The following is a 44,883-nucleotide window of genomic DNA, read 5'->3' as shown; positions in this document are numbered from 1 at the left end:
CGTCGACGCCGCCGTCGAGCGACACCGTCGCTTCGCCGCCTTCCACCCGCTCGGTCTTCCGCCGGGCGGGTTCGTGCGACTGGACGGTCTCGCTGCTCCGCCGCGGTTCCGCGACGAGTCTCACCGGGCCGTCGTACGGTTCCCCGCGCTTCTTGTCGCGAACGTTCACCGTGAGTTCCGTCGGCGGCGCCGTGGGTTCCCCCGCCGGCCGACCCTTCGTGTCGCGGGTGAGCAACCAGACGACAGCGAGGACACCCAGAGCCACCACGAAGACGACGAAGACGACGAAGGCGATGTCCGAGGAAGGGAACGACGAGAGGAGTCCGCCCGACGCCGACCCGTCGCCGCCCGCGTCGCCCCCGCCGTCCGCCTGCGCGGCGGTGAGCGACCCGTACGAACCGCCCTCACCGATAGTGACGGGCAGCGTCGGCCGGCCTCGAACGCGAGAAGTAGCTGGTAGTAGCCCCCCTCCTCGAGCGCGTACCCCGTCCCGGAGAGGTTCACCGTCCCGTCGGTGGCGTCGACGTCCGTCAGTCGCCGGACGCCGTCGTCCGTGCGAATCCAGAGGTAGGAGAAGTCGGCGGCCGCGAACCGCTCGCTGTCGACGGTGAACGCCGTCCCGTTCGCCGTGAGCGTCGCACCGACCGTCTGCGTGGTCGGCGTCCCCGCCGCGACGACGGCGCCGTCGGTCGTTCTGACCGTCGCGTTCAGGCCCCCCACCGCCGCGAGACTCGCCGCTTCGACCGTCAGTCGGCCCGGGGCCGACGCCTCGACGGGGCGTCTGAACACTCCCTCGGAGGCCGACGACCGGACGACGACGGCGTACGTCGTCCCGTTCCTGATGGCGGGGCTGTCGATGTGGATTCCCGCGCCGGTCCGTTCGACCGCCGTCGCGTCCCGCGCCGCGGCGAGGAGGTTTACCGTCCGCTCCCCGCGAAGGGGCGTCTCGCCCTCGGGGGGTCGGACAGTCGCGTCCGTCGACGTCAGCGACGGCCCATACCCCGCCCTCGGCACGTCGAGTACCGTCGTCCCGGAGGCGTTTCGAACCGTCGCGGTGGCCTCCCTCGTTCCGACGACGACAGTCAGTTCGTCGCCGTCGGAGAGACCGACGGAACGGCCGAGTTCGAGTCTGAGTTCGGCCGTCCCGTTGGACGCCGTGAACCCTCGGGACTGGCCGAGTCGCGCGTGCCTGAGGTCGAGCGATTCGCGCGCCAGTCGGGTTCCGCTCGACGTGCGTTCCACCGTAACGGAGACGTTCGAGAGGTCGCCGTCGGGGAACCGTTCGGGCGCGATTCGATACGTCGCTCGGCCGTTCGCCGTGCCGTTCGGCCTCTGCCGTTCGACCGTCGTCCGACCCAGTCGGACGGTTATCGCCGACTCGTTGGTGGCGTTCGTCTTCACGACGAGGTCGCCGTTATCGGTCGAGACGGTCGCCTCCTCGGCCGCGACGACGCCCGCGCACGCCGACGCGACGAGGAGCATCGCCGCGACGACGCTGAGTCCGACCGCGACCCGCCGGCCCGCGTCCGTCGCCGTCTGAGTCCGCTCTCGGGTCATGTTACTCGTTGACCTTCATGTACTGCCGAAGGTTCTCTTCTATCGTGTCGAGTTCCCCCTTCGGGATGCGTTCGTTTCCGAGACGACGCCCTGCGGCGAGGTTCTTCCGGTGGCTCTCGTACTGGTCCCACGCGTGGTCGACGAGCGGGTTCAGGTCGAAACCGCCGAGCAACAGGAGGACGTCGACGCCGTTCCCCGTCGCCCGTTTCGGGGTGAGCGTCTCCATGCCGACGGTGCCGGTGAGCCCGTGCTTTCGCTTCCAGGAGTCGAACGCCTGCTTCACGTCGTTCGTCGTGAGTTCGTCCCCGACGAGGTGCTCCGGTGCGCGGACGATGGCGTAGGCGGCCCGGCACGTCTCGACGTCCATCGGAACGTACGTCGCCTCGGACGCTCTGTCGAACATGTGTTCGAGCGACCGAATCTGGTAGTTCTCGTCGGTGGTGACGGCGGGCGTGAAGTGGTAGCCGCTGATGTTCGAGGGCTGGGCGACGTAGTCCTCCACGTCGATGACGCGTTGGGTCTCCCGACCGGCGCTGATGAGCAGGTCGACCGCCTCCACGATTCGCTCGTTCACCAGTTCGTACTCGCCGCTCCCGCCGACGGTGTCGTCGCCCTCGATGTGGGAGTTCGCCGCCAAGAGCACCATGTCCGCGTTCTGTGAGTTGTCCTCCCGACAGAGGAGCCGAGAGAGCCCGCAGACGGCGTTGAACTGCTGCTGTATCGCCTCGTTGTAGTACGGCCAGATACCGAACGTGATGTGGACGCCGTCGCGCATCCACGCTCGCTGGTCGTCGATGTCGGTCGGGTCGCCGAACTGGTTGACGAGGTACGGAATGGACCCGTTCCCCGTCCCGCCGCCGAGCGTCGTCAGGTAGAGGAAGGCGTCGGCGTTGCCGGCGTCGTTCTCTATCTGGCTGACGATGTCGTCGATGTCCTCCTGAGCGCACTGCCGCCCGTCGACGAACGAGTTGCCGACGCCGCGCTTGGAGCCGAACATGACCGCCTTCTCCGCCAGCGTCTCGGGCACGTTCGACCCCTCGATGGTGTTGCGGATGTCCGCGCGGTTCGTGTTCAGCAGTATCATCCGGTCGTCGATGCCGGGGTTCTCGGTCCGCGCGAAGAAGTCGGCCGTCACGCGGCCGCCGCCCTCGCCGGACGAGACGACGGCCCACCGGGTGAAGGTGTCTGAGCGGGACATTACTGCTTCGTCACCTCCGATTGTCCGACCGTGAACGAGGCGTCCACGTTCGTCTGGACGCCGGTCACGAGTTCCTCGAGGAGTTGGTCGGAGGCCGGTACGGTCAGGTATCGTTCACGCATCGTATCGTAGGACATCGAATCGCCGCTTGAGAGGTTGTGTGTCAGGATGTTCTCCAGCCGGTTCGTCAGTCTGGACTCGTCGAAGACGAGGACGTCACCGCCGTCGAGACACGCCCGCCCGTCGGACTGTTCGCCCCACATGGCGAGCAGGCACGGCACGAAGTCGTCCCTGATCGGGAACGACATCGACGGGTCGACGTAGCCGTTCTCGTCCAGTTTCCGGTCGAGTTCGGGGGCCAACTCCGGCAGTTCGTCGTGCAGTGCGGACTGCTGACCGTCGCAGACTCGCTCTGTCAGCGACGCCTCCGAGACGGTCAGTTCTACGGTCGTATCGTCGTCGAGGTAGACGGTCGTCGACTCGGCGACGTAGCCGTCAGCCGGCGTGTCCGCCGTCACGTCGTACTCGCCGTACGGCACGGATTCGAACGCGACCTGTCCGACGAGGTGCGTCCGCGTGGACGACTCCTCGGCGTAGTTCGACCCGTCGATTTCGACTCGGAGTTCCCGCTCGTCGCCGCCCGTCTCGAACCGGGGCCGCACGTCGAGCGCGTATCGCTCGCCGGCACCGCCCGTCGTCAATCGCTCGTCGGACGGTGCGTAACTCGCGTCGGGGTGCTGTGCGGCGAACAGTTCGAAGAACGGCCCGGCGTCTCGAACCGGGACGTCCGCCGGCGTGACCTCGCCGTTCGCCCGAAGCGCGTCGGCTATCTCGTCTTCCACGCCGGGGTACGCCTCGACGACGGCCGCGTCCCGTTCGGTGGTGTCGAGTCCGGTCGAGAGGTCACCGACCGTCGAGAGCCACGCTCGGCGGAACGCTTCGAGGTTCGTCGTCGAGTCGAGTCGGGTCACGTGGTCGGTCCCGGCGGCGTCGGGAATCGTGGTGAACGACGGCGGCGCGTCCGAGAGCGTCTCGACGTCGTCGGCCAGTTCCGTCTGCATCTCCTCGACCATCGCGGTACAGGTCTCCCGAAGCGTACTCGCGTGCGATTCGAGGACGTCGACGTCGAGGGCGGAATCGACCTGTTCGACCTCTCGTCTGACCGAGTCCACCTCGTCGAGTAACGACGGCGAGACGTACTGGTCTGCCACGGACGACTCGACCGTGTCCAGGAGAGCCTCGACCGACCGACGGTCGGCGTCGAACTCATCGGCGAGTTCCGACTCCACGCGACCGAGTGCGCGGACGGTGGCGTCGACCGCCCGTCCGTAGTCACCGGACTGCGCGGCGCTCTCGGCCTCGGTGAGGTCGTCGGCGACGACCGTGCGGTCGAGTCCGCGTTCCTCGGCGAGGCGTTCGACCTCGGCTCGCGCTTCGTCGAGGGCCGCCCGGGCGGTCCGGTCGTACGTCTGCAGTAACTCGTCGTAGCGTTCGGGAGCGTCGGCGTCGGATACCGATTCGAGTTCGCCGGCGTCGGGCGTCCGAACCGACGACTCCGATACCAAGTCCCGTTCGACGAGAGGGGTGAGCGCGTCGGCGCTGGCGAGTCGGTCGCGCGCGAACGACTCGAACGACTCGTCTCGAACCGTCGCCAGCACCTCGACGTCGTCTTCGAGAGCGTTCAGTTCCCGCACGTCGCCGGTGCCACCGGTCGTGTACTGGCCGGCTTCGCGGTCGAACTCGATTCCGTTCTTCTCCGCGTTCCGCAGCAGTTGCGAGAAGTCGTTCTCCGTCGTTCGGGCCTCCCACTCGGGGTAGCGCTCCCGCAACCGGTCGTACGTCTTCCAGAACGACCGAATCGACTCCGCGACGCCGTTGGCCCGCTGCCGGGCGAAGTCCGCTTGGTCGACCTGCGAGGGCCTGACCTGTCGTTGCACGTAGACGGCGACGGCGGAGATGGCCACCACGGGCGCACCGCCGAAGATGAAGTAGACGCCGAGTTGTGACCCCGTGTAGAGGAAGAGACCCAGCCCCACCACGACCGTTCCGACCACGAGTCCACCGATACCGAGCGCTGTCTTGTACTGTGATTTCATAAGAACACCTCCACGAACGCGTCGAGCCACCCCGACACCGCCAGTCCGACGACGGTCGCGACGACGAGGGACGTACCGACGCCGACCGGGACCGCCAGTTGTCGGACGCTGTACTTCGATGTCGCGGTCAGCTGCTTGTCGTACGCGACCTTCTCCAGTTCGCGATTCGCCAGCCTGTAGCCGACGCCGCCGCCGAAGACCAGCCCCCCCGACGACACCGCCGAGGAGCGACAGCAGAATCCCCGTCCGCGCACCGCTCAGTCGACCGCGCAGTTCCCCGCGGTACGCCTCGAGGGCGCTCCGGGAGGCGTCGAGTCGCTCGGACTGCCCCCGATTCACGGCGACGAGGAGTTCGGCGGCGTCGTCGTCCCCGCCGACCCCAGCTTCGAACACCGCCGCCTCCAAGGCGCGGTGACGCTCCACGAGCGGCGACGACTCGAACGCGTCTAACGCCCCGGCGTGCACCGGCTCGAACGAGTCGGTTCCGAGCGCCTCGGTCGCCCCCCGAACCGCCGTCGTCGCGTTCGACAACCGACCCGCACTCTCGACGTACCGCGCTTCGGCGGTGCGATACCGCTCGGCCGCGGACTCCGAGGGGAACGTGAGCGTCCGCGTGTCGTCGCCGACCCGCGTCCGGACGCCGGTACCGTCGGCGACGGTGTAGCGCGGACCGTCCGCCTCTTTCTCCGGCACCGCCTTCGCGAGCGACACCGTGCCGTTCGCCTCCGTCACGCGCACCCGGGCGGAGTACCGGTCCGTCTCGACCGTCTCGAACCCGGACGTCGACTCGTCCAGCGTCCACGCCGTCTCGCGGAGTTCCGCCGCGCCGTCGCTGCAGACGAAGACGGCGAACTCCGTCCCAACGTACAACTGCTGGGCCGACTGGAGCCTCGTTCCGTCCGAGAAGGCGGCGACGACGCGCGTGTCCTGCACGTCCCGACACGCCGTCTCGGGGGCGACCGACGCGCCCGCGGCGGCGGCCGTCGCGGTCACCGACCCCACGGCGAGGACGAGGACGACTGCGAGAACCGCGGCCGGCCGAACGTCGACCGACATCAGCCTCTCACCCGCCGGACGTACGCCCCGGCCGCGCCGGTGCAGAGACCGAGGCCGAGGCCGACTCCGAGGCCCGTGACGACGGGTCGAAGCGGCTTCGATTCGAGTCCCCGCGCCGCGACGACGGTCTGTTGGAGTCCCCGGACGCTCTCGGCGAGTTCGGCCATCGACGCCGGGTCGCCCGCCGCGGTCGAAGGCCCCGAGAGGGCGACGACGAGGGCGGTCCCGCCGAGCAACGCGCCCAGAACAGCGAGGCGTCTCACGCGGCGACCTCCTCTCGGGGCGTCTCGTCGTGTTCCGCCGCGTGTTCCTCGATAGCGTCCAGTCGATCGAGGTCGGAGCGGTCGTACGTCAGGAGCGTCGTGAATGACGCGAGATTCCGTTCGGTGAACGTCATCCCGTAGTTGACCTCCCCGCAGAACGACTTGAGTTGGCGGTCGACCGCCGAGACGTTGATTCGGTAGTCGTCGCCGGAGACGTACGACGCCGGAGCGCGAACCGAGCCCAACGCCTTCTGCGCGCGAGTGGGGTCCGCGTCCGCGAGCGTCTGTTTGCTGACCGACTGGTGGAGCAGGTTCACGCCGTCGACGGCTCGCTTGCCGACGAACGGGAGCAGATAGCCGGCGAGCGACCGGGTCATCGTCACGGCGCGGCCGATGGTCGCGTACCCCGTCCGCTCGCCGTCGCTTCCGAGGCGGAGCGTCGTCACGATGTCTTTCATGTCGACCACCTGCGCGTCGACGTCGTCGTACGTGCTGGGGTCGATCCGTTCCAGCACCGGCCCGGAGACGAGGTCGACGATGGCGGACGCGACGTACTCGTTGTACTCCGAGAACCGACTCTCGGCGGCGTCCTGATACGCCAGTCGCTCGTTGTCGACGAGGACGATACCCTCGACGTGGTCCTCCAGACGGTCGAGTCCGTACAGCGCGTTCCACGCCTGCCGCGGCGCCGACACCTGTTCGTCCCCCTCAGAGACCGGGCCGGTCGTGTTCGGCAAGACGCCGACGGCGATGACGTCCACGTCGGACTCGGTGGATTCGCGGATGGACTCGAGAGGTGGCGGGGCCGATTCCCGCCACCCCCGTCCCGCCCCCGAGTCCGAGGAAGACGAACACGTACGAGAACGGTTCGTCCTGCGCTTGCAGGACGGTCCGTATCTCGCGCGTCACCTCGTCGCTCCGCTCTTCCATCACCGAGTCGGCGTCTTTCGGGTCGCGCCCGAACCCGCCCGTGACGCGCGATTCGAACCCGTCTGTCTCCCCACGAACGAGTCCGTCGGTCTCTGAGACGCCGAACCACGCCGAACGGTCCACGTTCGAGAGGTTCTGGAGGTCTCGGATCGTCGAATTGAACACTAAGGGCGTCGCCAGTCGAGAGATTCGTCGGTGACCGAACACGTCGTCGACGATTGCACTCCCCGCCTGTCCCGCCCCCACAAAGAGGTATGGCATAAGTCAACTACCGCGAACTACAGGGAATCTTATATAAATAGATGTCGTAGTCTGTAGTATTCGCACCCGCTGACATGCAAGTCAGTTGTCAGCCTCGCAGTCGGCGAAGCATCACGCTGTACTCGTTCTGTTCGTAGAGTTGCTCGACGTAGTCGAGCACCGTCGCACCCGCATCCGCGATTTCGCGCGCCCGAACGCTCTCACCGGTGTTTAGCGCCGTTTCAGCTTCCTGATGGAGCGAGTCCACGAGCGAGAGAAAGTGCAGCGGGATGCTGTGGTTGTAGTCGCTCGTCCCCGATATCCACCGGTCGCTCACCGACTGTCGGCGTTCGACGAGCGATTCGACGCGTTCGGCGGCGTCGCCCGTCCCCGCCGATGCCGACGCCGAAGACAGTGCTGGCAACAGGTGTCGGTCGTAGAACCGCAGTTCGTTCTGTACGGCGTACTGCGTCACCTGATTCGTCTCGGGTGCGCCGTCGAGCAGTCGGCGGAGTTCCGCGACGCGGTCCGTCAGCTTCGAGGCCACTTGACCGTCGTGTGCCGACGCCGCCGTCTCGACGCCGGCAGCGAGTTCATCGACGGCGTCGGGGTCCACCGACCCGACGAGGCCGCGGACCGTCTCGGCCTCGTCGATGGCCTCGACCGCTCGTTCGAGGACCGGTTCGGGGTCGTCGTCGCCGGCGAACGCGTCGAGGAGCGTCCGCGCGAGTTCGCTCTGGGGTCGGCGGCGGCGGCGCACCGCCGTCGCGGCGTCCGCCGCGCCGTCGTCGGTCGGCGTCCCCCCGTCGGCGATGTCCGCGAGCGCCTGTTCGGGATCGACTTCGGGGTCCGTCTCGCCCGTCGCGTCGGCGATGGCACGCTCCAGTTCCCGGCACCGTTCCTCAGCCTCGCGGGCCCGCCGGTCGGCCTCCACTACCCGTTCGCAGAGTCGGTCGACGCCCTCGACGAGCGCCGCTTCGGGGGCGTCGCTCAGTCGCTTGCGCGCCATCTCGACGTCCGCCCCCGCCCCCTCGCCGACGTAGTCGAGTGCCGTTCCGACGGCGTGTGCCGCCTCGGCGTCGCGGAGGACCGTTTCGAGCGACTGTGCGGCGGCGTCGGCGTCGGCGCCCGAGGCGGCGAACGTATCGAGGAGGCGCTGCGCGTCGGGGGAGGCCAGCGACCCCGCGTCGACGCGGGAGACGACGTCCGCGGACGCGGAGCCGGTGCGCCGGCCGTCCGACCGGACCGGGCCGCGTCCTCGAACGACAGCGTTCCGCGGTCCACCGCCTCCGCCAGCGCTTCGACCTTTTGGACCGGCCCATCGTCGGGACGGACGGTGCCGGGCAACCGGTCGAGACTCGCGTCTGCGACGAGTCGGTCCGTCGCCTCCGAGAGGTGGTCGAGTTCCCTGAGCACGGCGTCCTCGCTCGCGGGGGCGTCCAGTCTGTCGGCGACGGCCGCTATCGACGCGTCGTCGTCGCTGCCCCCGCCGAAGATGCCGAACACCAGCGGTAACGGCCCCGCCATGTTACGCCATGTTCTCCCGGCCGAGGCAGTCGAACAGCGATTCGACGTGAGGCCACACCTCGCGGAGCGACTCGCCTTGTCTGCTGCCGCCTTCTTTGATGTCGCGGGCGTGTTCGTACATCGATTCGAGCGCCGGCATCTCGGGGTTCCAGAGCGCGCCCCACAGGTAGACGTCGTCGAGGTACGGGACGGACAGCTGATTGATCTGTACGTCCACCGTCTCGACGCTGTCGGTGTTCGCGCCGTCGAGGAACTCCTCGCGGTTGAGTATCTCCTGCATCGTCCCGTCGGTGACGTGCCGGCGGATGCGCTCCATCTTCGAGTCCGGCCCGTAGACGAGGAACTGCCCGCCCCACGCCGTCGACGGGTCGAAGTCCGCGAGTTTGTTCTGGAGGAGCGTGTTCCGCACGAGGAGGTCCAGCGACGACTCCGTCATCTCGCTGCCGCGGAGGCGGCCGAGGACCGGCGCGAGAACGACGGCCGGCGTCTCGTCCAGCGGGATGCTCGCCGGGTACTTGTCCTGAGCGGGGCGGAAACTGTCGGACACGTCGAACACGTCGCCCTTCGCGCGGATATCGTGTTCCTGGCTCAGCAACTGCGGCGTGGAGGTTAGCGTGAACGCCTCGAGGTAGGCGACGAGCGGTCGGTTGAGGCTCGCGTACTGCGGCGGGTTGTACTTCGTCAGGTCGGCTATCTCGGGGTGGATGTCGCCCTCGGCCCGTTCCAGTCGGTCGTTGGTGAACGGTATCACCGCGTCGACCGCTTGCGAGAGGCGTGCGAGGCCGACGACGCCGTTCGTCTTCGGCCGACCGCCCTGTCGGGAGAGTTCGCTGCCCTGCGAGGGGAGGACGACCGAACTCAGGACGGGCTTTCCGACGATGGTGTCGTCGGGCAGGACGTGCTCCCGGAGTTTCTCCGCGAGGACGGGCGTCGACCCGCACCCGGTTCCCTTCGTCACGCTGTGGACGAACATCACGGCCTGCGAGTCGCGAATCTCCTGCGGGCGGAGGTCCCAGCGGTCGCGGAACGCGTTCTTTTCGCCCTCGAAGTCGTACTCGACGACTTTCGCACCCGTGTCCCACCGGTACCCCATCCCGGTTCCGTCGTGGCCCCCCATTCCGATGAGCGTGTTCGACAGGAGGTCGTTCCGGACGTACTGTTTCACCTCGCTCGCGTAGTACGTCTGTTCGAGTTCGCTGATGTTGGTGTTCAACATCCCGTAGCCGGCGAGGCCGCCCTGCCAGATGTACGCCCGGTCGGCGTCGCGTTCGTCCAGCGTCCGGCGGCGGAGCAGTATCGCGTCCACGATGTTGTTCCCGGCGCCCCCACACCGATGACGTACCACTTCTTCCCGTAGGTCGTGTCCGCGAGGTCCGGCGCGGTCCGTTCGTCGGCCGTCTCGTCCGCTTCGTCGTCCGTCTGTGCCTCGTCGTCGTCACCGCCCCCGACGTCGGCGTCGACGACGCCGTCGTCGTCGAACAGTCGGTCGTGCGCCTCGGCGTACACCGCTTTGACGGACATCGGGTCGTCCCGGTGTGCGTTCGCCAGGTGCTCGTCGAGCGTGTTTGTCTCCCACTCTGCGGCCGTCCGGTAGCATATCTTGCATCGTTCAGTCATCGTTGAGTAGTGTGTCTGCGTGTGCGTCGTCTGCGCTCTCCTACGCGTACCGCTCCCGATACCGCTCTTCGAGCCCGTCTATCGCCTCGCGGACCGACAGCCCCGACTGCGGTTCGAATTCCAAGACGCGGGCGGCGTCAGCGACTGGAGTTCGACGTGGGAGACGAGGTCCGACTGATGTTCGGCGTAGTCCCGCAGCGTCTTCAGCACCTCCGGACGCGCCACCGACGGCGGGAGGTCGTCGGTCTGGAACTGGAGGTGGTCGTCGCCGCTCGCCCGCGCGCAGCGGTCGAGTTCCCGGAACGCGTACAGCACCTCGTCGACCACCTGTTCCGGCCGTGCCTCGGTCGCCGTCTCGGCGAACTCACCGTCGCTCTCTGCGTTCGGTGACGCCGTTTCCGTCGGCGCGACGGCGTCGTCGGCCTCAGCCTCGTCGGCGTCCGGGCCGTCCACGCCGTCGTCGTCCCCGCTCTCGCCGACGACGACGGCCGACTCGTCCGCGGTCACGTCCAGCGGTGCGCCGTGTTCGCGCCTGAACGCCTCAGAAATCTCGGCGACGAACGCGGTGGGGACGCTGTCGGGGAGCGACACGCAGCCGCCGGCCGACGTCGCCGAGAGCCCCCGGAGCAGTTCGCTCGCGGTCGTCAGGCGCTCTCCGTCCGCGGCGGCGGCCGACGCGAGACGCTCGGCGTCGTCGAACCGACACGCGTACAGCGACTGCCGGGCCTCGTCGGATCGCTCTCGAACGTCGGGCACGCCGGCGAGCGCATCGCTCCGACCGTCGAGGAGGAGTTCGGTCGCTCGGTCGCGGACGCGGCCATCGAGCCGGTCGAGTTGCCCCTCCAGCGTCTCCGTGGCCGTCTCGACGGCCCGGAGGTGCGTCAGCACCGACTCCTCGCGTTCGGAGACGTGTTCCCGTATCGAGTCGAGGCGGGCGTCGACCTCTCGAGTCGCCGCGGCGACGTCTTCGAGTCTCTCGCCGTCGTCGAGACGGCCGAGCAGCACCTCGGACGCTTCTCCAATGTGGACGGGGTGTGCCGGTCCCGGACAGCGACAGTTCGCGGAACCGCGTCGGGAGGTTGACGACGGTGTAGGACCCGCCGTCGGCTGCCCGAACGTCGACGTCACCGTAGGCGTCCGTATCGCGGATTCGAGCCGTCGTCTCGCCGCCTCGTCCGCCGCCGTGACCGCCGACTCGGGGTCGAGTTCCGACAGTCGCTGCCGGACGCTCGACAGGTCCCGCTTCGCCGCCGCGGCCGACTCGGTGGATTGGACGCCGTGGAGGGCCGAGCGAACGTCGTCCCACCGAGCGTGGAACTCGTCGCGACGTTCGGTCGCCGCTTCCGCGGCCGACGGCGCGACCGAACGGATGCGTCCGGGTCGCCGATGCGCTCTTCGAACAGGGTCTCGAACTGGTCGCGAACCCGCTCCAGTTCGGCTTCGCTCTCGCCCGCCGCCGCGCCGGCGGACTCCACGACGTCGAGTTCCCAGTCGCGGGCGACCGCCGCCGCGACGACCAGTCCCGACGTGACCACCGGTATCGAGAAGAACCCGACCAACTGGCCGGCCGGGAGGCCCGCGCCGAACAGTTCCGAGTAGACGCCGAAGAAGAGGACGACGAACAACAGCGAGACGAACCCGGCGGCTGCGAAGGCGGCGTCCCGGTGGGGTCGGACCGCGATGGCGACTCCTTCGCCGACCCACCCGACGGTGATGAGTGCGAACAGTCCGACGACGAGCGCCGGACTGGCCTTGAACACCACCGCGGCCTCGTACAGCACCGCTACGTCGTACAACGGTCCGATGACGGCGACGAGACCGGTCGACTGGGCGTTCTCTCCGAGAAGCGCGAGCAGCGATTGTCCGAGGATCATCACCAGCGGTAGTCCCGCAAGCCCCCACGAGGCGAGCGCACGTCCGGGTCGACGCGAGTTCATCACGCCCACCCAACACGTTGTCAGCCAAAACTCTTTCTCAAGCTGTACATTCTCCCAATCGTACTATTCGGCCGGGCCGCTCGGGCGTCGTTCGACTTGTTCACCGACGGAGTCGACTCCGTGACAGGTCTCCCGTCGAAGCGGCCGTCTGAGGTCCGAGGCCGTGGCGGTCGTCTCTCGGGCGGCGGTCGCCGAGGGGCGAATCGAGCGAATCGTCGTCGCTCCGTCCGGGGGCGGCCTCCAAGCTTGCGGCGTGAGCAAACCATTTCACGAGGGGGCGCAACTCCGGTAGTATGGACGACAAGCGGGAACTGCTCGACCTGCTGCTCAGTAACGCTCGCGAGAGCCCGGAGGACATCGCTCGACAGACGGGTCTCGACGCGGCGGCGGTCGAAGCACTCATCGACGAGTTGGAGGACGACGGCGTCGTTCGGGGCTATCAGGCCGTCGTCGACTGGGACCGCGTCGAGGAGGAACACGTCGAAGCGATGGTGGAGTTGAACGTCGAACTCGACCGCGAGACGGGCTACGAGGAGATTTCGCGCCGCATCGCCAAGTTCTCCGAGGTGACGTCGCTCCGACTGGTCTCCGGCGACTACGACTTCGCGCTCGTCGTCGAGGGCGACTCGATGCACGACGTCTCGAACTTCATCTCCGAACGGGTCGCCCCCATCCCGGAGGTGACGCAGACGGTGACGCACTTCGTCATGGAGACGTACAAGGACCGCGGCATCGAGATGGGCGACGGCGACGAGGACGACCGGCTCACGTTCTCGCCATGAGCGACTACCTCTCCGCGCTCGCGCGCGAGACGCCACCGTCCGGTATCCGCCGCTTCTTCGAGGTCGCCGAGCAGATGGACGACGTCATCTCCCTCGCGTCGGCGAACCCGACTTCTCCGCGCCGTGGGCCGCCCGGACCGCCGCCATCGACTCGCTCGAACGCGGGCGGACCTCCTACACCTCCAACCGCGGGATGCGCGAACTCCGCGAGGCCATCGCGGGCCGGGTCGAACGCTACGGACAGGAGTACGACCCCGAGGACGAGATACTCGTCACCGCGGGCGCGAGCGAGGCCGTCGACCTGGCGATGCGCGCCCTCGTGGACCCCGGCGACACCGTCGCCGTCCCCGAACCGTCGTACATCTCCTACGAACCCACCGTCTCGTTCGCCGGGGGCGAACCGCTGTCGGTCCCCACGCGCGCCGAGGACGACTTCGCGCTCCGGCCCGAAGCGCTCGAACGGGCCGGCGCGGCGGAGGCGGACGTCCTCGTCCTCTGCTACCCGAACAACCCGACGGGCGCGGTGATGTCGCGCGAGGAACTCGCCGACGTCGCCGCCTTCGCGCGCGAACACGACCTGTTCGTCCTCTCCGACGAGATTTACGCCGCGCTCCGGTACGAGGACGACCACGTCTCCATCGCCACGCTTCCGGGGATGCGCGAGCGGTCGGTCGTGTTCAACGGGTTCTCGAAGGCCTACGCGATGACCGGGTTTCGCCTCGGCTACGCCCTCGGTCCCGCCGCCGTCGTCGACGCGATGAACCGCATCCACCAGTACACGATGCTCTCCGCGCCGACGACGGCGCAGTACGCCGCGCTGGAGGCCATCCGGTCGTGCGACGACGCGGTCGAGGAGATGCGCCGCGCGTACGACCGACGGCGGCGGTTCGTCATCTCCCGGTTCAACGAGATGGGGATGGACTGCTTCGAGGCGAAAGGGGCGTTCTACGTCTTCCCGAAGTGCCCGCCCGGGTGGGAAGACGACGAGGCGTTCGCCGAAGCCCTCCTGCAGACCGAGAGGGTCGCTGTCGTCCCGGGTCGCGTGTTCGGCGACAGCGGGGAGGGGCACCTCCGCGTCTCGTACGCGACGGGGATGAGAGAACTCAAAGAGGCGCTGAACCGCATCGAATCGTTCGTGCGGGAGTAGACCGTCGGGCCGCCCCGTCTTCGCGCGGGCGTGACGACGGTCGGGACCCGTGCGGAGACAGCCATTCGTGGTCGGATTCGAGCCCACTCCTGAGTATCGACTTTGATAACTGGCGTCGCAGCGAGAGCGAGCGTTCCACGTCCTATTCGTCAACTGCAACCGAAGAACTGTGCTTCAGGGGCTCTTCAGCCTCTCAGTCGCGGGAACGGCTTCGAGGACGTCTCCGATTTTCAGACTCATCAAATACGCAAAGTATTATTTGCACCGGTTCCGTGACTAGAGACGAATGGATACCGGAGGCGGGGCGGACGCTCGGTCGGACGCTCCGGAACTCGCTTCGGCCCTCGACGACCTCAAACGGCGCGGCAGCGCACTTCTCGTCGTCGGGTCGGTTCCGGCGGACGTCTACCGGCGGGCGTCGGCGCGGATGCTCGGCGACGGCGACAGACGTCGGCTCATCGTGACCGGCGTCACCGACTGTCAGGACAGCCGATTGGAGGGACTTCCTCGACGGACGCCGGAGTGGACCCGAATCGTCGAGTTCGAGGCGCCCGCTCGCAGTACCGCGGCGGCCGTCTGCACGGACGACTCGACCGCTTCGCCCCCCGGTCCCGAGTCGTCGACGGACTCGCCCCCCGCACGGGACCCGCTGGCGCAACGCGTCGACGGCGACGTCGTCGAGTTGGGTAGCGAAGTCGCGAAGACGATTGCGCAGTTCGACAGCATCGCAGGCGGACTGGCGCCGGCCGAACTTCGCCTCGCGTTCGACTGTCTGCCGGTCCTCCTCGCGGAGTGCGACCTCGAGACGGCGTTTCGGTTCTCGCACGTCCTCGCGAACCACGTCCGGTCCGTGGACGGGATGGGCCACTTCTGGCTCCCCCGCGAACTGGACGACGAGGCGGTTCGCGTCCTCGAACCCCTGTTCGACGCGGTGGTCGAACTCCGACTCGACGGGACCGAGTTACAGCAGCGGTGGCACTTCCGGGACGTAGAGCTCACCTCGGAGTGGCTCGTCGTCTGATGTCCGGACTTCACCACCTGTCGAGTGTGAACTACCAACACGCTTTTACTCGTGAACGGAGACTGAGAAGATGATGGAACGGTTCGAGAATCCTGAGAGTTCGCCGGCGTTCGAGAGCGCCGAGACGTATCTGGAACTCTCGCTCGACAGCGCTCCGGGCGGTGACGGCGTCGTCGTCTCCGACCCCATCGAACGGCACACGTTCGAACTCTCGACGCCGTCGGTGGTCGAACCGACGCCGGCCGACCCGAGCGCGTTCTGGTTCCCCGCCGACGCGGCGGTCAGATTCCGAACCGACCGGCTCGACCTCCAGAACGTCGTCTCCGTCTGCGTCCGCGACGACGACGGGCAGATGCTCGGCCAGACCGAGCACTTCGCCTCGGAGACGTTCCCCGACGGGACGTACAGTCTGGAACTGTTCGCGCCGGTGAAGACGTACGTCCGCGTGGACGCGCCGGTGTCGATAGCGTCGGACGCGACGAAGACGAGCATCTCGTTCGGCGGCGAGACGGAGGTGCTCGTCGGCGCCCGGTCGCACCACAAGCGGCCGGCGGCGACGATTACGACGCCGGACGACCCCGAGTCGATGATGCGAGCGGTGTCGCTGCTCGGGTCGGCGCTGAAGACCACCTCGCCCGAGCGGTCGTATCCGACGCTCCGCGGCCACCCCCCGCTGGTCGAACGCGGGAACGAGTTCAGAGCGCCGGCGGACCTGACGCCGCCGGAGACGGGCGTCACGCTCGAACTGCCGGCGACGCACCACCACGTCTACGCGGCCGCGCCGCTCTCGTACTACCTCGGCGCGACCGTCGTCCCGGGCGAGACGCCGCGACTCCGCACGGACCGCGGGTTCACGTACGACCTCGACGGTCCCGTGGGGTACGAACGGACGGTCGCGCGAGTGCTGAAACAGACGTTCTTCCTCGACTGCCTCACGCGGACCGAGGGCTACTATCAAGTGGACCTCCACGAGCGACGGGCGGTCGAGTCGGAACTCGGCCTCGACTTCGCCGACCTGTACGACCGGTCGCTGGCCGAACAGGTCGAGGCGTATCTGGCGATTCCGTGGGAGACCGTCGCGCCCCACGTCCCCGAGTGGAAGCTCACGACGCACGTGACGCCGACGGCGGAGAACGTCGAACTCCTCCCGTTCGTCGCGAACGACCTCGCCATCGTCAGGACGCCGGAGGCGAACGCCGGTGCGAGTTCGACGACGCAGGCGGCGGCCGTCGACTCGTTCCTCCGGTCGTCGCCGAGCGTCACCGACGGCGGGTTCACGCGCAGTGCGGCCCAGTCCGCCTCGTTGCCGGAGCGGAGTTACGTCCAGCCCGGCGACACGGAGTCCCTCGAACAGGCGTGGCTCGGACAGGGAACGCCCATCGGCGCGAGCAAGGCCTCCCTGCAGGCCTACCGGAACCGGCTGTACCGGTCGCCGACGGAGGGCGACATCGCCATCACCGTCGTCTGCAACGACCCGCGGATGGCCGACGAACGCGACGACGTGGAGGCGGTGTACGGCTCCCGCGAGGAACTCCCGTTCGACGTGCAGGTCCAGTACGAACTCACGCGGGCGGAACTCCGCGAGACGCTCGCCGCCGAGACGGACTTCTTCCACTACATCGGCCACATCGACACCGACGGCTTCCAGTGCGCCGACGGGACGCTCGACGCGTCCACGCTGAGCGACGTCGGGATGGACGCGTTCCTGCTCAACGCCTGTCGCTCCTACGAACAGGGGATGAGCCTCATCGCGCCGGCGCCATCGCGGGCATCGTGACGCTCGACGACGTGGTGAACAGCAGCGCCGTCGAGGTGGGGTCGATGCTCGCGCGGCTATTGAATCAGGGATTCCCGATACGGACTTCACTGAACCTCGCGAGTGAGGATAGCGTCGTTGGAAGCGACTATCTGGTCGTGGGTGACGGTGGGCATCCTATCGCACAGGTGCAGGCAGCCTTCCCCAACTCTATCGAAGTCGAACGGACGGCTGAGGATCAGTTCGAGGTACTGTATCGGACGTATCCGGCGGCAGAGTTCGGAATGGGTTCGCTGGTACAGCCGTTCCTGCCGGGTGACAAACTGTACTATCTGTCTTCCGGTATCGCGGACACATTCACACTTACGGAGATGGAGCTGCAAGAATTTCTGTCGCTCGAGACTATTCCAATCGTCGTTGGAGATTCACTCCACTGGAGTGACGAGTTCAGTCTTGATTCGGTGTGATCAGGGACCGGAAATTCCGACGTGGTTCCCCGCGGCGACCGACCCGGCCTGCGAGAGAAGCAGCAGCATGGTGAACAGGACGCCCATCATGCGAGGGTGGTCGGCGAGGTACTGTGCGACTGCGTTCGTGTCGTTTTCGGACATGACGTATGGTCCGAGAACCGCCGTGTAATTGAATATTTTCGAGTAGTTCTGATATGAAATTAACTCAATTTACGTCGAATTACTAACAAACAAAGCCACAGGAACCGCTACAGAGAATATACAGTTCTCTAGACCGTTTTTAGCGGCAGAACGTCGTCACTCGAAGAACGTTCGACGGAGGAGGGCAGAACCAGCCGCGTCGTTCACTCGCCGTTCAGGTCCTCGAACGCGGAGTTGTCGCCGAGGTCACGGTAGACGGCCGCGATGTCGCGCTCCTCGTCGAACTGCTGGAGCGTCTCGTCGAGGTCCTCTCGGAGTTCCGTGAGGCGCGTATCGAGTTCCTGGTACTCGTCGTTCTCCTCGAGCGCGGTGGCCTCCTTCTCGGACTCCAACAGCGCCTTCTTCGAGGCGAGCGAGAACAGTTCCTGAACGCCGTCGTTGTAGGTGTTCCTGCGGAGGAGGTTGTCGACGGTCTCTTCGAGAGCCTCCTTGGAGACGGGCTTGACGAGGTAGTCGTCGAACCCCATCGCGACGATGTCGAAGTCCGGTTCGACGGCCGTCACCATGGCGACGCGGCAGTCGAACCCGCGATTTCGTATCTCCGCGAGGGCTTCGTCTCCAGAGAGGTCCGGCATCCGGCGGTCGAGGAGGACGACGTCGACGTCTTCGTCGAGTTCGTCGAGCGCCTCGTGACCGCCGTACGCGACGCGGACGGTACAGTTCTCTCTGAGCCAAGTAGCATACAGGTCGGCGAGGTCCGGCTCATCTTCCACGATGAGCACGAGCGGCTGGTCAGCACTCATTTGTATTGTTGTGGTGTTGCGGGAACACGCACGTCATCGAATGAAGCGCGAGGCCATATCAAGATACCCCTTATTCAGACCGACGTGAATGTCTACGTTCCCGGTCTTCATCTTCTCTGCCAAAGGGTGGTGACTCAGGGGTTTTATACGTTGTGGCCCAATTCTTACAGAGCGTAATAACCGATTCAGGCCTCGAAACTTTCATTTTCGCCCACCTCGGTGAGGGTGATCCGCGTCGCCTCCACCTCTTCGAGGACCGCACCCCAGCCACCGACGCTGTACGTTCCCGACGCCGTCGCGAGCGTGAAACACACCTGCCCGGCCAACTGGGAGAGGGCGGGCGTACCGTTCGCCTCGGACGCCCCCGAGTAGTGGATGTCGACGATGTCGCCGGTGAGTTCCACGGACGCTCCCGTCGTCGTGTCGAACCCGTCCACGGTGGCTCGGACGGTTGCGCCGGCCGAGAGCAACGGCTCGACGTCCCGGACGCACCGCCGGATGTCCGCGTACGCGAGGGGCGGTTCGTCGCCTCGTTCGGAGTAGACGGAGTCCCACACCTCCCACAGACAGGTCTGAAAGTACCAGTGAAAGACGTACGTGAGCGTGTAGTCGTCGACGAGGACGCCGTACTCGTTCAGCGAGTGGGCGTGCGGCGAGAAACAGGTGCGCGTGCGGTCCACGAGGAGGACGAACGGCGTCGGGAGCGTCCGGTGCCGCGCCTCCGTGACGACGCCCTCGAAGTCCGTGTCCTCGAACGACGGGGCGTCCTCGTCGGGGTCGGTGTGCAGCGACACCTTCACTATCGCGCCGTTCTCCAGCGCCGCTCTGAGCGCCGGCTTCAGCTCCTCGTACTGGTCGACGGTGACCGACAACTGCACCTCGTTCTCGGCGTCGCGGACGAGCGACGCCGCCCGCTGGAACACCGTCTCGAAGCGTTTGACGATGCTCAGCATGTGGCGGTCCACCTCGGGTGCTTCCCACCGGTCCTCTATCTCGTCCGCCGCCGTCTCCAGCATCGACGCTCGCCCGCGCAGGTCCGCCAGCACCGTCTCCGGGTCGCACGCGCGAGCGTGGAGACTGTCCTGTTCGTACGTCTCGATGTACCCCTTCGCCTCTAAGTCTCTGAGCACGTCGTAGATGCGCGCGGTCGGAACCGTACTGGCGTCCGCCAACTCCGTTGCGCTCGCCGCACCCAGTGTGAGAAGCGTGTTGTACGCCTCCGCTTGGTACTGCGAGAGGCCGGCATCCTCGAGTGCGTCCCGCAACTCGGTCGAGTCCATGGATTGGACTGTTGTCTCTCCCCAATTGTCATCATTGTTCCGAAGATACTACTGGTGTTGTAACACACCGAAAATAGACGGTCCGTCGAAGAAACTCGGCCCACAGGCCGTGAGGCGCGCGTTCATCGTCTCGGGTACAGCCACCGTACACGACGGGGGGCGAGAGACGGAGATGGAGGTGTGCGCCGGCGCGGCCCACTCGCTCAGACCGGGCGTGGTGCGTCGTTCACTCGCTCTTCGGGCTGTAGTTCGGCGCCTCGTCCGTGATCATCACGTCGTGCGGGTGGCCCTCGGTCTGGCCCGCACTGGAGACGCGGATGAACTCCGCTCGCTCCTTGAACCCGGGCAGCGTCTCGGCACCGACGTAGCCCATCCCGGAGCGCATGCCGCCGACCAGTTGGTGGAGTTCGGAGGCGAGCGTGCCCTTGTAGGGCGTCGCCGCCTCGACGCCTTCGGGGACGAACTCCTCGTCGTCGTCGGCGTCCTTGAGGTAGCGGTCGCCGCCGCCGGACTTCATCGCACCGACCGAGCCCATGCCGCGGTACTGCTTGTACTTCTTGCCGTTCATCGTGATGACGCGGCCGGGCGCCTCGTCGGTGCCGGCGAAGTACGAGCCGAGCATCACGGCGTCGGCACCCGCGGCGATGGCCTTGATGGCGTCGCCGGAGTACCGGATGCCGCCGTCGGCGATGACGGGGACGCCCTCGCGGGACGCCACGTCGGCGACTTCGGCGACGGCCGTAATCTGGGGCATGCCCGCGCCGGAGACGACGCGAGTCGTACAGATTGAACCGGGACCGATACCGACTTTCAACCCGTCGGCGAAGTCGACGGCCGCCTCGGCGGCCTCGCGCGTCCCGACGTTGCCCACGACCACGTCGGCGTCGACGCGCTGTTTTATCTCGCGCGCGCTGTCGAGGACGTTGAGGTTGTGCGCGTGCGCGCAATCGATGAAGATGACGTCCGCGCCGGCCTCGTCGGCGGCGGCCGCGCGTTCGGCCTCGAACGGGCCGACGGCGACGCCGCAGACGAGGCGTCCGTCGTCGTCGCGGGCCGCGTTCTCGTGTTCGCGACGCTGGAGGATCCCCTGCATCGTGACCAGTCCGACGAGGTGTCCCCCGTCGTCCACCACGGGGACGCGCTCTATCTTGTGGTCGTACATGAGTTCGAGGGCGTCGCGGGCCGTCACTTCCCGTTCGGCCGTGATGACCTCGTCCGTCATCGCCTCGCGCACCTCGTCGGACTCGCCGACTTCGAGGTACGGGCGGATGTCGGTGCCGGAGATGATGCCGAGGACGACGTCGTCGTCGTCGACGACGGGCGCACCCGAGACGCCTCTCGCTCCATCATCTCGTCAACTTCGCGGACCGTCTGCGTCGGGCGAGCGGTGACGACGTTCTCGCGGCGGATGACGAGTTCGTCGGCGCGCTTGACGCGTTCTATCTCCGCGACCATCGCTTCGACGTCCATGTTGCGGTGCAGGACGCCGATGCCACCCTCACGCGCCATGCCGATGGCCATGTCGCTCTCGGTGACGGTGTCCATCGCCGCCGAGAGGACGGGGAGGTTGAGTTCGACGTTCTTCGAGACACGCGTGGAGACGTCCGCGTCGTCGGGTTCGACGCGACTCTCCATCGGTCGAAGCAGCACGTCGTCGAACGTCAGCGCCTCTGGTACCTGCAGTTTCTCCGAGAAGGATCCTGAATCGGGAACGTCGTTCGCCATGTAAATCGTCCAAACTCCTCCGACAAAAGGGTTGCGAGACACCACGGCTATGCAACGTATTGCCAGTCACGTTCCAGCAGATGTGCACGTGCGAGTATATCTGTGTGGTGCTGGACGACGAAACGAGCGGTGGTGTGGCCGTCGAAACCCGACGCCCACGCAATTTTCACCCGAACCGCCAGCGCTCATCGAACGTTCGTCAGTTATTCGAGCCGGAACTGACGTATCGTAGCCCGATTTAAGAATGTAGCCGAAAGGTATCGGCCCCCATGCCCAACGGTCTCACACAAATTTTAATAGTTTACTGCGTTTGTGTGCAGGTATGGACTCCGCGTGTCCCGCTGCATCGCGTATCGCCGGTCAGACGAGTTTCGACTCCGGCATGCTCTTTACCATTACAGCGATGGCGCGGACATTTAATTTCGGGAAACGCAGTCTCCCGACCCTCTCGACGCTCGGAGTACTCGGACGAGCCACCGACGAGCGTGGCTTGCGTCCGTATCGCCGTCTGGCCGATGGTGACGGCCGCTAGCATCGAATGAGCGTCTCACAACACCCGGTCGCACTTCGCCTCGAGCAGCAGGTGGGTGGCGCGACGCGCCTCCTGGCCACCGTGATGGCCCTGCCTCTCGTCGACGGCATCTTCCCCGCACTCGTCATCGCGGGGGCGCTGAGTACCCCGGTCGGCATCGTCCAGACCGGACTGCTCATCTTCGGCGGGTCCGCCACCGTCGCCGTCATCCTCGCCGAGATGGAGGGAACGCGCCGCGAGCAGATGACCTCCGTCCTCATCCTCGGCGCGGTACTGCTCCCCGTCGCCGGAGTGGAGGCGGCGTTCGCCGAGACCATCAAGACGCTGTTGAACTTCGAGGTGTTCCACCGCTTCGCCGGTCTGGTCATCCTCGCCGTCGCGGCGAAGACGGCGTCCTCGGAGGTGGGCGAGAAGCTCCCCTCGCCGAGCGTCATCATCGGCCTCGGGCTGGTCGCCAGCTTCGAACCGTCGGGCGCGCAGTTGATACTGAACCCCGACCCGACGGTCATCCTGCACGCCGTCGCGGCGGCCGGGACGGGCGTCGCGTTCGCCCTCGCCGTTGCCCTGTTCGGCCCGCGCCTGCGGGGCGCCGTCGACATCGACCGCTTCCGCTTCGGCAGTTCCGTCGCGCTCGGGATGCTCGCCATCGACGTGCTGGGCGTCCTCCCCACGGACCGCCCCATCGCGCTAGGCGTCCTCGGCGTGACGGCCCTGTTCGCGTACGACCCCGCCGCCGCGGAGTCGGTCGAGGAGTACGACCACGGACTCGAATCCGACGACGACCCCGTCGAGTCGAGCGAGGTGCCCGTTCCCTCGGCCGTCGCCGACGGCGGCAACCGCGACGAGTCGGCGTCCGACGCCGAGAACGAGGTGTCGAACGACGCGGAGGACGGCGGTGGCGACGCGGGCTACGGCTACCCGGCCGAGAGCGACTCGCGCGCGCCGTGGCTCTGACCTGACCGACTCTTTTACTCTCTCACGAACGCGGAGGACTTACCACCGTCCCGGCCGTCCACCGCGTATGAGCAATCGTGTCGTCCAAGGACGGATGGTCACGCCCGAACGACTCGCCGAACTGGTCGAGGGGGAGAAGCCGCTCGAAGCCGAACCCATCGAGGACGCCGAGATGGACTGTCCGGAGTGCGGCGAGAACGTCATCTCCGTGGGCTACATGCCGAGCGTGACCGAGTTCGTCACCGCGTACAAGTGCCAGGAGTGCGACTGGTCCGACGCCGACCGAGACTGAGACCGGCGACCGCCAATCGAAATTCCTTTAAGTCGAATCGCCATACGAGGAGATGCAGCGCGGGGTCGTGGCCAAGCCCGGCATGGCGACTGACTCCAGAGGCGACGCGCCCGGGACGAAACTCCAGACTGATATACCGAGCGACCGACTGATCATCGGTCGTGTTGACGACCCTCTGGAGTTCCGAGGCGCAGACCGGAGATATCAGTCGATCGGGGGTTCAAATCCCTCCGACCCCATTACTATCTTAACTCTTACCCCTCTGAGCGCCCGTTGTATGCTGCTTCTCCTTCACCGAGTATCCGAGGTGTTCTCCGGTGACGGACTCCGACGAGGAGTCCAAATGGTCGGACGAAAGCGGTCGTCGCGCCGACCCCGACCGCGTCATTGACGTCATCGAACGGACGCTCGCACGCCTCGACGTCGACACCGTCAGTGACGATCCTGAACAGCGTCAGTTCTGGTCGTGGAGTAACCCACGCTCTCGCGCAGAAGTCCGCGAGGCCTTCGCTGGTGACTTCCGCCAACAGGAGTCGTTGCTTCCCGGGTTCGGTCCCGCTGGATATGCGAACAACGCTCGCGACGACAGTGGCGAAGCCTATCCGTTTCTGTGTAACTCGTGCGGACAGACCGTGGAGTTCGGACGAACGTGCTCGCAGTCGTCTGTATGCGCTGTGGCGTCGCGTGGATCCGGGACAGCGCTATCAAGAAGACAGCGAAGGTTCGTCGACTCCGGATCGAGAAGAAGGTCGACTCGCTCCTACGAACAGTTGGCCCGGTATCGGGACGTGGGTGTGACCCCGGATAAACAAGCCCGAAACGACTGGAACCGGCGATACCGCGAAAACCCACGGCGGTGACGCGCTACCCGTCGGACCGCACGGCAGTCCCAAAGAACCGTCGCTGGCGAATGAGGAGTGCAACCACAAAGAGTGTCGGGATTCCGATAACTAGTCCGAGTAACCCTTCGCCGCTGATCAGGATCACTTGTCCGGCGATGAATCCCTCGACGTTCGTGTAGACGTTCCCAAGTACAAACGGATTGAGGAGATTCCACGTCAGGTGGAGTATCACCGGGGGGAGTACGCTCCCGTCCGAGATGTAGTAGGCGTACGAGAAGGGGAACGCAGCGACGGCCAACACCGCACCCATCTGAATGACCGACGTCGTTACTGGGTCGCCGAGACCGGTCGCCTGTGCGCCGAAGTACAGCGCCGGGAAATGATACAGCGCCCAGACGACACCCACTAACACGGTGGCCGCCACCGGACCGACTCGGTCAGTGAGTTCCGGCAAGAGATATCCCCGCCAACCGAGTTCCTCACCGTAACTGAGCACCCCTGCAAACAGCAGGAATACCGGAAAGAGGAACAGTGGCCCAACGTAACTGAATTCACCGCCTCCGGGATTGTACGTACCGAGTCCGCTCGTGAGCGCGACGGCGGCGGCGACGGCGATAAAGACGACCGGAAAACTGACCGCGAACGCCACCGATCTGAGCGTCGTCCCTCGGAGCGACCCGACGACTGTCCGCCGGACGGACTGACCCTGAACCCGACGGAGAACGATGGCCATCAGCGCGGGCGTGATCATGATCGGAATCGTCGTCACGCCGGAGACCGTGTCGACGATCGTTGCTGCCGCAACCGCTCCACTCACGGTGAGAGTGACAGCGACGAACGCGGCGATATGCGTGACTGGGACGTCTTCTCCGATGCCCGACGCTTCCTCAGTCGCCATCGTCCCGCTCGGAGTTCCTCTCACCTTCGTCGACAATACGGACGCAGCAAGCGCGGGCGCTATAAGTCATCGAGTCACCTCGGGCCGAGGAATTGTATGCCATGCGACAAAAATGTGTGCTCCGATAGACGCTGTGCCGGACTGCTCTCGTCGAGTCTGGCTCGGGAGTTGCACGCCTGACCTCGTTTCTCCGCGTATCCCGACAGAGGCGGATGATCGGCAAGACTCCAACGACCGCTGGCGACTCACTACGGGGGTGGGCTAGACAGGCGCTACGTTGGTAAGTCAGTGACTGGATCAAGAACCAGTGTCGGTTTGGTCCTGAGACCGACGACATCAGCGAACCGACCACGTTACCCGAACACGAGTATCGCGAGTCCGAGAACGCTCGCGAGGTTGACGACAACGTGGATGATCGTGCTCGCGATCGTTCCCCATCGGTGTCGCGCGAGACCGAGGGCGACAGCAAGAACGAGAACGGATGGTACCCGTGCGAACGACGCGTCGAGTATTGCGTGTTTGGCTGTGAACAGTACCGCGGTGACGGCGATACCGATCACTGGTCCACGCGCCTCAACCAGTGCCGTCTGAACGATGCCGCGCCACGCCAGTTCCTCGGTCAAAGGAGCGACGACCCCGTGTGCGAACGTGAACAGCACCAACACCCACACTCCCGCTTCGAGGTCAGCGAGTAAGAAGCCGAACGCAGCGTTCGCTGCCTCCGTCCCGGCTACCGACGTGACGGCGAATCCGGTGGCCTGAACGGCAAGGGCGGTCGCAAGCCCCGCTGCTGTTCCAACGATTACGGTGCGTTTAGTGGTCCGATAGTCCAAGTCCTCGCGAGCGATTCCGGCACGACGGCCGTACCACACTACAACCCCGGCCGCAAAAGGAAAGCCAACGGTGGTCGCGACGAGCACGACAACGAACGTGTTGTCGACTGTCGATCCGATGGTCGCGGCCGCGCCGACCCCGAAGAGGAGTTCGACGACGGTCCAACCGGCGGCACCGACTAGCCCCGCGCGAGTAAGGGGCGACAGCCGCGACGGTGCGAGTCGACGAACAATGGTAGCACGACTACCTACCCATCCACCTCCAAGAGTGCTCCCAACAGAGAGGGCGGCCCCAGGGAGCCCGAAGAGGAGCGGATACGAGATTGGTTGACCCTGCATCACGAACGCCTGACCGCGAAGGTACAGGAAGCCCCCGAGCAGCCCTCCCGCGAGGATCGTCGGTCCGATCCAGTGCTCGCGAGACCGCATACCGACCGCGAGACCGACCGGACCCGCAACGACAGCGACGGCGACGAGCGATCCCACGCCGACGAGGGTATCGGGTAGAACTGCTACCGTGGTCGCGGCGACGATGATCGTGCTCGCGATACCGATTGCTGCCGCGACGAGGCCCGTGGCGACGAGTCGAACGGGACTCGGTGGAGGTGTCGAACGGTCGGCGAGAGACGGTGGTTCGTCGGGAGAGCTCACGGGTAACTGTTAGTGACGAACCGGGAGAGTTCGTGTGACGATTCTTACTACTTGGTAGGTGGGTACGGGAGTTGTCTCGTCATGAGTTGCTCTGTCCGTAACCAAAAGCGACGTAGTCGAATCTGTCGTCTCTCGACAACTTCGGTCTTGGGATACGCACAGAGCACCGGTGGTGGTGCTCGTCTCAGAGAACCACTGGCAGCACGAGAATCATGAGCGCGTTGATGACGCCGTGGGTGACGACGCTGACGACGACGTTCCGACTCCAAACGTAGACGCCGACGAGTGCGAGCGTGAAGACCGCTTGGGGGATTGCGCCTATCAGTCCCCACGCCGGGAAGTGGATAGCGAGGAAAACGACCGCGCTGACGGCCGCCCCCACCCACACCCGACCAGTCAGTTCGGTCAGTCGCTCGATCGAGTAGCTACGCCACACCAGTTCCTCCGTAATAGCCGCCGTGACAACGAGGATTACTTTCACCCAGAGAGGGAGTCGACTGACCGCCGACAGCGCGTCTGGCTGTCCCAGACCTAGTGAGACAACCGCGACTCCCGTCGCCAGCAACCCCAGCACGACGGCGCCGAGACCGACGCCAATAGCGACCGCAATTTGGCGAATGTCTGGAATCTCGAGCCCTATGGAGGTTAGCGGGCGGTCTTCCCAGAACACGACGAGCGCAATCAGGCCTGCGACCACCGCCCACTTGGTCAGGTCGCTCACGAGGTACGCCCCCACGGTCGAGACACCGAACCGGGTGGCGAAGTTCAGTTCACCGATCAGTGGAATGCCAAACAGCGCGAGAAGCAGTCCGACGACGACCGGAGTCGAAAGCGGACGACGAGCATCGGAGTGGACGTTCGGGGAATCCATGAGCCGTTCCTCACGTAAAACTGGGCCATCCGCAAGCATATTGTGATGGGGACGTTCTCGCGTGGAGAGAACGTCGAACGTCCAGCTAATCGAAGGTGGTATACCGGGAGAACCCGATGTCAACCGGGGCCGAATCGAAAGACGAGGGCGTCGCGCGGCGCTCAGAACCCGGCAACGATCGAGAGATACGCCACCGTGACGAGGCCGGTGTTGTACAGGCCGTGAAGTAGGATGGGGACGGCGAGGTTGCCGGTTCGCTCGTACGCCCAGCCCCAGAGCATCGCGACCACGAACACTGTAGACGCGCCCACGACCGCCGGCAGGAGACCACCGGAGATGTTGAAGAAGTGGAGCGACCCGAACAGCGCGCTCGCGCCCACGATAGCTCCGCGGGCTCCGAACGCACGGCGGAGTCGGCCCTGAATCGCGCCGCGGAACAGCCACTCTTCGGCCGGTGCGATGACGAGAATCGACAGCGCGGCATACACCAAGAAGAACAACGGCTCCGCGAGAATCGCGTTACCGACCAGCGTGCTCGGCGCTCCGAGGCCGAACAACGAGACTGCAACGGGGTACGCGAGCCCGACGACGAGCGAGACGACCGCCACGCTAACGATCAGTCGCAGTTCCGTCCGAGGGATTGCGACGGTGGGGTTCTCGCCCCATCGGTAGAAGTAAATTCCCGCGACTAGGCCGAACGCAATAGCGTTCCCGACGAACAGTCCGATCAGGAACAGGCCCGAACTGAGAGGCACGTCTAACGTGATCACGAGAACACCGAGTGGGATACCCATGACTGCGGTCATCGCAACCGCAGCCAGCGTGAGACCGACAGCAACGAGGATCGCGCGTAGGCGGTCTGGGCGGCGCTCAATAGCTGGTCCACCGGTGGTTGGAGTTGACAGTTCGGTGCTCATTCGTCTTCACCAAGCGTAACTTGTCGCCCAGCTATCCTCTATCTGTACAGCGGTTCTCAGTAGCCGAGAACGGGTCAGTATGTGCTGCTATCGTACCCGTGTACAGTTGTCGCATCCACTCCGCCAGCCATACGTATGGCCGCAGTTCTGGAGTTCTTCCGGACGATTGGCCGCTTGACCCTTCGAGAGCGACTCGGCTACGTCTCGAAGCGACGCGGACGGAAGGTCGATGTGAACAGGAAGTACCTCGTCAGCCGACGAATCCGTGAGCGATGCCGGCGGGGAGGAGCGTCCCACGCCGGTCGACGAGCCACCCGGTGACGAGGCCGACGAGGAACACCACGAGGAGCAGTGGCCACGCCGAAACGGGGTAGTACCCGAGGTGTGCGAGTGTGAAGATCGTCGCCTGACCGACAATCGCGACGCTGCGTCCGTACCGATCTTGGAGGAGGCCTTGAAGGAACCCTCGGAACAGCGTCTCCTCCTGGAAGGCGGCAATCGCGAACCCGAAGAACCAGCCCAGAAGCAGATTCACACCGAATCCGGCCACCGCTTCCCCCGTGACGGTCGGCGACGGAGCGGCTCCTGCCTCTTCGACGGGTGTAAGTCCCGGAAAGACCAAAGTGAGGGCGAGCACGCCGCCGACGGTGGCGACGAGTACGAGGACGATACCGACGACTCCCCACCCGAGGTCGCCCCCGAGTTGCCGGCGGTCGAACCACCACGCTCGGAGGTCGACGCCCACCCAACGGGTGAAGCCGAGATAGACGAGACCGACGGAGAGAACGAGGAAGATTCCGCCCAGGAAGCCCAGGAAGACCGGGTCGGTACTGTAACCGCCGGGGAAGTACCGAGCCCACGCACGAGCTGCGACAGCCCGGAGGACGACGAACGCTCCGAGGAGGACGAGGCCTCTGACCTCTTGAGTTGGAGTGAAAGTGGGTGTCCCCGCCCGCCCCAGCGCCGATTCGTCCGTATCCTCGGCGTTCGGCGTTCCCCGTCGAGAATCTTCGGACTGGTCTTCCCCCCTCTCGTAGGGAGGCGCTCCGAACCGAGTGACAGCGGTACGGAAACCGGCATACCCGACGGCCAATAGAACGAGAACAGCGACGCCCGATGCGACGACGAAGAGCGGAGCGCTCGTTCCAGGATCCGTAGAAAGGAGAACCAGAAACGCCCCGATTCCTGCGATAACGGAGAGAAACACGGCCGTGACCATGTACACGACGAGGGCCCACTGGCTGGGCGTCGCCACCTCGTAGCCCCGGTAGGTTCGCTGGGCGTCCCGCGATGGGAGAACCGAGCCGATAGCGACCGCCACGCAACCGCTCGTGACCGTCAGCACCACGGCCAGCAGTCCGACGGCGAGCGCGACGGGCACAGAGAGGTCCGCGGCGACCGACAGAATGACCGTCCCGACCACGGCAATCGGCGTTCCGACGATGAGACCTGCGAGGAGGTGCCCGAGTACGAGCGTGCGCGACGTGGTCGACGAGAGGAACTCCACGGTCCGCATCTCGCCCGCCTCTCCCAGCGGGTTCAGTCCGAAGGCCGCCCCGGAGACGTAGACGCCAGCGAATACGAGTACTCCTCCCACCACGAGCGGCACCTGTTCTGGATCGTTGACGGCCCCGAACAGCGCCGTGGCGAGGACGATCACGAGCGGAAACAGCACGGAGAAGCGAACGGGTATCCGCAGCCAGCGGATCCAGAGTCCGAGCGCGATCGACAACGGTCGTGGCCTGGTTCGCGGTGGGAACGCCTGCCCGTGGTGTTTCGTCGAGTCGTCGTCGGAGGGTCTCGATACGACACCAGTAGGTAGTGCGTCGCGCTGTATCAGGCCCGTCGGCGTTGCGTCGGCGAACCAGAGTCGTGGCGCGAGCCGGGTAGCCACGACGAATAGCGCCGGGATACTCGCGACGACAGACGCTCCGACGACGACGGAACCCACGTCGAGTGGCGGGCCGAGCGGTGTCCCGACGAACACGAAGGCGAGGTACTCGATCGCAGGTAACGCAACGACTGCGAGTGGGGCGAGCGACTCGCCTGCGCCCATCACTGGTGCCATCGCGGCGTAGCTCAACGCCATCAACACCAGCAAGAGCACGACTCCGAAAACGCGGCTCGCCTTCCTGAGTACCCCGCTTTCGAGTAACCCGAGTACGACCAGTTGCCCCACGACAGTTCCACTCACCGTCACGGCCGTGAACAGGGGAATCACCGCGACTACGGTCGTCAGGAGAATCGAAGGCATCTCCGCACCGAGTGCGAAGCCCCCTGCGAACAGGAGCGTCGGAAACAAGACGAACCCGACGAGCTGGATAGCCGAGTGGACCGTGAGCCCAACGAGGACCGCTCGCGGAGTCGTGGCCGTCAGTAAGAGGCTGTCTCCCTCGGGCCGTCCCTGCTGGACGACGCGAAGGGCACCCATGACGACGAACACGAGGACGAGCAACGATAGCTGGACGCCGAGGACGTCGAGCGGGACAGTTCCCTCTCTGGCGGCCTCTCGACCCGCGGTGTACGCGATCTGACCCCAGAAGAACAGCAGCGGACTGAAGAGCGCGACGAAGCCGAGAACCGTCAGCTGGCGCTTGCGGGTGCCGAACGACTTCCGGACCGAGCGCCGGAGTTCGACACGTGCGATTCCGAGTCCGTGTCGAACGTCCTTGCTTAGCGCACTCATCACGGGGCCTCGACCGATTCTTCCCCCTCCTCCGCTCGGTGGTCAGCCGTCACCTCGAGGAACGCCTGTTCGAGGGTCCGTTCTTCGCCTGTCTCGGCGCGTCGCTTGAGGTCGGCCGGCGAGCCCTCAGCCACCAGCCGTCCTTCGTGGAGGACACCGATGGTGTCCGCGAGTTCGTCCACGACCGAGAGGATGTGCGTCGAGAGGAACACCGTCGTGTCCTCGTCGACGAGGTCATGGAGGACATCCAGCACCGTCCGCGCCGCCCGGGGATCGAGTCCGCTCGTCGGTTCGTCGAGGAAGAGCACGGCTGGCTCGTGGAGCAACGCCTGGATCAGGCCGATTTTCTGTCGCATGCCTTTGGAGTACGTAGAGATGGATCGGTCGGCATCGGCGGTCAGATCGAGACGAGTCAGGAGCTCCTCGATGCGGTCGCTTGCGGTATTGTCTGGAATGTCGTGGAGAAAGGCGACGTACGAGAGTTGTTCTCTCCCGGTGAGTTCCTCGTAGAGCGGTGGCTCCTCGGGGAGATATCCGAGATGGCGTGTGACGACTTCACGATCGGTGAGCGGCGTCCCCATGATCGTTGCCGCTCCTTCCGTTGGCGGCATCAAGGTCGTCAACATCCGCATCGTCGTGGTCTTTCCCGCCCCGTTCGGACCGAGGAACCCGTAGAGGCGGCCCCTCGGAATCGCGAGGTCGAGATGGTCAACTGCGACATGACCGCCGAACCGCTTGGTCAATCCTCTCGTTTCGATAGCTAACTCGTCAGAGTCTCCTCGCTTCTGTCCGAGACTATCTGAAGGAGAGCTACGAGTCATGACGGGAAATCCGTCATCGCGGATAATAACTATTGGATTCGGTTACCGGCTCCTGAGAAGACGCTGCCGTTAGGAACCGCTGCCTGATCTTCGTACTGAATTCTCACAAATCGAGACCCAGAGTCCCGACTTAGTATCGAATCGACACTATCTCTAGACATGACCACCTTCGACGAATCTCGGACGCAGAGGCAGAGCAGTGACCGGACAGGAGCTTCTTCGGCCACAGGCCTTTCATTCACCTCCTCACTCAAGCCTGTCCTCGTGTTCTTCCTCGTCTCCACGTTTGCCGTGCCCGTACTGTTCGTCGTGGCCGACCAACTGCTCCCACGCACGCCGTTCTGGAACAGGCTCTTCACGGCAACAGCAATCACGAGTATCGCAGTGTTCGCATGGGGAGTGCTTCGCTGGGAGGGCCTCTCGGCGGGGGATGTCGGACTCGATCGGAATCGGCTCGTCTCCGGCACCGTCTCGGTCGTCGTAATCTGGTTCGTCATCAACGTGCTTTCGTACGCGCTGTTGGCGTTCCGCGATGAGCAGGCGACGTTGGGACTGCCTGCGAGCCCGACGAACGGACTTCCGGTCGGCGCCTCTCCTACCCAAGTCGCCGGAATGGCGATCACGCTATGGATATTCGTCGGCATCGCCGAGGAGTTCGCGTTCCGCGGCTACTTCCAGAACAAACTCGTCGCCCTGACCGGTGGGGGGACCGACCGCGTCCGTACGGCGGCCGGGATTGTGCTCGCCGCCGTGTTCTTCGCGCTCTGGCATCTCCCGCAGATGATCGCCGTCAGGGGAATCGTGGGCCCGGAGATGATTCCGGCTCTGTTAGCGCTGACAATCTACACGGTCATCCTCGGAACGCTCTACGAGCTCACGCGGAATATCGTGTTCGTCGGGCTCCTCCACGGGACGCTGGATCTCAATCCCATCTTCGTAGTCGGCGAGACTGGAGCACCGGTGACAGAACTCGGGCTTCTAGTCTACCCGTTGATCATCGTCACCGTCGTCCTGTACCGGCTGTGGGCGAAGACAGAACGAACGACAGACTTTCGGCCGCAAACCATTGGAGGTACAGAGTAAGTCGGTCAGCTACTTCCGATTGAATCGGCCGTGAGTTCATCCAATTGCTCGTAATTGAAGGTATCTGTCGATACAAGCGGTGCACCGGTTACGAGACGCTGTGCGGACTACAGGGAGTGAATACGGCAACAGAGCCGAGTTCGCTTCACACTGATACTACGGTAAGGTAGCAGGTGAACCGGCCACTTTATTTTCATTCGAGTCGTCTTTCGACGATAGTGTCCCCAATCCAACAGTACGCGACCGGGAGTGGAATCGCACTCGGTGCCGGCGTTGGGGCGACAGCCGCGACCGTCTCAGGTGTCGATTCTCAGCTTGGAATCGTGGTCGGACTCGACGTGAGCGGGGGCCTCGTTGTCGGAGGGTTCGCGGGCCGCTTCGCCGAATCGAATCTTCAGGCCGAAAACTGGGAACTCCGCCTGGGAGCGTTCACGCTGTTAGTCAGTCTTCTCGTCGGTGGATTGCTCGGAACACTCGTGGGCTGGATGGTCGATGGATCTCTACTCCACGGCTTCCTCGTCGGGTCAGGCGTCGGTGGTCTCTTCAGTCACCTCATGAGCGGTACGGTCATAATGACGGGTCGTAAGCACCGTGAAGAGAGCGAAAGCGCAGATTGAGGAAGTCAGGCGGATCGGCCTTGTTCGAGAAGTTGCCGAATGGTACGGAGTTCGGCGAGGAGGGCTTGCGAGTCTGACTCCACGTTGGTACCAGAGGCCTGTCTCTCGAGGGCATCCTCGCTCTCGGTCGCTTGCGGTTCCCGCCGCCGGACCTTGGCGAGAATTTGGTCTTTGATATCTTCGTAGTCTTCGACGCCATCGATTGTGAGTTCGGCGCCCGTCTGACCCCCAAAGCCAGCGGTGTGGATGCCGACTGACCCAGCGCCGACGAAGCGCTGAAGCGGACCCTGAGCGGCATTGACGTTCGTGATGCGGTTGTAGGGGACGGTCGTCTTCTGCTGGAAGAAGACACCGCGACGGTACTCAAGTTCGTCGTCCGTGAGCCTGTAGTCTGCGCTTCGGTAGAACGCAGGTATCCACCAGGTAAGGAACGCGAACGCGACGGCCAGCGGTACGCCACCAGCGAGTAGGACCCACGACTCCATCTCGAAGAGAATGCCGGTGACGGCCAAGACGCCAACAACGACGAGAATTGCAGACAGTAGTATCGCCTCAACGGCGAAGTAGTACTTGGTGAGTTTCTCGGGTTTGAACCACTCGTTCATCGGTCTCATGTCGGAAGAAACGTACTCAAGAGCCTTCTAGACGCCCGAAGATTCCCGAGTTTCGAGAACAGAATCGCTTCGTGGAGTGAAGCTTTATGATTTCGAAAATGGGCTTATCGCAGCGATCGATTCTGCGGCGAAGAGCCACCGGAGCGGCGTTTTCCATCAAATCAAGTCAGATTCGGCCTGATAACGGTGGTCTCTCACGGAAAAACAGATTTTGGAGTTAGTCTGCTATCTTGCTAGTATCTACTGGCACGCAGATCCGTTACAGCGGTCGATGGCGACAGGATGAACGGAAGTTCACGACCACGGTGATTCATGCGACGGTTAAGTACACTCACTACGGTTCTTCGGCCGATTCCGATCGCGATTGACGCAGTTCGGGAACGATGATCGACCTGTCGAACCGAATGTCGTGACCACGCCATTTCACCCAGGCAACTATCGAACCGATACCCATCAGCGTGGCAACGACGCCGATGACTCCCGCCTCGGGGCCGAACAAACCGCCGGTGATCACGGCAGGCCCCGACTGGTCGATGGCGATCAGCGAGACGCCGTTCGTCGTGCCGCTGACCGGAAATCCGTAGACGACCCCCTGAAAGAAGTTCCACGTGATGTGAATACCGATCGGGATGGCCAACTCGCCAGTCAGGACGTAGCCAGCCGCGAGCATGAATGCCGCGAGGACGATTCCGAGCGCGCTGGCGATAGTCGAATTCGGATTACCCGCGTGAGCGACACCGAAGAAGACTGCGGTAACGAACGTTGCGAGACCGATTGCACTCGCAGTCTCGACGCGTCGGAACCACGTGAATCCCTCGGAGAGGTTCGTGATGAGGTAGCCTCTGAACAGGAGTTCCTCGTAGATGCCGACGCTAACGAACGTGAGGAATCCCCACACGAACCAGGGCCAGAACGCGAAGTCGGGGCGGGCGATGTAGAACAGTTCTCGCACCGTCACCCATCCCGCCACCAGTTCGACGATGAATATTCCCGTCATCAGCACGGCTCCCAACGCGAGTCCGAATCCGAGATCTATCCACCACGCGCTGTCGAATCGGAACCCAAAGTCTCGAAACTGCCTCCGGTCAACGAATCGCCCGGCCAGATAGACGCTGCCGACCATCACCAACAACTGTGTCGAGACGAACAGGAGATTTCGGGCCGCAATGATCGCCTGTTCTATCGGTTGCCCCGGTGAGAACAGTACGAGTAACGACTCGATCGGCCCGCCCGAGACGAACCCAACGGCTACCGAGGCGAAGGTACCCAGCAACGCAACTACGGCGATCAGTGCGAGGAGACGCCAGAGAAGGCGTGGTCGGTGCACCTGTTCATTCCAGAGGATAGCCTTGACACGTCGGAGCATCGAATGTAAGTGTGTATACACTAATTGGTAATTCTGACGTTGCTTGTGTCACAGCTATCGATTGAATTATAGTGTTTACTGCGTCGTGTCGCGTGTCGTATTAGATTCAGAGGGTGACGAAGACGACATGGATGTTATCCGAAGTAATGTGCTGACTACGGAGGATCCGTGGTTTATTTTCGTCGTTGGTACTGAACTGACTACGAAGTTGCACATCCGTATCGAACGGTCATCCCTCGTTCAGGTAGAACGGCGTTCACGCCACCTCCGAACTTGTAGCACGAGTACGCCGATAGCTCCGGACGAACGCGTACACCAGTCCGATGACCGCACCGATACCGACCACGCCGGGACCGACGCTCATTGAAATCTCCGTCGGCGAAGACGAAAACGCGAACAGGAAGGAGAACGTGTCCGGCGTGCCGACCGTCAGGGAGTCGACACCGAGAACGTCGAGAGCGAGTGGGCCCCCGATTGCTAGCACGAGAAACACGCCAACGGCTGCGACAGCCGCACCTGCGAGTGCATCCCAGACGACCGCCGTTACTGATAGCGCGGGGCGGCGGTTGCGCTCCTGTCCAATAATCCGGACGCCGTCGGGGTGGTCTTCGAGGCGAACGGTCGCGGGGAACGCGAGCAGCGTCATCGTCATCCAGAGGTCGGCGATCGCCCCTGCGGCGTTCGCAGCTAACGGCACGATGAGCCATCCCCATTCGAAGACGAGCATCAGTGGAACGCCGACGGCAGTCATCACGACGAGCGGCGTCAACAGGACGACGACGAACTGGTTGCGAGAGAACTCGTGGTCGGTGGTAGCGTACGCGTACGGGAGGATGAAGTGCGCGACGCCGACGCCGTACCTCGCCTCGCCACCGTAGTATCTGATGGCGAGTCCGTGCAACAGTTCGTGGGGGACGATGAACACTGTCGCCAACACGAAGAGGACGAGGACGTCCAGCGCGCTCGTCCACCAGCTTACGTTGGGAGCGAACTGTAGCGTCGCCGGACTGCCCGTTGCTGCGTGATAGAACCCGCCCAGTAGACTGATAGCAACGACAAAGCCGAGCGTGCTGAGCGCCGCCATCTGAATCGTTAGACTGCGCGTTAGTTCGAGGTCGGCGAGAACGATCCCAGAGTCATTGTCGCCAGTTGAAACCACATCGTAGTCTAGCCCATTGGCATCTTAGTTTCTCGGGGCCGACTTTCTGTCGGAGAATGCTAGTTATTGAAGCTACCACGGAGTTAGACGAACCTCAGACAGACTGCGATGTGGGTCTCCTACATTGACCGATCCAAGTCTATATTCCTCACGGCTGATATAAATACTTCTCATTGTGATTCGGTATATGCATGGGTTTTCTACCAAGAAGGTAGATAGCATCTGTGACTGCCAACGCCGAGCATTAAATCGAATTCTTATTACGCAGCGTTAAGGAATTCGTTGGCTGGATATCCTGCTTTAGATACAACTGAACGAGCAGTGCGACGCACTATATTGTTTGGAGGTCTCTCACCACTCTCGCTGATGGTAGATTCGATATAGTCGGCGGTCTCGTCAACTTCGTCTTCAGTTGCACATTCTGCGACACTTCTGAGCGTCCGTTCATACCCGGCTATAGACGAGGGAAACCCCTGTTTGCTGCCTATCTCTTCATCATTCACTCTACCTATCTCGTGTAGGTGTCCGTGGATCCGGAGTTCCACGTCTCTCGTGAGTGCCATTACCAGATTACTTACGATTCCTATCGTATTCAATCCAAGGAATAAAGGAGGTGGGGTTCGTCTCAATGAGATATGCTGCCACTGGATGTCTGACGCTATTAATTAAAACAGTACATTCCATCTTAGCCAATAGCAATGGCGTTCCTATTCTTCGACGTCTTCATTAGTAGTTAGCTGGTCGGCGTCAAGTTCTTCATCTAAATATGCGATCCCAGTTTCGGTGATTGCATACAATCCGCGATCTAAACGGCGCGTCATCCCGTATTTGGTTAATATCCGAAGGCGATTCCCGGCATAATCGCGAGTGATGTCCACTCGGGGAACCTCTCCTTCTCTGGAAACCGCTCGTGGAGTCATGTTTCCTCGATCGCGCATGACCTCAAGAATGCGATCGTCTGCACTACGCATCCAATCTGCCGGTCTTCGCATCTTATGCTACTTTCGGAGGTGTCATTCATAGTTGCACCGGTTTCAGAGATAATGAAAGTCAGTAGCGTGTAATATACCTCCACAAACTATGGATATCAAGTTAATGACTATGCATTATTTACGCTGGGAGCTCATCGAATGAGTTGTACCCGACCCTATTCGGGATAGAAAACCCGACGTGTCACACCACGCCGGGGTCGGTCGCATCCGTCGGAAGGATTTCGAACGACCCATGTTAGAACCAGATAAGCAGGGCAAAAACGGTTGCCCATCTCACAGCCATCGTCAGGAGTACCGTAGTCCTCGACCGCCAATTAGAGAATTCGCGTATCTCTGCAAGTCAGCAGTCTCGAAAGCGAAAATTGCTAACAACCGGAAAACAGCTCAGGGCGAGAATAAGGATTATTGCGTCAATAGTCGATCCCCGATCGTCTCCATGGACAAAAGGCGCGATGACTAATCGAAACCCAAACAACCTGACTATCGCAGAAGCGGTGGAACTATACATCCACCGTAGGCGGCCAAGCTGGAAAGGGGAAACAGAACGAACGTATCGTCGGGATCTAGCCGACTTCGAAGAGTACGCCGCTGAAGAGGGTATACAGACTGTAGACGAGTTATCGCGCTGGGTGATCGGGGGGTTTACTGACTACCTCTTGGACCAAGACTACGCTCGTATGACAGTCGCAGGTCGCCAGAAATCTGCGCGAACGTGGCTGAAATACCTCGAAGCCCAGGGAGTATTAGACCTCGGTTTACACTTGGCTATCGACACGATTCGGACGACAGATGAGGTGGAGAGATCCGACCAGCAGCTGCCGCCAACAGACGCTCAAGATCTATTGACCTTCTACCGACAGAGTGCTGCATTTCGTGGGACCCGACGGCACGCCTTGTTTGAGGTACTTTGGCACATCGGTAGCCGTTCTTCTGGTATTCGTGCCTTGGACCTCGACGACTACGAAGATGGGATTTTGAAATTCCGTAACCGACCGGACACGGGAACTCGTCTAAAGAGGGGCTCAAAACACGAACGGAACGCTGACTTGTCGGAAGAGCCCCGTGAGATCCTATATCTCTACATCGCTCGTGAGAGGATAGACAAACGTGACGAATCTGGTCGCGAACCCCTATTCTCGTCGCGCCAAGGTCGACCAGTAAGGTCGACGATTCGTGGATGGATGTACGAGGCAACGGAGCGTTGTATGGCGGAAGAATGCCCACACGGGAAACGACGACCGAACTGTGAGTGGGTTCCACGTAACCATGCAAGCAAATGTCCCTCAACCCGCCCCCCGCACGCTATCCGAAGTGCTCGATTACTTGGCAGTTGAATCTAGGATTTGACGTTAAGACAGTCGCTCGACGAGCCGGAACGACGCCCTCTGTGATTCGACGATACTACGATGATCCCGACTTCGACGACGAACTGAGTCGCCAGCCTGACGAAACAGGACAGATCGATATCGCGAAACATCTTCATCCGGAGGACCTCGAATGAACAGAGATAGCGTTAGTGAGAGAGGGGATTATGGGTTACTGTATTCCCTCCGACCCCACTTCTACTCCGAGACTACGACCGACGAGCACCGCGGAGCGTGTGCTCGTCGCAAGTAGCGAGGTGTCGAACAGCAGAAGAGGATTTGAAGCAGGGAGCGAACGGAGTGAGCGACCGTGGTTCAAAATCCCTCCGACCCCACTTCTCTCTGAACTCACCCCCCAACGAGCGCTCCGTCGCGAACCAGATTCGTTCTCGACTGCGTCTGTGATGTGGAATCGTATTTTACCGCTCGCTGAATACAGACCACGTATCGTGCGCACTTCCAAGCGGGTGAGTGTCTGTGTCACATCCCTCAGATGAGTCCGGGGCCGAGGCAGACGACGGCGAAGGGGCCGACGAGACACCGGGAGAGGCCGACAGCGGCAGTACGCGTCGTCGGGTTCTCCAGACGGCCGGTGGGCTGGGTCTGGTCGGCGTACTCGGTATCGGCGGGTGGATACGACGGATCGACTCTCTCGGGAAAATCCGGGACCGAACTGACCTGATTTCGCGGTCGTCGGCAACCGGCGGCCGTGTCTCCGGACCGAGTTCGGAGACGGTGCCAGCCGATATGCTGTCGGCCGCGGTCCAACGCGCGAGCGAGCGACGAGCGGATACCGGGTTACAGGCGGCTGTGATCGTCGACGATGGGACCATCTGGCGTGGCGTCGCCGGCAACGCCGATCACGGCGACGATGACCTGCTCACGCACGACCACCACCTCTACATCGGCAGCGTCACGAAGTTCTTCACGGCCACACTGGTCATGCGTCAGGTTCAGCGGGGTGCCATCTCGCTGTCGGACACCGTCGACGAGTGGTTAGATCTCGAATACGCCGGCGACGTGACCGTGCGGATGCTCCTGAACCACACGAGCGGAGTGCCGAACTACACTGGGGACCCCTGGTTCACGACCCGAAACGTCGCCCGCCCGGCGAAGCGGTGGCGACCAATAGAGCTCGTCGACATCATCAGAGGGAAGTCACTGGATTTCGATCCCGGGTCTCGCCACCGTTACTCGAACTCGAACTACGTCCTGCTCGGCATACTGTTAGAGCAGTTGACCGGGTCCTCGTACGGGGCTCTCCTCGGCGACTTCGTGCGTGCGGAGCTCGGATACGACCGGACGTACTACCTAGATTATCCAGACGACGCACCGATCGCCAACGCGTACGATGAGTCAGTCTTCAACCTCGGTCGGCGGGAACTGACGGCGTTTCGGACGACCCTCGAGACGAGTGCGTACGCCGCCGGAGGAATCCTCTCGACTGCACCGGACGTCGCGAGTTTCGTCAGGTCGGTGTTCGATGGTCGGGTTCTCGACGAGGACGTTCTCTCGCAGATGCGAACGTTCGTCGACGCCCCCGACGAGGACGTCACTACTCAGGTCGAGTACGGACTCGGTATCAGGCACCTGCGGATCGACGGCGAGGACCTGTACGGCCACACCGGGACGATCCCGGGCTACTCCGCTATCGCTATGCACCACGACCAGCCGACGTACACCATCGCGGTGATCGGCAACGTTTCGACGATCGACCAAGCAGGAATCTGTGGCGCACTCCAGCGAATCGTGCTAGACGAGTTCTATTGACCTCTCGGAGCGAAGTGAGCTACGCTCAGAAGGGAAAAATGGTGACCGGAGGTCGGCTTGCACCAATGTGTCCTCGATTTGCTTGGAGGTGGATGACTAGCTCAGTGCCGCTCATTACGGACAATAGCGAAGAGAAAAGCACTAGACAACCTCCAAATCCAACGAATTTATGTGGTTAGTTTCTGATTTTCTCTCCCATGGCTGAGAGCCGAATCCCTTGGGTCAGTTCGCATCCGGTAGCAGCGTTCGTCATCGGTGCGTACGCCTTCACGTGGCTCATCTCGGCTCCGGCATATTTCATGGAGGAGAGTTGGACTCCTTGGATTCTCATCTATATCGGCAGTTTCGGCCCGCCCGTTAGCGCCGCTGTCGTAACCTGGTTACAGGGGGAGAGTGTTCGTGCCTGGGCCCGGCAAATCGGCCGATGGCAAGTCGGCTGGGTCTGGTGGATCGCTGCCTTCGGAATCCCTGTTGCCATCATCGTCGTGACGACTGGAATTCTCGTGGCTATCGGTGGCCCAGTCGACCCGACTCAACTCTCTGTGTCACCTGCCCTGGTCGCTGTGGTGTTCATCTTCGGTCTCACGGTTAGTGGAGGTTTGAACGAGGAACCCGGATGGCGGGGTTTCGCTCAACCGTATCTGAACGACCGATACAGTGCAACCACGGCGAGCCTGATCATCGGCGTCGTCTGGGCGTTCTGGCACCTCCCGTACTTCTTCATCCCGATCACCCCTCATTCGGGATTCACCGTCGTCAATCAGATCGGCTGGTTCGTGGGGATATTTCTTCTCTCGGTCATCCTGGCGTGGGCCTACAACAACACCGGGAGTGTGCTGATCGTGATGGTTCTCCACGCGATGGCGAACACCGCCGACGTACTGTTGCCTCTGGCCCCGGAGGAGATCGTCAGCGACGGTGTCGTCGTCGAGAGCGCCGTTGCGACGGTCACGGTGACCCAGTTAGCAGTGCAGTCACTCGTCGTCGTCCTCGTCGTCGCGTACTTCGGTCACCGCTCGCTCTCACACCGCGAGATACCAGGCGTCGCCTATCTCCGAGGGGAGAACTGATCACTCTGGTCGCGCAGTTCGGGGAGGGGGTATCGGCTGGATACGCGTCCGGCGGTGGCTGAACGTGAAGACGCTCCCGTGGCCGTCGGTCACGGGGAATCGTCCACCCACCTCCCCGGGTGCGCTCACAGCGGGTTCGCTCCCGAGTCAGCGTTCGACCGAGTGCCGGGTGGGACGCCGCCGTCGTTCTTACCAGCGGAGAACGAGCGACGCGATAATGTCGTCTCGTGGAGATATATCTCCGGTATGAACTCCGAGACGGGCTTTGGAACCGATGGTATCGGTACCGAAGAGACGGACAACGAGGTGCGGAGACTCGGCCACCGGCGGACCTTCGGTCTCTTCGTGGTGAGCACGCTCGCGTACTCCTGGGGACTGTGGACGCTGCTCGTGTTCGACCTCGTCCCCGCGTCGATGACGACACCGCTCATCCTGCTCGGGGGGTTCGGACCGCTCGTCGGTGCACTGCTCACGCTCCGGCTCACGGGTTCGAGCATCCGCACGTGGCTCCGGTCGAACCTCCGCTACCGCATCCCGCTTCGATGGTACGCGCTCGCGGTCGTCCTGCCGCCGCTCCTCATCGTCGGATCTAGTATCGCCTACGTAACCTTCACCGACGCCTCCTACGCGTTCGACGAACTCGCCGCGCTCTGGATGTTCCCCCTCGGCCTCGTGCTGACGTTCCTCGTCGGCGGCGGGAACGAGGAACTGGGCTGGCGCGGGTTCGCTCAGCCGGCGCTCCAAGAGGGACTCTCGGCGTTCGCGTCGAGCGTACTCGTCGGACTCGTCTGGTTCGTCTGGCACGTTCCGCTGTTCTTCGTCCCCGGTAGCTCGCAGGCCGGCGTCCCGATGCTTCCCTACGCAATCGGGGTCCTCGCCACCGCGGTCGTACTCGCCTGGCTCTACAACGCTACTGGGAGTCTCCTCATCCCGTGGCTGTATCACGCCAGTATCAACCCCGCTGGCGGGTACTTCCTGGCTGGCGTCGCCGGGCTGAAGACGGTCTCTGGATACGGCACGTACGCGTTGCTCGTGGCGGTCGTCGCAGTCGCCCTGCTGGTCCACTACGGTCCGTCCGACCTCGCGAGTCGCGCCAAGGTCCGGCTCTCCGACTTGGTGTGAACGGCCCCTACTCGAGGGCCGACCCCGACTCGCCGGCACGCTAGCCGTAGACAGTACGTTCATCTCGGTTCGCATCGAACCGTGTTCACATGCCCGACAACGTTCTCGTCGCCGTCGACGGCAGTCCGCTTTCGGAGCGAGCGCTCACGTACGCCATCGAGACCTTTCCGGACGCACACCTCACTTCGATTTACGTCATCAATCCGATCGACTCGGTTATCGACGTGGAGGCCGGCGGCCTCCCGGTCGCCGACGACTGGTACGAGAACGCGGAAGCCGAGGCGACCAGAATCCACCAGCGAGCCACGGACCTCGCGGCGGAACGGGGTATCGAACTCGACACCGTCACGGAAGTCGGAAAGCCGGCACGGGAGATTCTCGAACACGCCGACGACCACGACGTCGACCAGATTGTCATGGGCAGCCACGGCCGTTCGGGAATCGACGTGCGCTCCTCGGGAGCGTCGCCGAGAGGGTCACCCGCCGAGCGCGGATTCCGGTGACTATCGTCAGCTGAGCCGTCCGGACCGGAGGGAGTCTCGTCGTGTCGAGAATCCGCTCGCCCGCGGTCGGACGTGGGCGCAGTGAACACCGACAATGCAAAATCAGCGCACACCGTACGGAGAGAGTACGTGACTGTTACTGAATCACCCCCGCTCTCGACGTGTTCCCTCCAGATCGAACGGCGGGGCGGTCGTGGCGAATCGGGGGCGCGAGCACTCGAACGGCACCTCCGCGACACACCGGGCGTCCACGACGTCGACGTCTCCTTCCGAACGGGGAGCGTCCGGGTCACCTACGACGGGAGCGCCACCTCCGAGGAACTGCTTCGAGAAGCCGTCCGCGACCGTGGTGTCTCGATTCGGGGAGCGTCCGACGCGGCCGCCGACGAGGTGACGTCCCGCTCGGAACTCAGACGGGAGGGGACGTTCGTCGGCCTGACGCTGGTGGGCATGGTGACCGGCTTGGCGACGGGGTGGCTCGACGGACCGCAACTCCTCGGGTGGGCCGGCTACGGCGTCGCGTACGTGTTCGGCGGGTGGTACGGCCTCAAGGGGGCTATCGAGACGCTCCGCCACCGCGCGGTCGACATCGACCTGCTGATGATCGTCGCCGCACTCGGCGCGCTCTCCATCGGGGCCCCGTTCGAGGGCGCGATGCTCCTGTTCCTGTTCTCGCTGTCGAACACGCTCCAGCACTACGCCATCGGTCGCTCGCGACGGGCCATCGAGTCCCTCGTCGAGATGCGCCCGGACGAAGCGCAGATCCTGCGCGACGGCGAGGAAGTCACCGTCTCCATCGACGACGTCGCCGTCGGCGACGTGTTCGTCGTCCGCCCCGGCGACAGAATCCCGCTCGACGGCGTCGTCACGTCCGGCGAGGGGACGGTCGACCAGGCCTCCCTGACCGGCGAGTCCGTCCCCGTGCCGAAGGAACCCGGCGACGAGGTGTTCGGCGGCACGATAAACGAGAGCGGGAGCCTCGAAATCGAGGTCACGCGGCGGGCCCACGAGTCGGCGATCACCCGCCTCATCCACATGGTCGAAGAGGCCCAGAGCGAGAAAGCGCCGACGCAACGCCTCATCGACCGTCTCGAACAGCCGTACGTCCTCGGCGTGTTCGCGCTCACGGTCGCGGCCATCGCAGTTCCGCTCGCCCTCGGGAGCGAGTTCACCGGGACGTTCTACCGGGCGATGACGCTCATGGTCGCCGCCTCGCCGTGTGCGGTCATCATCTCGACGCTCGCGGCGGTCCTCCTCAGCAATCGCCTCTGGCGGCAGGCAGGGCGCCTCTTCAAAGGCGGCGAACACGTCGAGACCGCGGCACGTATCGATGCGGTCGCATTCGACAAGACGGGAACGCTCACGCGGGGCGGATGACGC

At 63.9% G+C, this 44,883-nt stretch carries 37 protein-coding genes, 1 tRNA gene and 4 pseudogenes; 16 read left to right on the top strand and 26 right to left on the bottom strand.

Features of this window, described 5'->3' with window-relative positions:
- Positions 1–165 precede the first annotated feature (165 nt).
- The 12 genes from GJ632_RS03575 to GJ632_RS03530 form a co-directional block, all read right to left on the bottom strand.
- Complete coding sequence (locus GJ632_RS03575) at positions 166–1,557, bottom strand: hypothetical protein (protein WP_191452109.1); 1,392 nt, start codon at positions 1,555–1,557, stop codon at positions 166–168.
- A 1-nt stretch (position 1,558) separates the two neighbouring features.
- Positions 1,559–2,755, bottom strand: coding sequence for a hypothetical protein (locus GJ632_RS03570; RefSeq protein ID WP_191452108.1), 1,197 nt, complete (start codon positions 2,753–2,755; stop codon positions 1,559–1,561).
- The gene (locus tag GJ632_RS03565; protein WP_191452107.1) at positions 2,755–5,907 is read right to left on the bottom strand and encodes a hypothetical protein; all 3,153 of its coding nucleotides are present in this window, start codon (positions 5,905–5,907) and stop codon (positions 2,755–2,757) included. The genes GJ632_RS03570 and GJ632_RS03565 overlap by 1 nt, the downstream gene beginning before the upstream one ends.
- Positions 5,907–6,170 carry a hypothetical protein gene (locus GJ632_RS03560; protein ID WP_089806305.1) on the bottom strand — a complete coding sequence of 88 codons (264 nt, stop codon included), beginning with the start codon at positions 6,168–6,170 and terminating at the stop codon, positions 5,907–5,909. The genes GJ632_RS03565 and GJ632_RS03560 overlap by 1 nt, the downstream gene beginning before the upstream one ends.
- Positions 6,167–6,931, bottom strand: coding sequence for a hypothetical protein (locus GJ632_RS21875; protein WP_197427863.1), 765 nt, complete (start codon positions 6,929–6,931; stop codon positions 6,167–6,169). Before GJ632_RS21875 ends, GJ632_RS03560 begins: the two co-directional genes overlap by 4 nt.
- Positions 6,879–7,361, bottom strand: coding sequence for a hypothetical protein (locus GJ632_RS21870; RefSeq protein WP_197427862.1), 483 nt, complete (start codon positions 7,359–7,361; stop codon positions 6,879–6,881). The genes GJ632_RS21875 and GJ632_RS21870 overlap by 53 nt, the downstream gene beginning before the upstream one ends.
- A gap of 88 nt (positions 7,362–7,449) precedes the next feature.
- Entirely contained in the window at positions 7,450–8,349 is a 900-nt protein-coding gene (locus tag GJ632_RS03550) for a hypothetical protein (RefSeq protein ID WP_191452106.1), read from the bottom strand.
- A complete protein-coding gene (locus GJ632_RS03545; RefSeq protein WP_191452105.1) occupies positions 8,331–8,867 on the bottom strand; it encodes a hypothetical protein in 537 nt (178 codons plus the stop codon). The genes GJ632_RS03550 and GJ632_RS03545 overlap by 19 nt, the downstream gene beginning before the upstream one ends.
- Position 8,868: 1 nt before the next feature.
- A complete protein-coding gene (locus tag GJ632_RS03540; protein ID WP_197427861.1) occupies positions 8,869–10,173 on the bottom strand; it encodes a cell division protein FtsZ in 1,305 nt (434 codons plus the stop codon).
- Positions 10,077–10,484 (bottom strand): hypothetical protein, encoded by a 408-nt coding sequence (locus GJ632_RS21865; protein WP_197427860.1) that lies wholly within the window; start codon positions 10,482–10,484, stop codon positions 10,077–10,079. Before GJ632_RS21865 ends, GJ632_RS03540 begins: the two co-directional genes overlap by 97 nt.
- Before the next feature lie 78 nt (positions 10,485–10,562).
- Positions 10,563–11,489, bottom strand: a complete 927-nt coding sequence (locus GJ632_RS03535) for a hypothetical protein (protein WP_191452104.1) — start codon at positions 11,487–11,489, stop codon at positions 10,563–10,565.
- 119 nt (positions 11,490–11,608) lie between these two features.
- Positions 11,609–12,421, bottom strand: a complete 813-nt coding sequence (locus tag GJ632_RS03530) for a hypothetical protein (RefSeq protein ID WP_191452103.1) — start codon at positions 12,419–12,421, stop codon at positions 11,609–11,611.
- A 293-nt stretch (positions 12,422–12,714) separates the two neighbouring features.
- On the opposite strand from GJ632_RS03530, the gene GJ632_RS03525 reads away from it, so the two are divergent.
- The 4 genes and pseudogenes from GJ632_RS03525 to GJ632_RS03510 all read left to right on the top strand — a co-directional run bounded on the left by GJ632_RS03525 (position 12,715) and on the right by GJ632_RS03510 (position 17,594).
- The gene (locus GJ632_RS03525) at positions 12,715–13,203 is read left to right on the top strand and encodes an Lrp/AsnC family transcriptional regulator (protein ID WP_089806315.1); all 489 of its coding nucleotides are present in this window, start codon (positions 12,715–12,717) and stop codon (positions 13,201–13,203) included.
- Positions 13,200–14,350: pseudogene (locus GJ632_RS03520) on the top strand (pyridoxal phosphate-dependent aminotransferase). Before GJ632_RS03525 ends, GJ632_RS03520 begins: the two are co-directional and overlap by 4 nt.
- Positions 14,351–14,636: 286 nt before the next feature.
- The gene (locus GJ632_RS03515; RefSeq protein WP_089806319.1) at positions 14,637–15,371 is read left to right on the top strand and encodes a hypothetical protein; all 735 of its coding nucleotides are present in this window, start codon (positions 14,637–14,639) and stop codon (positions 15,369–15,371) included.
- 70 nt (positions 15,372–15,441) lie between these two features.
- A pseudogene (locus GJ632_RS03510) lies at positions 15,442–17,594 on the top strand (hypothetical protein).
- Here GJ632_RS03510 and GJ632_RS21860 read toward each other — a convergent pair.
- The 4 genes and pseudogenes from GJ632_RS21860 to guaB all read right to left on the bottom strand — a co-directional run bounded on the left by GJ632_RS21860 (position 17,595) and on the right by guaB (position 21,546).
- Positions 17,595–17,738, bottom strand: coding sequence for a hypothetical protein (locus GJ632_RS21860; RefSeq protein ID WP_197427859.1), 144 nt, complete (start codon positions 17,736–17,738; stop codon positions 17,595–17,597).
- A gap of 203 nt (positions 17,739–17,941) precedes the next feature.
- Positions 17,942–18,541, bottom strand: a complete 600-nt coding sequence (locus tag GJ632_RS03505; protein ID WP_191452102.1) for a HalX domain-containing protein — start codon at positions 18,539–18,541, stop codon at positions 17,942–17,944.
- Positions 18,542–18,726: 185 nt separating this feature from the next.
- Complete coding sequence (locus GJ632_RS03500) at positions 18,727–19,821, bottom strand: TrmB family transcriptional regulator (protein WP_191452101.1); 1,095 nt, start codon at positions 19,819–19,821, stop codon at positions 18,727–18,729.
- Positions 19,822–20,047: 226 nt separating this feature from the next.
- Positions 20,048–21,546: pseudogene (guaB, locus tag GJ632_RS03495) on the bottom strand (IMP dehydrogenase).
- A gap of 538 nt (positions 21,547–22,084) precedes the next feature.
- Between guaB and GJ632_RS03490 the strand changes: the two are divergent.
- The 4 genes from GJ632_RS03490 to GJ632_RS03475 all read left to right on the top strand — a co-directional run bounded on the left by GJ632_RS03490 (position 22,085) and on the right by GJ632_RS03475 (position 24,184).
- A complete protein-coding gene (locus GJ632_RS03490) occupies positions 22,085–23,032 on the top strand; it encodes a DUF5794 domain-containing protein (RefSeq protein WP_191452100.1) in 948 nt (315 codons plus the stop codon).
- Between the two features lie 67 nt (positions 23,033–23,099).
- Positions 23,100–23,324, top strand: a complete 225-nt coding sequence (locus tag GJ632_RS03485; RefSeq protein WP_089806333.1) for a DUF5795 family protein — start codon at positions 23,100–23,102, stop codon at positions 23,322–23,324.
- Between the two features lie 61 nt (positions 23,325–23,385).
- Positions 23,386–23,563: transfer RNA gene (locus GJ632_RS03480), tRNA-Trp, on the top strand.
- Between the two features lie 78 nt (positions 23,564–23,641).
- On the top strand, positions 23,642–24,184 hold the full coding sequence (locus GJ632_RS03475) for a hypothetical protein (protein WP_191452099.1): 543 nt from the start codon (positions 23,642–23,644) through the stop codon (positions 24,182–24,184).
- 4 nt (positions 24,185–24,188) lie between these two features.
- Here GJ632_RS03475 and GJ632_RS03470 read toward each other — a convergent pair whose 3' ends face one another.
- The 6 genes from GJ632_RS03470 to GJ632_RS03445 form a co-directional block, all read right to left on the bottom strand.
- Complete coding sequence (locus tag GJ632_RS03470; RefSeq protein ID WP_191452098.1) at positions 24,189–25,064, bottom strand: CPBP family intramembrane glutamic endopeptidase; 876 nt, start codon at positions 25,062–25,064, stop codon at positions 24,189–24,191.
- A gap of 353 nt (positions 25,065–25,417) precedes the next feature.
- The gene (locus GJ632_RS03465) at positions 25,418–26,548 is read right to left on the bottom strand and encodes a CPBP family intramembrane glutamic endopeptidase (protein ID WP_191452097.1); all 1,131 of its coding nucleotides are present in this window, start codon (positions 26,546–26,548) and stop codon (positions 25,418–25,420) included.
- A gap of 184 nt (positions 26,549–26,732) precedes the next feature.
- Positions 26,733–27,419, bottom strand: a complete 687-nt coding sequence (locus tag GJ632_RS03460) for a CPBP family intramembrane glutamic endopeptidase (protein WP_197427858.1) — start codon at positions 27,417–27,419, stop codon at positions 26,733–26,735.
- A 161-nt stretch (positions 27,420–27,580) separates the two neighbouring features.
- Positions 27,581–28,336: a CPBP family intramembrane glutamic endopeptidase gene (locus GJ632_RS03455; protein WP_191452095.1), complete on the bottom strand. Its 756-nt coding sequence runs from the start codon at positions 28,334–28,336 to the stop codon at positions 27,581–27,583.
- Positions 28,337–28,586: 250 nt separating this feature from the next.
- Positions 28,587–31,022 carry a CPBP family intramembrane glutamic endopeptidase gene (locus GJ632_RS03450; protein WP_191452094.1) on the bottom strand — a complete coding sequence of 812 codons (2,436 nt, stop codon included), beginning with the start codon at positions 31,020–31,022 and terminating at the stop codon, positions 28,587–28,589.
- Positions 31,022–31,843, bottom strand: a complete 822-nt coding sequence (locus tag GJ632_RS03445) for an ABC transporter ATP-binding protein (RefSeq protein ID WP_191452093.1) — start codon at positions 31,841–31,843, stop codon at positions 31,022–31,024. The genes GJ632_RS03450 and GJ632_RS03445 overlap by 1 nt, the downstream gene beginning before the upstream one ends.
- A gap of 159 nt (positions 31,844–32,002) precedes the next feature.
- Here GJ632_RS03445 and GJ632_RS03440 point away from each other — a divergent pair, with 159 nt between their 5' ends.
- Together GJ632_RS03440 and GJ632_RS03435 are read left to right on the top strand one after the other, a co-directional pair.
- Entirely contained in the window at positions 32,003–32,926 is a 924-nt protein-coding gene (locus tag GJ632_RS03440; RefSeq protein ID WP_191452092.1) for a CPBP family intramembrane glutamic endopeptidase, read from the top strand.
- 218 nt (positions 32,927–33,144) lie between these two features.
- On the top strand, positions 33,145–33,543 hold the full coding sequence (locus tag GJ632_RS03435; protein WP_191452091.1) for a hypothetical protein: 399 nt from the start codon (positions 33,145–33,147) through the stop codon (positions 33,541–33,543).
- A 5-nt stretch (positions 33,544–33,548) separates the two neighbouring features.
- On the opposite strand, the gene GJ632_RS03430 is transcribed toward GJ632_RS03435, so the two are convergent.
- The 4 genes from GJ632_RS03430 to GJ632_RS03415 form a co-directional block, all read right to left on the bottom strand.
- A complete protein-coding gene (locus GJ632_RS03430; protein ID WP_197427857.1) occupies positions 33,549–34,148 on the bottom strand; it encodes a PH domain-containing protein in 600 nt (199 codons plus the stop codon).
- A gap of 343 nt (positions 34,149–34,491) precedes the next feature.
- A complete protein-coding gene (locus GJ632_RS03425) occupies positions 34,492–35,523 on the bottom strand; it encodes a CPBP family intramembrane glutamic endopeptidase (RefSeq protein WP_191452089.1) in 1,032 nt (343 codons plus the stop codon).
- Positions 35,524–35,779: 256 nt separating this feature from the next.
- Positions 35,780–36,607 carry a DUF3267 domain-containing protein gene (locus GJ632_RS03420; RefSeq protein ID WP_191452088.1) on the bottom strand — a complete coding sequence of 276 codons (828 nt, stop codon included), beginning with the start codon at positions 36,605–36,607 and terminating at the stop codon, positions 35,780–35,782.
- A 335-nt stretch (positions 36,608–36,942) separates the two neighbouring features.
- Entirely contained in the window at positions 36,943–37,245 is a 303-nt protein-coding gene (locus GJ632_RS03415; RefSeq protein ID WP_191452087.1) for a hypothetical protein, read from the bottom strand.
- Between the two features lie 881 nt (positions 37,246–38,126).
- Between GJ632_RS03415 and GJ632_RS25755 the strand changes: the two genes are divergently transcribed.
- From GJ632_RS25755 to GJ632_RS25140, 6 genes and pseudogenes are all read left to right on the top strand, one after another.
- Positions 38,127–39,008, top strand: a complete 882-nt coding sequence (locus GJ632_RS25755) for a tyrosine-type recombinase/integrase (protein WP_394351779.1) — start codon at positions 38,127–38,129, stop codon at positions 39,006–39,008.
- Between the two features lie 777 nt (positions 39,009–39,785).
- Entirely contained in the window at positions 39,786–40,808 is a 1,023-nt protein-coding gene (locus GJ632_RS03405; RefSeq protein WP_191452086.1) for a serine hydrolase, read from the top strand.
- A 197-nt stretch (positions 40,809–41,005) separates the two neighbouring features.
- A complete protein-coding gene (locus tag GJ632_RS03400; RefSeq protein ID WP_197427852.1) occupies positions 41,006–41,878 on the top strand; it encodes a CPBP family intramembrane glutamic endopeptidase in 873 nt (290 codons plus the stop codon).
- A gap of 246 nt (positions 41,879–42,124) precedes the next feature.
- Positions 42,125–43,000 carry a CPBP family intramembrane glutamic endopeptidase gene (locus GJ632_RS03395; RefSeq protein WP_191452085.1) on the top strand — a complete coding sequence of 292 codons (876 nt, stop codon included), beginning with the start codon at positions 42,125–42,127 and terminating at the stop codon, positions 42,998–43,000.
- 89 nt (positions 43,001–43,089) lie between these two features.
- Positions 43,090–43,517: pseudogene (locus GJ632_RS03390) on the top strand (universal stress protein).
- 67 nt (positions 43,518–43,584) lie between these two features.
- Complete coding sequence (locus GJ632_RS25140; RefSeq protein WP_343161000.1) at positions 43,585–44,880, top strand: heavy metal translocating P-type ATPase; 1,296 nt, start codon at positions 43,585–43,587, stop codon at positions 44,878–44,880.
- Positions 44,881–44,883 lie beyond the last annotated feature (3 nt).

The organism is Halogeometricum sp. CBA1124 (assembly GCF_009741955.1).
In the GTDB taxonomy this organism is placed as follows: domain Archaea; phylum Halobacteriota; class Halobacteria; order Halobacteriales; family Haloferacaceae; genus Halogeometricum; species Halogeometricum rufum.
Note: the sequence above shows the minus strand (reverse complement) of the source record. Positions and strands in the feature narration are given on the sequence as shown.

Bases quoted from the DNA above. Each gene is read 5' to 3' on its own strand.
- GJ632_RS03500 (WP_191452101.1), bottom strand. From the start codon at position 19,821: ATGGACTCGACCGAGTTGCGGGACGCACTCGAGGATGCCGGCCTCTCG.
- GJ632_RS03570 (WP_191452108.1), bottom strand. From the start codon at position 2,755: ATGTCCCGCTCAGACACCTTCACCCGGTGGGCCGTCGTCTCGTCCGGC.
- GJ632_RS03415 (WP_191452087.1), bottom strand. From the start codon at position 37,245: ATGGCACTCACGAGAGACGTGGAACTCCGGATCCACGGACACCTACAC.
- GJ632_RS21865 (WP_197427860.1), bottom strand. From the start codon at position 10,484: ATGACTGAACGATGCAAGATATGCTACCGGACGGCCGCAGAGTGGGAG.
- GJ632_RS03565 (WP_191452107.1), bottom strand. From the start codon at position 5,907: ATGTCGGTCGACGTTCGGCCGGCCGCGGTTCTCGCAGTCGTCCTCGTC.
- GJ632_RS21860 (WP_197427859.1), bottom strand. From the start codon at position 17,738: ATGTCCGAAAACGACACGAACGCAGTCGCACAGTACCTCGCCGACCAC.
- GJ632_RS03575 (WP_191452109.1), bottom strand. From the start codon at position 1,557: ATGACCCGAGAGCGGACTCAGACGGCGACGGACGCGGGCCGGCGGGTC.
- GJ632_RS03545 (WP_191452105.1), bottom strand. From the start codon at position 8,867: ATGGCGGGGCCGTTACCGCTGGTGTTCGGCATCTTCGGCGGGGGCAGC.
- GJ632_RS03400 (WP_197427852.1), top strand. From the start codon at position 41,006: ATGGCTGAGAGCCGAATCCCTTGGGTCAGTTCGCATCCGGTAGCAGCG.
- GJ632_RS03550 (WP_191452106.1), bottom strand. From the start codon at position 8,349: ATGGCGCGCAAGCGACTGAGCGACGCCCCCGAAGCGGCGCTCGTCGAG.
- GJ632_RS03530 (WP_191452103.1), bottom strand. From the start codon at position 12,421: ATGAACTCGCGTCGACCCGGACGTGCGCTCGCCTCGTGGGGGCTTGCG.
- GJ632_RS03440 (WP_191452092.1), top strand. From the start codon at position 32,003: ATGACCACCTTCGACGAATCTCGGACGCAGAGGCAGAGCAGTGACCGG.
- GJ632_RS03455 (WP_191452095.1), bottom strand. From the start codon at position 28,336: ATGAGCACCGAACTGTCAACTCCAACCACCGGTGGACCAGCTATTGAG.
- GJ632_RS03525 (WP_089806315.1), top strand. From the start codon at position 12,715: ATGGACGACAAGCGGGAACTGCTCGACCTGCTGCTCAGTAACGCTCGC.
- GJ632_RS03470 (WP_191452098.1), bottom strand. From the start codon at position 25,064: ATGGCGACTGAGGAAGCGTCGGGCATCGGAGAAGACGTCCCAGTCACG.
- GJ632_RS03405 (WP_191452086.1), top strand. From the start codon at position 39,786: ATGCTGTCGGCCGCGGTCCAACGCGCGAGCGAGCGACGAGCGGATACC.
- GJ632_RS03505 (WP_191452102.1), bottom strand. From the start codon at position 18,541: ATGAGTGCTGACCAGCCGCTCGTGCTCATCGTGGAAGATGAGCCGGAC.
- GJ632_RS03460 (WP_197427858.1), bottom strand. From the start codon at position 27,419: ATGGATTCCCCGAACGTCCACTCCGATGCTCGTCGTCCGCTTTCGACT.
- GJ632_RS03445 (WP_191452093.1), bottom strand. From the start codon at position 31,843: ATGACTCGTAGCTCTCCTTCAGATAGTCTCGGACAGAAGCGAGGAGAC.
- GJ632_RS03425 (WP_191452089.1), bottom strand. From the start codon at position 35,523: ATGCTCCGACGTGTCAAGGCTATCCTCTGGAATGAACAGGTGCACCGA.
- GJ632_RS21870 (WP_197427862.1), bottom strand. From the start codon at position 7,361: ATGCCATACCTCTTTGTGGGGGCGGGACAGGCGGGGAGTGCAATCGTC.
- GJ632_RS03430 (WP_197427857.1), bottom strand. From the start codon at position 34,148: ATGAACGAGTGGTTCAAACCCGAGAAACTCACCAAGTACTACTTCGCC.
- GJ632_RS03450 (WP_191452094.1), bottom strand. From the start codon at position 31,022: ATGAGTGCGCTAAGCAAGGACGTTCGACACGGACTCGGAATCGCACGT.
- GJ632_RS03420 (WP_191452088.1), bottom strand. From the start codon at position 36,607: ATGGCGGCGCTCAGCACGCTCGGCTTTGTCGTTGCTATCAGTCTACTG.
- GJ632_RS03485 (WP_089806333.1), top strand. From the start codon at position 23,100: ATGAGCAATCGTGTCGTCCAAGGACGGATGGTCACGCCCGAACGACTC.
- GJ632_RS25755 (WP_394351779.1), top strand. From the start codon at position 38,127: ATGACTAATCGAAACCCAAACAACCTGACTATCGCAGAAGCGGTGGAA.
- GJ632_RS03490 (WP_191452100.1), top strand. From the start codon at position 22,085: ATGAGCGTCTCACAACACCCGGTCGCACTTCGCCTCGAGCAGCAGGTG.
- GJ632_RS03515 (WP_089806319.1), top strand. From the start codon at position 14,637: ATGGATACCGGAGGCGGGGCGGACGCTCGGTCGGACGCTCCGGAACTC.
- GJ632_RS03395 (WP_191452085.1), top strand. From the start codon at position 42,125: ATGAACTCCGAGACGGGCTTTGGAACCGATGGTATCGGTACCGAAGAG.